This window comes from Nocardia macrotermitis (genome assembly GCF_009604405.1).
GTDB classification, from domain to species: Bacteria; Actinomycetota; Actinomycetes; order Mycobacteriales; family Mycobacteriaceae; genus Nocardia; species Nocardia macrotermitis.
In genome coordinates, this window is the sequence record NZ_WEGK01000016.1 from 1 (window position 1) to 57,671 (window position 57,671).

Sequence of the window (57,671 nt, forward strand, 5' to 3'; positions counted from 1 at the left end):
CGTCACCGCCCAGGCCACGAGCTCCGGGCATCGACACGACAAGCAAGGGGAAACGGGAACTTCTACCTGGCCACCAGCGGGGACCTACAACCGGCCACCAGTGGAGACTTTCTCATGGCCACGGACACCGGGCGCAGTCCCGACCCAACACACCCCGGGCGCAGTCCCGACCAACACCCCAGGCGCAGTCCCGACCAACACCCCAGGCGCAGTCTCAACCAACACGCCCCGGGTGCAGTCCCGACCCAACACACCCCAGGTGCAGTCTCAACCAACACACCCCGGGCACAATCTCCACCCAGCACACCCCGGGCGCAATCTCCAACCAACACACCCCAGGCGCAATCTCTACCCAACACACCCCAGGCGCAATCTCCACCCAACACACCCCAGGCGCAGTCCCACCCAGCACACCCCAGGTGCAGTCTCAACCAGCACACCCCGGGCGCAATCTCCAACCAACACACCCCGGGCGCAGTCTCACCAACGCGCCCCAGGTGCCGTCTCAACCAACGCGCCCAGAGTGCCGTCTCAACCAACACACCCGGGGCGTCGTTCAGATCGGGAAGGCACCGTGATGACCACCGCGGTCACGGCCGCAGGCGGTCAGGGCTAGTACGCCGTGGCCCTGGATGGGGGTGTCGGGGGTGAGGGCGAAGGGGGAGATCGAGGCTCGGGCGGCTATTCGGGAGATCGAGAGGGCGTCGGGGAGGCCGGTTCGGTGTTGGAAACGGGACCAGGCTGCGTCGAGGGCGTTCTCGAGGTCTGTAGCCGAAGCGTTCTGGTCGGTGAGTATCTCGTCGTGGATTCGATCCCACATGTCGGCGGGGAAACCATTGGCCGCCAGCCAATTCGGGGTCGATTCGGTGCGTAGGCCGTGGACGTAGGGGTCCTCGTCGTCGATGAATTCCCAGTCCGCGACACTGTCGGAGCAGGAGCCGCAGCTGATCTCCTCCCCGGCCTGCATTATCAGCCAGTCGCCGGGAAGGTAGTCCTCAACTGCGCAGTAGCGGTGGGCGGCACCGAAACGCCTGCTCAGCTCCTCGCAGTGCGCCCAGTGGTCGAAGAGTTCCGGAATCATCCGCATGTATTCGGAATCGATGGAACTCACGTCCGGTTCCAGGCTGTGGAATCTCCGATGCCCGGCTCGGGCACCGTGCGGAACCCTGTTGCCGAAGATCAGTGTCCAGCCGTCCAGCGCCGGGGTGACGAACATCCGATCGCAGCCGGATTGTTGGCTGTAGATCGATTCTATTGCCGCACAACCCATTCGGAGAGTCACCGGGACGGGGTCCGACAGCGCGAACGCATCCAGGACCGCCGCCTGATCATCGGTCGGCAGCGCGTACCAGCCGCGGATTCTCGGCGACTCGGCGAAAGGGTGCGGAACCTCGACGGCCAGTTTGCTTCGGATCAGCCTGTGCACGGCCGTGAGATCATCGGGTTCGATTGTGTCCCAGCCGATCTCGGCGAGCGCGGCGAGCGCTCCGCGACGATGGACCGTACGCGAACGCCGGACCCTGCGCAGCAGCGGCACCATGTCGGAACCGAAGCCCCCGAGCCGCCGGATCGCCTGCTGACGCACCGACGGATCGGGATCACTCAGCATCACCACCAGCGCGGGAGCGTATTCGATATCGGCGTAGCGGACGGCGAGGGACCGGACATCCTCGTCCGGACTGCACAGCTTCTCCATCAGGACCAGCATGTGCTCGGTTTCGGGAAAGCCCAGCACACGGCACGCCCGGCGAGCGGTCGCCACTGCCTCCGGATCGATGATCGAGGCCGCCCGGGTCGCGGCAATCCGTTCCAGCAGCGGCCGGAATGCGTACGGGCCCAACTCTTTCAGCACCGCGATACCGGACCGCTCGACCTGCTCCGAGGCCGGTGCGCGCAATACCTGCAACAGCGGATCGAGCGCCGCACGCCCGGCCCGCACCAGCTCCGCCTCGGCCGCCCGCACGATCCGGACATCGTCGGCACCGAGTTCACCGATCGCCCTGTGCACCTCGGTCGACACCGGAATCCCCTCCCCGGAAAGCTGTTTCGCCGGTCCCTGCCGACCGTATCAGCGGTCAGGCCGCGACCGTATCGCCCTGGTCGGCGAATTGGGTGTGGTACAGCTCCGCGTACCGGCCCTCGCGGGCGAGCAGGTCGGTGTGGGTGCCGCGTTCGACGATCTGGCCGGATTCCACGACCAGGATCTGGTCGGCGTTGCGGATGGTGGACAGGCGGTGGGCGATGACCAGGGCGGTGCGGCCGGTCAGGGCCTCGGCGACGGCCTCCTGGACGGCCGCCTCGGAGGTGGAGTCCAGGGCGGCGGTGGCCTCGTCCAGCACCACGACGCGGGGTTGTTCGAGCAGTAGGCGGGCGATGGTGAGACGTTGCCGTTCGCCGCCGGAGAGGCGGTAGCCGCGCTCGCCGACGACCGTGTCCAGACCATCGGGGAGCGAGCCGATCAGATCGCCCAATCTGGCGCGCCGCAACGCATCCCAGATCTCCTCCTCGGTCGCGGCGGGCCGGGCCAGCCGCAGATTCGCGCCGATGGTGTCGTGGAACAGATGCCCGTCCTGGGTGACCAGGCCGACGGTGGTCTGGATGGAACGGCCGGTCAACTGGCGCACATCGGCCCCGTTCAACCGGACCGCGCCGGAATCCACGTCGTAGAGGCGCGAAAGCAGTTGGGCGATGGTCGATTTGCCCGCACCCGAGGACCCGACCAGCGCGATCATCTGCCCTGGTTCGGCGCGCAGCGAAATCCCGTGCAGCACTTCCTCACCGCCGCGGGTGTCGAGGGTGGCCACATCCTCCAGGGAGGCCAGCGACACCTTGTCCGCGGCCGGATAGCCGAACCGCACGTCGTCGAATTCCACCGTGACCGGGCCCGGCGGCACCTCGGTCGCATCGGGGGCGTCCTGGATGAGCGGCTCCAGATCCAGGATCTCGAAGACGCGCTCGAAGCTGACCAGCGCGGACATGATGTCCACCCGGGCACTGGCCAACGCCGTCAACGGACCGTAGAGCCTGGTCAACAGCAGCGAAAGCGATACCACCGCACCGGCATTCAACTGACCGCGCAACGCGAACCAGCCGCCCAGGCCGTACACCAGCGCCACCGCCAACGCCGACACCAGCGTCAACGCGGTGACGAAGGTGGTCTGCAACATCGCGGTCCGCACGCCGATATCGCGCACCCGCCCGGCCCGCAGGGCGAATTCCGCCGACTCGTGCCGCGGCCGCCCGAACAGCTTCACCAGGGTCGCGCCGGGTGCGGAGAAACGCTCGGTCATCTGCGTACTCATCGCGGCATTGAGTTGCGCGCCCTCGCGCTGGATCACCGCGACCCGGGTGCCCATCCGCCGCGCCGGAATCATGAACAGCGGCAACATGATCAGTGCCAGCAGCGTGATCTGCCAGGACAGCTGCACCATCACCACGAGCGTCAACAGCAACGTGACGATATTGGTCACCACTCCCGAGAGCGTGGTGCTGAACGCCCGCTGCGCACCGATCACATCGCTGTTGAGCCGACTCACCAGCGCCCCGGTGCGGGTGCGGGTGAAGAACGCGATCGGCATCTTCTGCACGTGATCGAACACCGACGTGCGCAGATCCAGGATCAACCCCTCACCGATCCGCGCGGACAGCCACCGGATCACGATGCCCAGCGCCGCGTCGACCACGGCCAGCGCGCCGATCGCCACCGCCAGCAACACCACCACGCGCGCCGCGGAATGCCCGACGATGTGGTCGACCACCCGCCCCGCCAACAGCGGATTGGCCACCTCCAACACCGCCGACACCACGCTGAACACCAGAAATCCGAGCAACAGCCGCCGATGCGGCCGCGCGAACCGCAGCATCCGCCGAGCCGTCGCCGCACTGAACCCCCGCCGCTCATCGGGCGCATTGGCCTGCCGATACAGCTGATTCCACGCCACCGATTCGATCGTCATCCGCCGATCTCCCTTCCACCGGCCATTCAACACCGACCCACCGACACTAAAACCTCAACAATGGTTGAACTCAAGTGTTCCGGGGCCGGGCCGCGTTCACCCACAGCGGAAAACAGCGTCGGCGAAGGGCGCGCGATCGGCCGGATCAGATCCTGCTCCAGGCTGTAGACGAACGTGGGTTCGCGCTCCCACCGTGGCCGATCGTCCATTTCTTCAGTCCCCGCGTCCTCTTCGCGATCGGGAGGCGCACGCTCTGGTAGTACTCGTCGAACTGCCGCGGGTCCTGCGGGTGACCGTAGAGAATCGTCAGGTCGGTACATGCCCCCAGCTCTCTCGTCGATGACGTGGCACCACAAGGGCGTAAGGGGATCAGCTCTCGATCGGTTCCCAGCCTCGGCGGGCGGCGCGGCCGGTCTGCTTCGGGTCGCGGTAGCGGTAGACGATGTAGGGGCGGAAGAGGTACTGGATCGGGGCGCTGAACATGTGGACCAGGCGGGTGAAGGGGACCAGGGCGATCAGGAGCATGCCGATGACCGCGTGGATCTGGTAGGCGATCGGGACCGAACTCATCAGGGCGGGGCGGGGGTCGAGGATGACAATGTGGCGGGCCCAGGGGGCGATGGTGGTGCGGTAGTCGTAGCCGTGGTCGAGGGTGGAGTGGGTGAGTTCGGCGAACAGGCCCAGGAAGATCGCCGAGAGCAGGAACAGGTACATGACCTTGTCGTTGCGGGTGGTGGCGCGGAAGACGGGGGCGTGGGTGCGGCGGCGGATGACCAGCAGCACGACACCGGCGATGGCTAGCACACCCGCGATCGTGCCGCCGATCAGGGACAGCAGATGGTAGGCGTGTTCGCTCAAACCCAGTGCGCTGGTCCAGCTTTCGGGGATGAACAGGCCCATGAGATGACCGACCAGGACGAACAGGATGCCGTAGTGGAACATCGGCGAGGCGATATTGAGCAGGCGCGACTCGTACGGTTCGGAGGAGCGGGTGGTCCAGCCGAATTTGTCGTAGCGGTGTCGCCAGAACAGACCGCCGATCAACGAGATCAGAGTGATGTAAGGCAGTGCGCCCCATAGGAATACCTGCATCAGTGACCTCCGTTGCCGAGCACGGGTAGTAGGTCGAGGTGGCCGTAGGGAGCCAGGCCGACGGTTTCGGTGGCCGGGCCCGATTGCGCCAGTGCGTGCGCGGCGGCCCGATCGCGCGGGGTCGGGCCGGGGAGGGTGGCGCTGAGCGCGTTCAGGACCTGGGCGTACGGGGTTCCGGATTCCTCCAACGCGAGACGCAGCAACTCCAGGCCCGGCCGATGTTCGATGAGCAGCTCGGAAGATCCGGTGGCAGCACAGAATTCGAGTATGACCGGTAGGTAGTCGGGTAAGTCGCTGTCCCGCAAATCCATTCCGCAATCGCGGTAGATCCGCTTGAGACGAGCCAGCGAACCACCGCGACGTCGCGTATCACCGTCCTGCCACCAGGTCAGGTGCAGACAGTGCCGGTTGTGGAAGTCGAAGACCTGCACATACTGCTCGCACAACGCGTCCCGGCCCACCGCCGCAGCGTGTTTCAGGAACGGACGCAACGCGGGCGCGCCCGAGGTGAACAGCGGCAATCGGTCGAAGAATCGTTCGTCGGGATAGTCCAGGCAGTGTGCGGCGACCTGATACAGCACCGGAGTCGAACGCCCGCTCACCGGTAGTCCTCGTCGGTGGTCTGTCGCTCGCGCGTCAGGTGGAAATTCTCTACGGTCATGAGCGGCAACAGCTTTCGCCCCGAATCGTCGCCCAGCGGCCCGGCCGCGCCCATGCCGGGACCGCCCTCGTAGTCCAGACTGCATCCGTCGGGCATCGCCGACTCCTCGAGCCGCTGCGCATCACCCACCGCCGCGGTCGGAATCACGTAGCGCTCATCGTATTTCGCGATCGCCAGCAGTCGGAACATATCCTTCAACTCACCACCCGACATGCCGACCGCCTCGGGAATCGACTCGTCCGGCGGATCACCGAGATTGATGTCGCGGTGATACGACCGCATGGCCGCGAGCCGGGCCAACGCATCCTGCACCGGCACCACATCACCGGCCGTGAACAACTCGGCCAGATATTCCATTGGAATACGCAGCGAATCGATCGCGCCGAACAGATGCCCGGCATCCTCACCGTCGAATCCGGTTTCGGCCAGCGATTCGACCACCGGGGACAGCGGCGGGATGTACCAGACCATCGGCATCGTCCGGTATTCCGGATGCAGCGGCAGCGCGACACGATACTTGCTGATCAGCGCGTGTACCGGCGAATGCCGGGCGGCCTCGATCCAGTCCGCCGGAATGCCCGCGCGCTCGGCCTCGTGCCGCATCTTCGGGTCCTCGGGATCCAGGAATACGCCCAGTTGCGCCTGGTAGAGGTCGGTTTCGGACGGCGTGGAGGCCGCCTCGGTGACGCGGTCCGCGTCGTACAGCACCACGCCCAGATACCGCAGCCGCCCGACGCAGGTCTCCGAACACACCGTCGGCAGCCCGACCTCCATGCGCGGATAACACAGCGTGCACTTCTCGGCCTTGCCGGTCTTGTGGTTGAAGTAGATCTTCTTGTACGGACAGCCAGTCACGCACATCCGCCAGCCCCGGCAGCGGTCCTGATCGACCAGCACGATGCCGTCCTCACCCCGCTTGTACAGCGCACCCGACGGACACGAGGCCACACACGCCGGATTCAGACAGTGCTCGCAGATCCGCGGCAGATAGAACATGAACGTCTGCTCGAACTCGAATCTCACCTTCTCCGAGGCGGTTTCGCGAACCTTCCGCACCATCGGATCCAACTCGCCGAATTGGGTCGCACCACCGAGGTTGTCGTCCCAGTTGGCACTCCATTCGATCCGCATCGGCTTACCCGACAACAGCGAACGCGGCGGCGCGACCGGATAATCGTCACCCAGCGGCGCCTGGGTCAGCGCACGATAGTCGTACGTCCACGGCTCGTAGTAGTCCCGGATCACCGGCAACACCGGATTCCCGAAGATGGACAACAACTTTCGCAGCCGCCCACCCGCCTTCAACTTCAACCGGCCCCGGCGGTCCAGCGCCCAGCCGCCGCGCCACCGTTCCTGATCCTCGTACCGGCGTGGATACCCTTGTCCCGGACGGGTTTCCACATTGTTGAACCAGGCGTACTCCATCCCGCCGCGATTGGTCCAGGTCTGCTTGCAGGTCACCGAGCAGGTGTGACACCCGATGCACTTGTCCAGGTTCATCACCATTGCCAGCTGCGCCATCGGTTTCATCGGTACTGCACCTCCTGGGAGCGGCGGCGGATCACGGTCACCTCGTCACGTTGATTCCCGGTCGGCCCGAAATAGTTGAAACCCCAGCACAATTGGGCATAACCGCCGATGAGGTGGGTCGGTTTGAGCAGCAGCCGGGTGAGCGAGTTGTGTATCCCACCGCGACGTCCGGTGCGTTCGGTGCGCGGCACGTTCACCGTGCGTTCCTGCGCGTGATGCATGTAGACGGTGCCCGCGGGCATCCGATGCGAGACGATCGCGCGGGCCACCACGATGCCGTTGCGGTTCTCCGCCTCGATCCAGTCGTTGTCCGCGACCCCGATCGACTCGGCGTCGGCCGGGGACATCCAGATCACCTGTCCGCCACGCGAAAGCGAGAGCATGAACAGGTTGTCCTGATACTCCGAATGGATCGACCACTTGTTGTGCGGGGTCAGGTAGCGAACCGTCACTTGACGCTGGCCGTCGGGGCCCAGTTCGGGTTCGCCGAACAGCCGGCTCATATCCAGCGGCGGCCGATAGACCGGCAGACATTCGCCGACCTCGGCCATCCAGTCGTGATCCAGGAAGAACTGCTGACGTCCGGTCAGCGTGTGCCAGGGCCGGAGCTGCTCGATGTTCTGCGTGAACGCGGTGTACCGGCGGCCATCGCTCTCACTGCCCGACCACTCCGGCGAGGTGATCACCGGAACGGGTGCGGACTGGGTGTCGACGTAGTGGACGCGCTTCCCCTCGTGTTCGGCCGCCAGCTCGGCCATCGCCTGTCCGGTGCGGCGCTCCAACGTGCGGAAACCCTGAGTTGCCAAGTGGCCGTTGGTGGTTCCGGACAGCGACAGGATGGTGTCGGCCGCGTGCACCGCGGTATCGATGCGCGGACGTCCGGCCGCCGGGCCCGATTCGACCACGCCGTTGAGCGAGCCCAGATAGGAGACCTCCGCGTCGGGTCGCAGGGCGATCCCTTTCACCGGCAGGCCGAGTTCCTCGACCAGCGGACCCAGCGCCGCGAATTTGGCTCCGATCGCGGTGTAGTCGCGCTCGACGACGGTCAGGGTCGGGAAGGTCCGGCCGGGCACCGGGGCGCATTCGTCACGTCGCCAGTCCCGCACCACACCGCCCGGCTGGGCCAGCTCACCCGGGGTGTCGTGCTGTAATGCGGTGGCCACCAGGTCATGTCGGACGCCGAGGTGCTCGCGGGCCAGTTCGCTGAGCCGGTCGGCCAGCGCGCGGAAGATGTCGAAATCGGTGCGGGCCTGCCAGGGCGGGTCGACCGCGGGGGAGAAGGCGTGCACGAAGGGGTGCATATCGGTGGAGGACAGGTCGTGTTTCTCGTACCAGGTCGCGGCGGGCAGCGTGATATCCGAGAGCAATGTCGAGGAGGTCATCCGGAAGTCCAGACAGACAAGCAGATCCAGCTTGCCCTCGGGCGCCTCGTGATGCCAGCGCACATCGCGCGGACGCGAGCGCCGGGGAGCCTCCTGCGCGGACAGCGTGGATTGCGTACCCAGCAGATGTTTGGTGAAATACTCCGCGCCCTTGGCCGAGGACCCGAGCAGGTTCGCCCGCCACAGCATCAGCACGCGCGGCCAGTTGCGCGGTTCGTCGGGGTCCTCGATGGCGAATTTCAAGGTGCCGGAGAGTATTTCGTTGACCGCGCGGGCGACCGCGTGTTCGCCCTCACCCAGTTCGAGCGGATTGCGGTCGAAGGTCGGATAGGACGGCATCCAGCCCAGCCGGGTGGCCTGGGCCAGGCAGTCGATCGCGGTCATCCCCGCGAAACGTCCCGAACCCAGTGGTGAGGCGAGGGTGTCGGCGGTGAATTTGTCGTAGCGCCACTGATCGGTGTGCACGAACCAGTGGCCGGTGCCGATGGCCTGCCGGGCCGGACGCGCCCAGTCGATCGCGCCCGCCAACGTCGACCAACCGGTGAACGGCCGCACCTTCTCCTGCCCGACGTAATGCGCCCACCCGCCGCCGTTACGCCCCTGACACCCGGTGAGCTGCAACAACGCCAGAAATGTTCGATAGATCGTCTCGGAATGGAACCAGTGGTTGGTGCCCGCGCCCATCAGGATCATGCAGCGGCCGCGCGACTTCTCGGCCGTCGCCGCGAACTCCCGGGCGATCCGGATGCAGGCGGCGGCGGGGACGGAGGTGTGTTCCTGCTGCCAGGCGGGCGTGCCGGGGGCGGTGGGGTCGTCGTACGACTCGGGCCAGTCGCCGGGGAGCTCGCCGCGGCCGACACCGTATCCGGCCAGTAGTAGGTCGAAAACCGTTGTGACCAGCGGACCTTCGGGGTGCAGACGACGCGCGGGAACGCCGCGTCGCAGGACCTCACCGCGACTCTGGGCAGCCGCGCCGCCGTCGGTGTCGAAGCGCGGCAACAACACCGGCACCCCGTCACCGCGCCCGTACAGACTCAGCGCCGGGGCGATCGAACCCATATCCAGATTCCAGTGTCCCGCACCGGATTCGGACCAGCGGAAGCCGATCGATCCGGGCGGCACCGCGGGCTCACCGGTATTCTCTTCCAGCACAACGGTTTTCCACTCGGCTCCCTCTCCGGTGTCACCGAGGTCGGAGGCGCGCACGAATTTACCTGGTACCCAAGCATCTTCGTGTTCCTCGAGCGTGACCAGGAAGGGCAGATCGGTGAAGCGCCGCACGTAATCGGTGAAATACGGGACCTGCCGATCCACGAAACACTCCCGCAGGATCACATGCCCCATCGCCAGGGCCAGCGCGGCATCGGTGCCCGGATGCGGATGTAGCCACTGATCGGCGAATTTGGCGTTGTCGGCGTAATCCGGAGCGACCACCACGACCTTCTGGCCCCGATAACGCGCCTCGGCCATCCAGTGCGCGTCCGGGGTGCGGGTGACCGGGACGTTCGAACCCCACATGATCAGATACGCCGCATCCCACCAGTCACCCGATTCGGGAACGTCGGTCTGATCGCCGAACACCTGCGGCGATGCCACCGGCAGATCGGCGTACCAGTCGTAGAAGGACAGCATCGGCGCGCCGATCAACGCCATGAACCGCGCGCCCGCCGCATGCGAGACCATCGACATGGCCGGGATCGGGGAGAATCCGGCGATGCGGTCCGGGCCGTGCGTGGCGATGGTGTGCACATGCGCGGCGGCGATGATCTCCAGCACCTCGTCCCACTGCACGCGCACCAGACCGCCCTTGCCGCGGGCCTGCTGATATTCCATCCGCCGGGCCGGATCGGACTGGATGCGCGCCCACGCTCGCACCGGATCTCCGGTGTCCCGCTTGGCTTTTCGGTACATCTCGAGTAGTACGCCGCGAATGTACGGATAGCGCACGCGGGTCGGCGAATACGTGTACCAGGAGAAGGACGCGCCCCGTGGACAGCCGCGCGGCTCGTACTCCGGACGGTCCGGGCCGACGGACGGATAGTCGGTCGCCTGCGTCTCCCAGGTGATGATGCCGTCCTTGACGTACACCTTCCAGCGACACGATCCGGTGCAGTTCACCCCGTGCGTGGAGTAGACGATCTTGTCGTGACTCCAGCGGTCGCGGTAGAAGACATCGCCCTCGGTGCCGCCGCGATAGGTGACGCTGTGCAGATCGGGTGCGGTATCGCCGCGACGGAAGTATCTGCCCGTTTCGAGAATCAGCGCATCGGGTTCCGCCATGGCGTTGCGGTCCTTTCGACGGTCTGGGCGGGCACACCTCGACCGACTGTATCGTTCGCGCGGCGAATATTTGGCAACTTTCTGGTGGTCGGGTGCGCGGCAGGCCCCGGATCTCGCGTCGGCGCATGTCACACTGGCGCGCGTGGGTGAGTCGGACGACGATCGAGCCGCATCCTTACGCGATCTGAAGCCCGCCTGGTTCGCCTCGGTGATGGCCACCGGGATCGTCGCGCGCGCCGTTTCGGGTGCGGGCTGGCAGTGGGGTGGGGACGCGCTGCTGATCATCGGCCTGCTGGCGTTCGCCGGACTCACGATCGCGATGATCGCCCGGGCGATTCGCCATCCGCGCGCGATGGCCGCCGACGCCGGGAATCCCGCGGTCGGATTCACCTTCCTGACCTTCGTCGCCGGGGCCGGGGTGCTGTCCACCGGACTGAGCACACACGGATTCGCCGCCGCGGCACTGGCATTGCTGGCCGTCGCCGCCATCGCCTGGCTCATTCTCTGCTACCTGATTCCGGCGGGATTCATGGTGCACCACAACGCCGCCGTCGGCATGACCGGCGCCGACGGCACCTGGCTGCTGTGGGTGGTCGGCACCCAATCGCTGGCCGTGGCCGCGAGCACGTTACCCGCGCCGTGGGCGCACCGGTTCACCACGCCCGCGCTGCTGGCCTGGTCGATCGGCTGCATGCTCTACGGCATCGTGGCGGCGCTGGTACTGAGCGCGCTGTTCACCAGGGAACTCACCCCCGCGACCCTGGTGCCGCCGTACTGGATCTTCATGGGCGCCACCGCGATCAGCGTGCTGGCCGCCGCCAAACTGATCGAACGAACCTCCGATCATCTGGTCGTGGTGACGCACCCCGCGCTGATCGGCGCGGCCGTGGTGCTGTGGGCGTTCGGCACCTGGCTGATCCCCGCACTCCTCATCGCGGGCGTCTGGCGGCATGTGTTCGAGCACTTCCGCCGGGGATTCGACCCGTCGCTGTGGAGCATCGTGTTCCCGATCGGTATGTACGGCGTCGGCACCCGCGAATTCGGTGTGGCCGTGGGGGAGTCGTGGATGGTGACGTTCGGGCGGGGGGAGGCTTGGGTGGCATTGGCGGCGTGGGTGGTGGTCGCGGTGGCGACTGTCGTGCGGTACGTGCCGGGGTTGCGACGGGTTGTCACAGCCGAATAAAAGGTTGCCGGACAACGGGTTTCATATTCGACGCGCTGGTCGGGTGAGTTCGGCCCACAGCACGGTTCTTCCGGCGGAGCAGTGCTGGCCGCAATGAGTGCTGAGCTGTTCGACGGTCGCGCTGATGAGATTGCCGCTGCGGGCGATGACGTCGGCGTTCCCGGGGGAGTCACGCACTTCGACGACCACGCTGTGTTCGGACGGCCGCCGCAGCCATACCGCCATGTGCGTCGGGCAATTCGGCTCCGAGTCCGCGACAGCCGCGACGAACGCCGAGGTGAGGTCGTGGACGATGCGCTCGGCATCGGTGAGCGCATCGGCCCAACGCCAGCGGTGCAGGGTGTACCGACAGAACCCGATGGCGATGTTTATCGCGGTGGGTCGGACGGCGAGATTCATTCCGACACAGTCGGTTCCGGGCACCGGATGCGATAGCGGTAACCCTCGCCGACCGTCGGGCATGCTGGCGGAATCGGGAGAAGGATTCATATCGGCGACCATGTTTCTTTGCCGCCCGGCAGGTAAGTGAGCGTGGGGAGCCTGCGGCGTCCGGTGCCGACTTCGAACGCGAGATCACTGTAGGCACAAGCAAGTTCGGCGAGTCGGAGCCACAGCAGGTGGCGATGCGGTTCGGCGATATTGTCGGCGAGTGCGCCGTGGGCCTCGGCCGTGTACTGGGCGATTCTGTCGACGATCATCCCCACGGACTCCGATTGGAGGTAAGCCGCGGTCGGGTCCTGAGGATGGTGAATTGTCACCCAACGATCGATCGAATTGATCAATTGTGTTCGAGCACAGTCGATTTCCGGACACCTGGATGGGGCGATGCCAATCCGCCTCCGATGCAGCCGGGTCAGCTCACGCGCCGCGACAACGATCGGATGGTCCGGCGCACGAGTTCCGCTGCATCCCCGCAGAAGCGTCTCTTTGCTCGGCAGAATCACCGCAACCTCCGCTGTAGGGAGATGAGCGCACAATATCGCCGAGCGCAATTATGTCCACGGTGTACCTCCAATATTCGTTGCGCCTCAGGCACACTCAGCCGGGCCGGTCGCGTCGAACACGACCAGGCGGTAGTCGGGGCGATCGGTACCGGAGGGTAATCGTCGGTCTCGGCGGAACGACGAGGTCTGCTCGAGACGAACAGGAAGGACAGGCAGAGTATCAACACGGCCGCCGCGCTCAGCACGGAAACCGGCAGCGCCGCAACCTCTCGGACCACGTTCGAGTATCCGCCGATCCAGATCATCTGGGCCGCAAGCACTGTCACCACACCGGCGGATACGACCGCGATCCGTCCGGCGAACGTATCCCAGTGCCGTTTCGGCAGTTCGTATCCGTATGTCGCCAAGCCGATCGCCTCCATCGGCGTCAGGCCGAGAAGCTGTGTCCGCTCCCGCATTTCGGCAATCGTGTCGGCGATCCGTATCGCCTCGGTCGCCTGCTTGGCATCGAGCGCCTGCCCCGGCAGATATGAAGCCGCCCAACAGCCCTGCCCCACCGGCACCGCTTTGTGTTTCGTGCGATCACTGCTGATCAGTGACCGGGTTACCTGTACCGCCATGAAACTCCGACCCCCTTCATGTGGTCGAGATATGACTCACAACACTCGAGCAAGTAGTATCAGAGAATACTTTTTGTTACAAGTGGAATATCCAGTACGGAACATTCCAGTAACTGAATATGTATTGTTCAGACTGCCCGAACGAGAGTCTCCGAACGAGAGTCGAGGAGTGAGATGGCCCGCACGTCGCCCACTGTCGCCAACTGGGAACTGATGCTCCGAGTCCGTGAACAGGCCAAACGTCGCGGAATCAAGTCGAAGGAGATCTTCGGGAAGCTGTCGATCACCCAGCAGTACTGGTCACTACTCAGCAAGGGCAAAGGACTGCTGACCGAAGATCGATTGCAGGTGCTCGCGCCGCTGCTGGGATTCGACGCGGACGAACTCGCCGAACTGAGCGAACTTCGGGCCGCGGCCGAGGAACGAGGCTGGCAAGCCGAATATTCCGGCATGTTCCAGGACGAGCTCTTGCGCTACTACGGTCTGGAAGACGGCGCGCAGAGCATTCGCAGTTTCGAATTCGGTGTCATCCCAGGACTTTTGCAGACAGAGGAGTACATCCGAGCCATCATGTCGTCGATCACCGCGACCGGACGGCCCAGCGAGGCGGAGCAACGAGTCCGAGCACGCTTGCAGCGGCAACGCCTGCTCGAGGGGCCGGACCGGGTGCAGATGTCAGTCGTCATCGGGCAAGCACCCCTGATGCAACAGGTGGGTGGCCCCGAGGTGCAACGCCGTCAATTGCTCCATCTGGTCGAGCTGGCCGATACCCTCGGCGACTCCTTGGATATCCGCGTAATCCCTTTCGACGCAAGGGGATCGATAGCCGCATTGAACACCGCGACCTTCCACCTCCTGAACTTCGCCAGCACCAGGATGCCAACGCTCGGCTGGCTCGAAACAGCGGTGTATGGCTTGGTGGTCGAGGAAACGAGGCGGGTCGCGGAGCTGAGCTTCCTATACGATCGAGTGCATTCGGTTGCGCTCAGTCGCAAGGAATCTCTGCGTCTGATCGAACAGACAGCTCAGCAGATAGGGTGATCGCATGTACACAGCCTGGTTCAAATCCACCCATTCCGGATCCGAGCACACCTGTGTCGAAATCGCTCATCGAGCCGAGGCAGTGCACATCCGCGACAGCAAATACGTCGGCCCGTCCGATGATCAGCCGATCGTGTCCATCGCACCCGACCTGTGGTCCGCCTTCCTGCACCTGGTCCTGAGCGCAACCTCGGCCAGCTTGGACGACACGGTGTCCATCGCACTGCATCCCGCCGGCGGCGCGACGATCGTCGGCGGTTCCACGGCATTGGTCTACACCGCTGCCGAATGGGACGCATTCACCAAGGGAGTCGCGGACGGTCAGTTCGACCGCGTACGCTGATTCCGTTGGCCTTCAAGGGGAATCGTCAGGGGGCATCGTGAGTGAAGAGCCGATTGCGAACGCCGAGGTCACCGCTGCGCCGGAGGCCACCGAACCCAAACCGATGACAGTCGAGGAGTACACCACCCGGCTGACCGACTCCTGGAACAGGGTTGAAGAGCTGGCCGCCGACTTCGCCGCCAACCTCACGGATATCTGGTGGCAGGACCAGCCGGCCAGCGGTGCTGGCATGGATATGCAGACGTCGGCGGCAATGCTGGCCGCCCGCATGGCCAACTTCGACCCTGGACGCAACGCTCAGGAATTCATCCACCTCGGCACCATCGCCTTCGCCCAGCGGGTACAGCAGCGAGCCCGTGACGAAGTCGAGGAGATCGGCGAGATGTACCGCGAGTGGAAGGCCGAGCCGGATCAGCAGGGCGACGGGGATTCACCATAGGGACGATCGGCTGGGCTTGCACTGAAAGCTCAGCGGGACAAGGGGTTACAGGGGGTGGGCGACATCATCGCCGCAGACGAGGATCAACCAGGAGCCATCGAATGATCCTCGCACGCAAAGGGATTGGCGCGACATTCGTTGCCTTGACGGCTGTTGCCGGGCTGCTCGCCGGATGCGGCCGGGAGAACAACAGTGGTGTACAGATGAGCACCACATTGACCGAGTCTGCCGCACGGAACCGTATCGACACTTACCTTCTCGATACCCTGCGAGGATTGCCGTCGGGTGTCGGGTTGTCCCGCACACCCGATCATCCAGACCTGAGCTCGTTCGGTCCTAACGACGCCGCGCTCACTGTCCCTTGCGACGACAACAACGATGATCCCCGACACCCCGTACAAGCTGTCATCGCATACTGGATCACCGGTGTTCCCCGAGGTCAGGACAACCACTACTTCGAACTGACGCGCACCTATTGGACCGACCGCGGATACCGGTTGAATCCGGACTCCACCAGCGACTGGGCATCGGTGGATACCCCCGACCGCTATTCACTGTCGATCGAGAGTGCGGGCAAAGGCTATGGCTCACTGAGCATCACGGCCGGATCCCCCTGCTTTCCACAGGCCGCCAAGGGCACGACCACTCCGCAACCGACCGAACTCGAACGACCGTCCTGACACCCGCCCCTGCAACGGCCCACGCCTGACGATCCGGCACTTTCCGAAAACAAAGTCGGCTTACCTCCTACGCCACCAATCCGCAGGACATACTGTCCACCCCCGCCCGACACCGACACCGACGGCGACGGCGACGGCGACGGCGACGGCGACGGCGACGGCGACGGCGACGGCGACGGCGACGGCGACGGCGAATGTTCGCACAGGGCAATAACTTCGAAGAACTCGACGCTGCGGTGTAGTGCATCCAACCTGCGCTGGAACCGGATCGCCAGCCTCATCCTCGTGGAGGACATCCGCGCGATCGTCGACGCCGAAAACAGCCTTTGTAGCACGACCATGATTGCGGCGGACATCATCCGCCGGGTGTAGGCCGCCACCGTACCGGACATGTAATCCCAAGCCGAACAGGCGATCCCGACGTTCACCGATCACGACGCCGCACGGCCGCATGCTGCGCGGATCGACCGGAACCGGTGGTACGCGGAATAGGGCGACGCCACTTCGGAGACCGCAACCATCCCGGATGGCTCGAAAGCCGAGCGCTACCGTGTAAAGATGGGAAGCCATGTATAGATGGCCCACACATGGGAGGGGAGGCATGGCACGGCTGTGCAGCTGTGGCAGGCGGTGAACGCGGGTGCGTTCACGCCGAAATCGAGCAGAACCCGTAGTCGCAACTCAGCTCTCAGGGGGATACTTTGAGCAATTTTCTCCAGGCCGACCTCGATACGTTGCATCGGCTCGGCGGCACCCTCGCCGGTCATTCCGATGCGATCGCGAAGATCAAGGTCACCGGTAGTGTGACCATGCCGAATTCGCCGGTTCAGGGCTCGGCTGATCAGATCGCCGATGCCGTGTCGAAGGCGTATGCCCTGATCGGAGACAACATTCGCCAGATGTCGGAGGGCGCGAAGACGGCGGCCACGACGTATGAGGAGACCGATCAGGCTTTCGCCGCGCAGTTGCATCGGTACACCGGCGGTGCACAGCGATGACGACCATCAGCCATGTGCGGAACTGTCGACCGGCCACGATGGCCACGCTCGCGGCGAATCTGATCACCCAGAACGACACCTTCTCCGCCGAGGTCGGGCAGATGAACCGTGACGTCGATACGGCGATGAACAGTTGGAAAGGTGATGCCGCCACCGCTGCGTCGGCTCGCGGGTTGGCACAGGAACTCGCCGCGAATCACCTTGCGGGGACGGTCGTCACGCTCGCCGACGCGCTCAACACCTACGGTGGCGAACTCGACGGCTACCGGACCTCACTGCTGACCATCGTCGACACCGATATCCCGTTCGCGGGCATGACCGTGGACGACGAAGGCAACGTCACCGCCCCCAAAGCCCCCGCGGCGGCCGCACCGGGTAAGCCGCTCGTGACGGTTCTGCTGCAACAGAGTCTGTCGGGGCAGGCATCCGGATTCCAGACCCGGATCAAGAACCTGCTGACCCAATTCGGGGATGCGGAAACCAAAGCGGCACAGGCAATCACGACCGATCTGCAAACGCTCGCCACCTACGAGAAGACTCCGGATGCCGCGCCGGTGCGCTCGCAGGTTCAGGACATTCTCGACGGTAAATCGCAACTGCCGACCGATCCGAAGAAGTTGCACGATTTCTGGGAGACTCTGACTCCCGCTGAGAAAGACGCGCTCTACCAGCACGATCACTACCTCGGTAATCACGACGGGCTGCCGACGGTGGACCGTGATCACTACAACCGGCTGACGCTTCAGGACGAACTCACTCGCGCACAGAACGGTGACCCCACCGTCAAGGACAAGCTGGGTGACCTGAAAACCGTTGCGGCAGAGGTGAACAAACCCGACCGGTACCTGATGTTGCTCGACAGTCAGAGTGGCAAGAATCCGCATGCGGCTATCGCCAGCGGCAACCCGGACACCGCGGCAAACGTCTCTACCTACGTGCCGGGCACCTCGTCACGACCATCATCTATCGACCGCGAGATGACGCGGGCTGACTTCATGCGTAGACAAGCCAATCTTGCCGGGGCAAATAATACTTCGGTGGTTTCCTGGTTGGGATATGACGCACCACCAGGATTGACAAATGCTACGCAGCGTCATTACGCCGACGATGGCGCATCCGCACTGGACAAGTTCCAAGACGGCTTGCGGGCCTCACACGATGGTTCCCCGTCATACAATACGGTGGTCGGACACAGTTATGGAACCACGTTGGTCGGCGATGCGGCCGCACACGGACGCAGTCTCAATGCCGATGCCGTAGTCTTCGTCGCCAGTCCGGGCACAACTGTTGATAGTGCCGACGAACTGAATTTGACCGGTGTCCCACACAACGAAGTTCAAAACCACGTATATGCCACCGAAGCACAACATGACCCCGTACCGCAATACGCCGAAAGCCAGATTGCGCGATACACACCCGGCATCGATGATTACGGCACGAACCCCACCGACAAAGACTACGGTGCACACGTATTCAAATCGGATCCCGGCAGCGCAGATTGGTACTACTACAACTCCGATACACACAGTAACTACTGGGATCCTGACAGCAAGTCACTGCAAGGCATGGGCGACATCATAGCCCAGCACGGCGATCAAGCGATGGCGATAAAATGAGAAATCGGAATATCCACTCATCGCTTGTCGCCTTGACAATCACGCTGACCACTGTGGTTGGAATGCTCACCGGATGCGAGACCGATAAAGGAGGACGGATGGATATGACATTGACAGAATCCGTTGCGCGAGAACATATCAATACTTATCTGCTCGACACGTTACGGAAATTGCCTTCAGGAGTACAGCTATCGGCAACTCCCGACAACCCGAATCTCGCCACACTCGGCCCCGAAATCGTGATCAACGTGCCCTGCGACGACAATAACGATGATCCTCGCAACCCCGTGCAGACGACAATCGCTTACTGGATCGCAGGTCTCCCTGGTGGTCAAACCGATCACTACTTCCAGGAAATACGCGATTATTGGACAGGCCGCGGTTTCCGGCTGAACCCTGACTCCTCCTCCAGTTGGGCAGGAGTGAGGACCCCGGACGGCTATTCATTGGTGATCAAGAATGCCGGGAAAGGTGATGGGTCACTGAGTATCACCTCGGGGTCTCCCTGCTTTCCGAAGTCAGGAGAGGGCACGACCACTCCGCAACCGACCGAACTCAGACGACCGTCCTGACGGCCGCTCCCGCAACCGACCGAAAGGGTTGACGGATGTTCCCGCAGAGCAACAACTTCGAAGAACTCGGGCTCAAAGTGCAACGCGCACAACAGGCGTTGGAGCGGATCCGCGGCGTCGGCATGGTGAAGGGCATCCGGGTGACCGTGGACGCCGAGAACAGGCTCGTCGCACTGACTTCGGACGAGGAGGACATCATCCTCCGGGCGTACGAGGCTGCCGTGGCGGACAAGCAGGCCCAGGCCGAACAGGCGATCGCGGAGTTGCAGGCCGACCCTCGGTTCGAGGCGATCTCGACGTTCACCGATGCCAACGCGACACAGGCGCACGCTGCGCGGATCGAGCAGGACCAGCGGTACGAGGAAGACGACGACGCCTACTTCGAGGAGCGCAACCGTCAGGGATGGCTCGAAAGCTGAGCGGTACCGTGTAAAAATGGTAGGCCATGTATAGATGGCATCCGGTACGGGAGGGGACGGCATGGCACTCGGGCAGGGCGCGGCTGCGCAGCTGTGGCAGGAGGTGAATGCGGGCACGTTCACGTTGACCGTTGAAGCCGCACACGAGGTCGCGGGGCATTACCAGTGGATCGCTGACGAGATGAGGCAGCGCGGCACAGAGGTCGCATACCTACAGAGGCTCGACGGCTTCGGAGGGTTCGATTCGGCCAAGCATCTGCAATCCGGCTTCGAAACCAAGGCCGTACAGGCATTCGACGCCTTCAAATCGGCGCAAGAGTCTGCGCTGCGGATGAAAGCCGCAGTCCTGCAAGCGGCCAAACTCACCCAGGAAGTCGATGCGGCGAATGCCGCAGCAACCAGAGCGGCGAGCAGAAAGATTTCCGATGCCTAGATCCGGTGCACTGGCTTCTCTCGCGGCAATCAGCCTGATATTGACTGCCTGTAGTACAGGCGATAATCAGTCCGCAAATACGACTTCCACAGGCTCGGCACCATCGAGTACGGAATCTACATCGGCTAGACCCACGCTGACGGCAGCCAAACTACAACCACCGTCACAGGATAACGAATACACGAAATCCAGCGGTCGCCCCAAGGTTGTCTTCGACCCGTGCACCTGGATTCCCGATGATGTGATCTCAAAAATCGGATACGACCCCTCCACTCGCAAACGCCAGTTCGACGTCGCAGCCGAATACACTTTCCTCACCTGCCAAGTAACCAATTCTTACAGCGATCTCCAGCTGACGTCCGGCAACATCACCATGGATGAGGACAGGCAGAGGTACGCAGGTAAAGTCAAAATAGCAGACACCACTATAGATGGTCGTAACGCCATAATTCTCCACAAGACGAATGCCGATGAATGCGACCTGGACATGCAGACCAAAGTCGGATACTTCGAGGTCTCCATACTCATCGACGATGCGAGCAACGTCAATGGCGTCAAGTCGTGCGATCACATAACGGACATCTCCACCCTTCTGGAAACCTTTGTAGGCAAGGACAACTGAGCATGACTACCGACAGCTCAGATCCAAATTTCACGAACTCCCTGGCCGCCAGTATGAGTGGCGATCCCAAGATGACTGTCGACCTGTATCGGAAGAACCAAGCCGCACAGGCATCGGAGAACACCGCAAAGGACGCGGACAAACTGCTGACCGATGGCGGCCATGATGCCGACTACATCTCGGCGGGGGTTCTGGAGTCGTTCCTGACCATGAAGCATCAGACGATCCTCGACGGCGTGAGCACCATGCAACCCGGCACAATGCAGACATTCGCCCAGGCATGGACCAAAATCGCCGACGCAGTCATGTTCAACAGCATGGGCTTGAATTCCAAAGTCCAGAAATCCCTTTCGGACGGCAGCTGGCAGGGCGCGACCTCCGACGCCCTCCAGAACGCGACACGACGCTTCGTCAACGAGCTGACCGATATGCACAACGTGACGCAGAGTGTCTCCTCCCGAATCACGAGCGCGGCCTACGGCGCGGAGGTGGTCAAAGGTGCCGTGCCGCCCATTCCGGCGGCCCCCTCACCCGCGATCCCGACCGGCTCGGACAACCCTGCCGCCGTCATCGGCCATGTCACTTCCGCGTCCGAAGCCGAACAGGCCGCCCAGCACGCGATGGTCAACTACTACGTGCCTTCGTATCAGCCTGCGGGGCAACAGGTTCCAACCTACGTCCCACCGAAGGACCCGAACGGCACTCCGGGGCCGAGCACTCCGCAGAGCAAACCTGCCGTGACATCCAGTGGCCCCGATACGAACACGAACCCCACCGACAAGAAGAACCCGTCGGATTCCACCGACAAGTCCGACAGCACCAACCAGCACAAGACCGATCCCGCCGCCGCGAAACCAACAGATTCGACTGCGCAGCAACAGAATACGACGCCTTCATCCAGCAACCAGGCATCCACCACACCGGCGGGCGTCGATACGGCCGGAAAATCACCGACGGGCCTCGACTCCAGCAGTGCCACACCGGGTTCGAGCACGTACGGCAATTCGACCGCAGGTGGCGGCAGCGGCATCTCGTACACCGGCGGTTCAGGTGGTAATTCGTCCGCGCGTCCCGAATCCGGTCGCAGCGTCCCGGGCACCCCCGGTACCGGCAGCACCACCACGAACGCAGCCACCGCGACCCGTTCCGCTGCGGCAACCTCCGCATCGAGCATGCCCGGTATGGGCGCGCCTGCCGGGAAGGGAACCGGCAAGGAGGACCGGGACCGCAAAGGCAATCCCGAGTTGCTCGTCCACGAGCGCAACAAGATCGACCTCGTCGGCGAACCGGTTCCGGCGGTACCTCCGGTGTTCGGGGAAAAGCGGCCCGCCCCGCCGGACCGCGACAAGGAACGCCCACGCGGTGACAAGGACGACAGACGGGCATGAAATGGGAATTCACCCCGGCTGAACTGCTCTATGCCTGGGGACAGATCCGCTGGGATCGCATCCCGGCCCCCTTGGCCGTCCACCCAACCGTGGCGTCACAGGACGAATGGGAGGCCATCGACCAGGAGCTGCGCGGACGTCTCCCGGTGTTGCAGGACCCGGATCTGTTGCCCGTACTGCGGACCGCCGCCGATCCGGACACATCGCTGACACTGGTCGGCGCACGTAAGAACCCCCTGCGGATCTACGGTGCCGTGACCGAGGACATCGGCGTCACAATGGTGCAGCGCGCAGGCCCGACTCCGGACTCCGGCGGCAACATCATCGTCCAGGTCGGCTCACCGGCACTACTCCCCAAAGTCGTTGCGGCAGTGGTAGGTGAAGCACCAGCCGGTCGACACCGAGCGATGGTCGAGACCTGGGAGCGCGTACAGGACGAGTGGCCGGAAACCTGGATGGTCACCGACCAACCACCACTCGCCGACCGCATGCGCAGCCTGCTGGCCGCCCCCAGATCAGGACACGGCCACATCGAAGTCCGCCTCGACCGCCACGCCGACCGCCCCCACCCACCCCGCTACATGAGCTGGTTCGACGTCCACCGAGACGGCCGCTACACCTACACCCGCCAATACGCCGATTTCCGCATCGACCCCTGCACCCCCGACAGATTCCACCGCATCCTCACCCGCATGCTGACACCGTGAGCGTCACCGAGCCGAAATCCACCCACCAGCCACAACCGCACATCCGAACTCGGTCAGGACAGTCGGATGCAGTCGATACCGAATACCGGAAGCGAAGAGTCGGACGATGTCGCCTGCGTGACAAGTCATTCCGGTGACCACGTGGCCGGCCAGCTCACACACCACGCGTTGACGTCCTCCCCGCCCTGAAGGGTGGAGATTCCTACCAGCGGCATGTGCCGCTCTCGGTGGGTTACTGCTTCTCAGCCAAGTGCCGGAACGAGTTCCGGTCTTACCTCGGCTCCACAGTCGTTTCGTCTGTCCGCCCGTCCGGCGGCCAGAATGTTCTTCGCGGCATTCAGATCCCGATCGTGAGTAACACCGCAGATGCACGTCCATTCCCGGACGTGCAGTCGTTTCTTCTCGCCGATCGCGCCACATTCGGAGCACATGCGTGTCGAGGGAAACCAGCGATCGACCTTGCCGAATGTCCGACCGTACCGAGCCGCCTTCTCCTCGAGCAACCGGGTGAACATGGCCCAGCCCGCATCGTGAACCGACTTCGCCAATCTCGTGCGCCCCAGACCCTTGACGTTCAAGTCCTCGACGTAGATCCCTTGATTTTCGCGAACTATCGCCGTGGAATGCTTGTGCGCCCAGTCTTTCCGGGTGTCGGCAACCTTCGCGTGCGCCTTCGCGACCTTCAGTCGCGCCTTGGCCCGGTTGTTGGAGCCTTTCTCCTTGCGGGACAACGCTTTCTGCGCCTTGCGGAGCCTGCGTTCGGCCTGCCGCAGGAATCTCGGCGACGCGATCGTCTTCCTGTCCGACAACACCGCGAACGTCGACAACCCCAGATCGATACCCACCTCGGACTCCGAGGGCGGCAACGGGTCGTCGTCGATCTGCACCACGAACGACGCGAAATACCGGCCTGCCACGTCCTTGATCACCGTCACCGACGACGGTTCGGATGGCAAGTCCCGAGACCAGCGCACCGGAATGTCCCCGATCTTCGGCAACCGCAGCTTGCCGCTGGAGGTCACCGCGAACCGCGCGTTCTTCGTGAACCGGATCGTCTGCCTGTTGTCCTTGCGAGACCGGAACTGTGGCGGTGCGACCTTCGGACCTTTCCGTTTTCCGCTGACCGACGAGAAGAAGTTGCGGTAGGCAGTATTCAGATCCGCCAACGCTTGTTGCAGAACCACGCTGGACACCTCCGCCAACCACGCCCGCTCCGGAGTCTTCTTCGCCTCGGTCAGGCGCTTGGACAACTCCGCATCCGGCAGGTACGGCGACCGGCTCTGATGCGCTTCCCGACGAGTGGCCAGCGCATCGTTGTACACCACCCGCGCGCAACCGAACGCCTGAGCCAACGAAACCTGCTGGCCGGGCGTCGGGTAGACGCGGAAGTTGTACCGGAGTTGCACACTCCCACACTACCATTGGTTTATGGCTGACTATGAGTCGATACGCACTGGCAGGCATTGTGTTTTCGTGTTGCACGCTCACTTGGTTTTTGTCACCAAGTATCGGCATCGGGTGTTCAGCGACCAGCACCTGACCCGGATGGAACAGATCATGCGAGACGTGTGCGCCGACTTCGAATGTGAGCTGATCGAGTTCAACGGTGAAGCCAACCACGTGCACCTGCTGGTGAACTTCCCGCCCAAAGTCGCGCTCTCGCGGCTCGTGAACTCCCTGAAAGGTGTGTCGTCGCGGCGGATGCGGCAAGAGTTTCCCGAACTCGTCCGCCATTACTGGCAGGCGAAACGCTGTGGTCGGGTTCCTACTTCGCCGGATCGGTCGGCGGTGCACCAATTTCCGTTCTCCGCCAGTACATCGAGCAGCACAAACGCCCGGTTTAGGGCACGCTCGGGCCTTGGCAGCCCTCCCACGTGGACCTTCACCACCGCCCTGAAGGGCGGCGCACTGGCCCACACACGGTAGCCGTTCGGCCCGACTATCGCCCATGATTCGTAGTCTCATCCACCGTCACGGTAGCCCGGTTTCCGGATTCCAGAAGTATCGTCAGCGCACCTCGCCGACGAGATCTGCACCCGCATCACCAGGATCGCGCCATCACTGCCGGCCATCATCGGCTGCGCCGAGGTGACCGCAGCGAAGATCATCGGCGAAACCGCCGGCGTCGACCGATTCCGATGTGGGCCAGTGTGGTCGGCTCCGGTGGTCTCCGACTTCCTCCCGGCCGGTGCGTCGGCGACAACTTGCCGGGTGCAGGTCTGATGCGACGCGAATCACGTTCCGGGAGTATGGATTTCCATCTTCGATAGCTGGTGCGAAGCAAGCTGGGAACATCAGCGGCAGCGCATCGGGACAGGTGTCATCGATACCGCATCGGTCGGATCTCGAGAAACAGAATGGGCGATATCGCGCGCACAGGATGGGTGCGCAGGCCGCTGGAGGTGACGGGTAGTCGGATCATGTGCTGGCGGTGAGGCTTTCCCTTATGTCCGGAGCCGATGGGAGGCGTCGGGCGGAACACCGGCGACGGAATCGGGAAACGCCACTAGGGTGAGGTGCCATGGATATCGCGTCGGCCGGATCATCGGGAGGCGGTGTCCGTGTCGCGGATGGGTGATATCGCGCGCACAGGGTGGGTGCGCGGGCCGTTGGGGGTGGCGATCGGGCTCATCGTGGTGCAACTGGCGGTTCGCGGGTGGGTCGCCGGGCGAGGGTTCTTCTACTGGGATGATCTGATTCTCGCCGGGCGGGCCGGGCGATTTCCGCTGTTCTCGACGAATCTGCTGCTGTACGGCCATGACGGGCATTTCATGCCCGCGGCATTCGGGGTCGCCTGGGTGATCACGCGGTTGGGGCCGTACGTGTGGACGGGACCGGTGATCTCGATGCTGGTGTTGCAGTTGCTCGCCTCGATGTCGGTGTTGCGCATGCTGTTCGTGCTGACCTCGTCGGGATACGGGTCCGGTGATGACGGCAAGTCGGCCGGTCAACATGTGGACGCTGATGGATCGCGTGGTAAGCGCACGAGCGATGTGCGTGAATCATCAGGGCGATCGGGCGATGCTTCGGCGGTCATAGGGTCGGGTGCCGATCGACTGGGCGGTGTGCCTGGTGAGGTCGCCGAGTCTGCCGGAGCACATGGTGGTCGAGCGAGCAACGAGTGCGAATCGTCAGGGGGTTCAGCCGATCTTGCCGGGACTGCCGTACCGCGTGGTCGGCAGACGGGCGATGTGGATGAGTCTGCCGGAGCACATGGTGGTCGAGCGAGCAACGGGTGCGAATCGTCAGGAGGTTCAGCGGATCTTGCCGGGGTTGCCCGGGCGGGCGATGTGGATGACTCGGGGAACGTTGCCGCATCCACGAATGCGCGTGGTGGGTCGGCGGGTGCGGATTCCGGATCGTCGGGGCAGCGCATTCGATGGGTGGTGTTGATTCCGCTGGTGTTCTATCTGTTCTGCCCCCTGACGTTGCCCGCGTTCGCCTGGTGGTCGGCGGCGTTGAACGCGTTGCCGTTGCAGATCGCGCTGGCGTGGGTGGTGGCGGATGCGGTGTTGCTGGTGCGGACGGGGCGGGTGCGGTACGCGGTGTCCGGGTGTGTGGTGTTGGTGGGGGCGCTGCTGTTCTTCGAGAAGTCGGTGATCGTGCCGTTCGTGGCGTTCGTCGCGGCGGTGCTGATCCGGTATGTCGACGGGCGCGGGCGGGCGATTCGCACGGTGGCGCGGCGGGGCGCGGAGTTGTGGATCGGCTCGGCGGTGGTGGTGATGTGTTGGGGAGCAATATATCTCACGGTCGTGCACGTCTCGGCGGTGCGGAGTACGCCGGCGGGGGTGCGGGCGCTGCTGCATCACGCGATCTCGCGGGGGGTGGTGCCCGCGCTGGTGGGCGGGCCGTGGGGGTGGGAGCGTTGGGTGCCATCGACGCCCTGGGCGGTGCCGCCGGCCTGGGCGGTGGCGGTGGCGTGGGTGGTCGTCGGCGCGGTGGTGGTGTATTCGCTGCGGACGCGGCGTCGGGTGTGGCCGGTCTGGGTGGCGGTGGTGGTCTACGTGCTGGCCGCGCAGTTGCCGGTGGCGCTGGTGCGGGGTGGGCCGAATACCACCGATGAGCTGACCCAATCGTTGCGTTACCTGGCTGATCTGGCCGTTCCGTTGACCGCGGCCGGTGCCGTGTTGCTGCGGGCGAGGCGGCGGGCGGATCGACGAGAACTGCGGCCGCCGCTCGTGGTCGGGCTGGTTGCGGCATTCGTGGTGAGCAGCATGTGGTCGACGATCACCTTCAGCCGGTCGTGGTCGGTCAACCCGACTCGCGTCTACCTCACCACCGTGAAGTCCGAACTGGCCGCGGGCGGCCCACCCCTGCTCGAACAGGAGGTGCCGTGGAATGTGTTGAACCCCTTGGCATATCCGCTGAACCGGATCAGCGTGGCACTGTCCCCGCTCGCACCCCCGAGCATGTTCGCGCACGCCACACCCCGGCTGCGGATGATCACCGACGACGGCCGGATCGTGGACGCCGCGGTCTGGTGGAACCGCGGCGTGCGCAAGGGGCCGGTGCGTGGCTGCGGCTATCCGATCTCCGGTGCCCAGCCGATCCCGATCCCCCTCGACGGCCCGATGATCGATAACGCCTGGACCGCACAGATCAACTACCTGGCCAGCGCGGACGGCCGGATCAGCGTCGCCCTCGAACACGGCGAGACCATCGTCGCACCCGTTCGCGCGGGTCTGCACACGGTCTACGTGCGCGTCATCGGCGGCGGTGGTCTGCTGCGAATCGGTACTCCCACACCGGGTTTGCACCTGTGCCTGGGCGCGGGACCGGTCGGCGTCGCGTCCTACTCGCGCTGATCGATCGGTGTCGTTCCGCACACCGGCTGTGGTGATTACCCGGTGGAAAGGGTGCGGCTTCGGAGAAGGGGTGCGGCTGTGAATCGATGCTCGCTCGGGAGGCGTGGCCGCCCTATGCTCGGATCCATGGCGTTCTGGGCGATGGTGGCACACGAGACGGACGACGGGGTCGTGCTGGCGCGGGAGGAGGTCGGCGACGACTTCCTCGGGCCGGGCACGGTGACGATCAAGGTGCACTATTCGAGTGCGAACTTCAAGGACGGGCTGGCGATCACCCCCGGTGGCGGGGTGGTGCGCAACTACCCGATCATCCCCGGAATCGACGTGATCGGCGAGGTGTCCGCGTCGGCGGATCCGGCGTTCGTACCCGGCGATCCGGTGATCGCACACGGCTACGGCATCGGCGTCTCGCAGCATGGCGGATTCGCCGAGTACGCACGGGTCCCCGCCGAATGGGTGGTCAAACTCGAGAGCCTGTCCCTGCGCGAGGCCGCGGCCCTGGGCACCGCCGGATTCACCGCGGCGATGAGCGTGCAGGCCCTGTTGGACCGCGGACTGGCCCCCGAGGCCGGCCCGGTCCTGGTCACCGGCGCGACCGGCGGCGTCGGCAGCGTCGCGGTCGACATCCTGGTCGGCCTCGGCTTCGAAGTCATCGCATCCACCGGCAAAACCGATGCGGGCGAACACCTTTCGGCACTCGGGGCGAAATCGGTGATCGGCCGCCTCCCCGAGGATCCCGAGGCGAAGATCCGCCCACTCGGCAAGGCACAGTGGGCCGCGGCCGTCGACAGCGTCGGCGGAAAATCCCTCGCCTACATCCTCAGCTCGATCGAATACGGCGGCGCGGCCGCGGTCAGCGGCCTCACCGGCGGCACCGGCCTACCCACCACGGTCATGCCCTTCATCCTGCGCGGCGTCGCACTACTCGGCATCGACTCGGTCCAATTCCCCATCGACCACCGCCGCACCCTCTGGACCCGCCTCGGCAAGGACCTCAAACCACAACACCTCCCCGCCCTCGAGAACTACGCCCCGATCACCGAGGCCGCGACGGTCCTGCGCGCCATCCGCGAGGGACATCACTCCGGCCGCACGGTATTCGGCGTGGCCGGGGAGTTCTGAGTCACCGAATCGGTTTCGGACAGCGGGTCCGGATGCCGGGTCGTTCGTGATGGACAGCGATCGAATTCGCCGCTGTCCATCACGATGACGATGGAGCCTGCCCGCACGTGGCGGGTGGGACGCTCAGTCGAACTTCGGGGCGCGTTTGCTCAGGAAGGCGGCTATGCCTTCGGTGCCGTCGGGGGAGGAGGCGGCGGCGGAGATGAAGGCGGATTCGCGGGCCAGTTGTTCCTCGAGGGTGTGGTCGGGGCTCACCAGCAGGAGTTTCTTGACGTTGGCGTTGCTGTGGCGGGGGCCGTCGGCGAATTGGGCAGCCAGGGCGTCGACGGTGGCCGGGAGGTCGGCGTCGGGGACCACGCGGTGCAGGAGGTTCCAGTCCAGGGCCTCGGTGGCGGACAGGACTCGGTTGAAGTACATGAGTTCCTGGGTGCGGCGGATGCCGATCAGGCGGGGCAGGTAGTAGGAGGCGCCGCCGTCGGGGCTCAGACCGGCCTTGGTGTAGGCCATGGTGAAGGAGGCCGATTCGGCGGCGACCACGATGTCACCGGTCACCGCAAGGCTGAAACCCGCGCCCGCGGCGGTGCCGTTCACCGCGACGATCAGCAAGGCCTCCATCCGCGCGAACGACGAGATCGCCTCGTGCAGATTGTCCGCCAGATGCTTGACGTACGGTCCCGCGCCGCTCTCCTGCGCGGCCATCGCCTTCAGATCGCCGCCCGCGCAGAAGAATCGGCCCGCGCCGGTCAGCGTGACGACCTTCAGCTCGGGATCGTCGGCGACCAGGGAGGCCACCTGCGCCAGCTCACGGCCCAGAACGTGGTTGATGCCGTTGGCCGCCTTCGGTCGGTTCAGGGTGATCCGGGCGATGTTCCCGGTGCGCTCGAACTCGATCGTCTCGTACTGGCTCATCAGGACTCCCTCTCCATATGCGTCCACATCCAATGTGACATACCGCGCATACGGTGTGGCTACTCGGGCGGGCTATTCGGGCAGCAGTTCCAGGCGGACGCCGAGCAGCCGAATCGGACGATCCAGCTCGAAGCGGCCCAGGATCGCCAGCGCGGCCTGCGCGATCTCGGCGACATCGGTGGTCGGCTCGGGGAGTTTGCGCTGTTTGGTGCGGGTGTAGAAAGTGTTGGTGCGCACCGTGACTCCCACCCGCACGGTGATCCGGCCGTTCTCCGCCACCTCCTGCGCCACCGCGGTCGCCAGCCGCAGCACCGCGGCATCCAGCTCGGCGCGTTCGGTGAGATCCTGCGGGAAGGTCTCGGATTTACTGTGTCCCACCGGAATTCGCGGTTCGGTGATCACATCGGTATCACCAGCGCCCCGGCCCAGCAGCCACAGATAGGGTCCGGTGCCGGGACCGAATTCGGCGGCCAGCACCTGCCGATCCGCCCCCGCGAGTTCGGCGACGGTGGATATTCCCAGGTCGGCGAGGCGTTTGGCGATGCGGGTACCGATACCCCACAGCGCACTGGTCGGGCGATCCGACATCAGCTCGAACCAGTTCTCCCCGGTGAGCCGGAAGATCCCGGTGCCCGCGTCGGCGACCTCGACTTCCGAATCACCGGATTTACCCACCGATTTCGCGAATCCGGTGGCGAGTTTGGCCCGAAGTTTGTTGTCCCCGATACCGATCGCGCAGGTGAGATCCAATTCCTCGATGGCACTGCGGATCTCGCGGGCCAACCCTTCGGGATCGTCGGTGTCGGCGGCCAGGAACGCCTCGTCCCAGCCGAGCACCTCCACCCGCACCGGGAAGGTGCGCAGCAGCTCAATCACCTCGTCGGATGCCTCGGAGTACGCGGCCATGTCCAGCGGCAGGAATATCCCATCCGGACATTTGCGCGCCGCACTGCGCAATGGCATCCCCGCGTGCACCCCGTACCCGCGCGCCGGATAGGACGCGCAGGTCACCACCTTGCGCGGCTCCTGCGGATCACCGTGACCACCCACGATGACCGGTTTGCCGCGCAGTTCCGGGTGACGGCGAAATTCCACCGCCGCCTGAAACTGATCCAGATCGACGTGCAACAACACGCGCACCCCGCCTCTCCGCGTCTCCGGCGTGTAGCTGGGCAACCTCCCTCAGCCTAACGTCGCCGCGCCGATACGCGGCGCGGATCAGATCTCGTCCAGCACGCGCCGCCAATCGGCGCCGTATTTCGCGCCCAGCACCAGGTCCTCCTGGGCGAGGGCACGGTTGTTGTACTCGTCGAAATCCGTCATGGACTGATGCTGGACGTGGTGGATCCGGGCGCGACTGGTGACGACGCTCCGCAATCCGGCGCGTCTGATGCGGTATCCGTAGTCGTGGTCGGTGCCGTAGCCCATCACCATGTCCAGATCCCAGAAGCCCAGCCGTTCGATCGTCGAACGCTTGATGAGCGTCGCGGTGGGCTCGAGCAAGGGCAGGACCGTGGCGACCTCGTCCACATGCTCCATGAACGGATGCGTCGAGTTGTGCTGCGGGGCGATCTGCGCGTAGTCGTCCGAGGAGAACAGCACGTCGACCAGGTTGCGCAGCACGGCATTTCCGTAGTCGAAGCTCACATCGGAATTGAGCAGCCAGAAGGCGTCATAATCGTCACGGGCCGAGGCGATGCGGTATCCGGCGTACATTCCGTTCGTGAAACCCAGATTCCGCGGCAGTTTGTCGGTGGCGAACAGCGGCGGCTCATCGGACCCGTTGTCGATGACGTACACCCATTTGCGGCCGTAGTCGAGGCGGTGGTTCAGATAGCCCGCGAGTTGGTTCGTCATTTCTGAGGTATTGAAATTCAATACGATGATGGCGATATTCGGTTCGTCGCCCGGTCGACGCTGCGGAATCGGCCGTAGCGCGCTCGGAGATATTCTCCCGCACGGATTGTCGCCGCCCGACGGGGTCGGCGCGAGCTGATCGTCCGGCGGCCCGGAATTCTCGAAATCTCGCACCTCGTCGTCGGTGGCGAGTTTGTTCTCCAGGGCGAGCTGCCAGTAGCGCTGGAGGATCGGATGATGATCCAGCGCGCTCGCCTGTTTGCCGGAGGAGAGATGAGCGGCAAGGAAATTCGGGTGGATACAGTGCCGACGTCGCAGGTAGGTGGGTATCTGCACGGACAGGGCGTGCTCGTCGTCCACCATGTTCGCGGACATGTACGACAGGTCCCGGCCGAGCCAGGAGACGAAGTGCATGGCCAACCGGCCCGACCATTCGACGGGTGTCGCCGGAATCCGCTCGAACAGCTGTTGATTGTCGACGAAATGATGGTGCAGAGCGGCGGCCAGAGTGGCGCTCTCCCACAGGCTGCCACCGAATCCACCGGGGGTAATTCCAATTCCATCAGGCTCGTCGGTATCGCTCCGGATTGCTGCTGGTGGTAGGCGCACACGTTGTTGTTGATCACGTTCGCGGACACCAGGAAATACTCCGGATGCGCGAGGCGGAATCGGAGGAAATCCTCCAATTTGTCGAGCTGGAGATAGACGATGTCGTCGTCGCATTTCAGGAATACGGTGTCGGCGTGATGGTCCGCGCGGGCGGCGTAGAAATGGATCGCTTCGGCGAATCCGGCGCGCCATCGCTCGGTGCCGTGGTAGAGGTATTCCCGCGTATCCGGGAGTCCGGTGAAACGCCATTCGCCGTCGGTTCCGTATCCGGTCTTCACGTGGACGTCGTATCCGGCGGCAGCGATATCGGCATCGCAGCGGAATATGGTGGCACCGTCGATCGTCAGGGTCAGGCTCGATGCGTCGAGCGACAGCTCGACGTCCCGAAACATGTTCGCCGACAACACACCCGGCGTGAACACCTCGGTCAGGACGGTCGGCTCGTCCGCTCGATCGCCGTCTTCACGCACCAGGAGTTCGACGGTCTCGACCTGCCGGAGTTGGGTGCGCTCGTTCGACCAGCCGCCGATCACGATCTCCAGCGAGGGGGAATTCTCCTGCCGGGCCCGCAGGCCGATATGCACGTCGTGACCGGCGCGCACCCGCGCACCCCACGGCCCCGACGCCGGATCGATGCCGCCCGCCGCACGGTATTCGAGGTCGTCCGCGGTGCGGCCCGGATGCGGGAAACGTGCGCGCAGCCAGTCCGCCTCGTGATCGTCGCGGGGCAGGCTCCAGACGTGCCATTCGTCCACGAGTTGCCGGTCCAGCGCCTCCCGCACGTAGCGCGCCAGCAGCTCCATTCGATCCCGGCGACCGCCGAAGGTGACCAGTACCACGGATCGGCCGTCGATGATCGACATACCGCGATCCTCTCCCATCGGCCGGACCGTCACAACTCGAATTACGGCGGATTCCAGTGTGGTTGGGCTCGCTACCAGGGACGATGCGGTTCCGAACCTACGTCTGCGGCGGCTGTCGCGCGCGTGGTCCGGCCGGTTCACGCGTGACCGGCCGGACGTCGGCAATCGGTGATCCCGTCAGACGGACTGCATCGGAACATCCACTGCCACATCGGCTTTCACGGCCAGACCGGTGACGATGCGGAGGGTGTCGGTGAGAGACGCGGGCGTGAGCCCGGTGTCGGAGCGGGCGGCGACGTGCATATCGGGCCGGACCAGCAGTGCACCGCCCGCCGGGAGATCGGTGCTGGTGGACCAATCGCCCTCGGGCAACGCGTGAACGGCCAGCTCGATTCCGGTCTCCCGCTGAGCTCGGGCGGCGGCATCACGCCAGGGAGCGGAGGTGCCCGCGACGAGCAGGGCGAAACCGGGACCGCACAGGTCCAGGGTCGAAACGGTTTCGGCGGCGTCGACCCACCGGTGCGGGATGCGAGTTCCGTTCTGCCCCTTCAACTCCGGCACCTGTAGCGGCGCGCTGGACTCGGCCGCGACGGCGGACGAGGAGTAGCGATAACGCACCATCACATCGCCGATGTCGAGCCGCCGGGCCACATCCGCGGCGTTGTCGGGGGTTTCGATGCCGTACCGCGCCAGGAAGTCGGTGCCCAGCCGTGCCTGCTCTGCCGCGACCAAAGCACGCGGACGACGTTCTGCCACATAGGAATCCAACAGCGCGGGCCCAGCTGCGCCGGACAGTACCGCAGCCAGCTTCCACGCGAGGTTGTGCGCGTCGGCGATGCCGGTGTTGCCGTTGTAACCGCCCCAGGGCGCATGCCGGTGCGCGGCGTCACCGGCCAGGAACACCCGGCCGCGCCGGTATTCATCGGCCACGAAAACGCCGGTGTCCCAGGCACTTCGGGCCAGCACCTCGACCTCGAGCTCGGGTGCTCCGACCATCTCGCGGATCAACTCGACGCAGCGGCGCTCCGGATAGTCCGCGAGCGTCTCGACGTCCGGATCGTATTCGATGTGGAACGACCACTCGTCGGTGTTGTTCTTCGACAGCACCAGCCCGCGCACCCGCTCCCCGCTGATCTCGCACTGGCTGAAGGACTGCCCGCCCAGGATGCCGGTCAGATCGGTGTGGGCGAACACGTTGATCAGATGATGCGTCGGCGGCAGCTCCCAGCCGCCGATCCCCAACGCGCGACGCACGGTACTGGCCGCGCCGTCCGCGGCGACGAGATAGTCCGCGCGCAGTATGGTCTCGGTGCCGTCGGCCGCGCGCAGGGTCGCGTGAACGGCGTCGCCGTCGTCGTGGAAATCGGTGAGCTCGACGCCGAAGCGCAGGTCACCGCCGCGACTGCGGGCCAGGTCGGCCAGCACCGGTTCCAGCAGCACCTGCGGCAGGAACAGGAAGTTGGCCGGACTCGGATCGGCGGCGGCCATCGCGGCGGCGACGTGGGACAGGTCCAGCGGCCGCGCGTCGGTCAGCGCCGACCCCCGCCAGGCCCCGCCGAACTTCCCCTTGGCCAATGCCGTCGCGGCGACCTGCTCGAGCCGCGCCCCCACCCCGATCTGCCGGAAGATCTCCGCCGACCGCGTGTGCACACCCCGCGACCGCGGCAGCACCGACATCGCCGCTCGCTTCTCGACGAGAACATAAGGGACACCGTGATATTCGAGCAGCAACGCGGCCGAGAGTCCGACCATGCCACCCCCGACCACCAGAACCGGAACATGCTGTTCAGTACTCATGCGGCCATCGTCCGCACCCCCGCTTGCACGAACCTTGCGCCGCGATCACACGCACATGCGTCCCGACCCGCAGCACGCATACCGTGACACACAGCGCGTTCCCATCGATCACACGCAGGCAGCAGCCGCGATGCCGTCGCCCCCGGATTGCACCGCAGCCGTTCCCACAGCACGCAGACCTGGCCGAACGGATCGATCACACCACACGCGGTATCCGGCCACACCGTCACACCACACGCGCTATCCGCCTACGCCGTCACACCACACGCGGTATCCGGCCACACCGTCACACCACACGCGCTATCCGGCCACGCCGTCACACCACACGCGGTATCCGGCCCCACCGTCTCACACCACACGCGCTATCCGCCCACGCCGTCATACCACACGCGGCGACCACGATCCCACCGCTCGCCCGGGCATCACGGCCACGGTCTCGTCGACCTGATTTCCCGCGCCTGTCCGATGAGCACCGCACAGCCGGTACCACTCCACCCGTTCGATACAACCGCGGTACCGCATCCGGCGGCAATGCAGAGGAAAAGGCCGTGCACCTCTACGAAGTGCACGGCCCTGCTACTCACCGATCAGGCCGAGGCAGCGAGTGCCTGGTAGGCCGGTTCGGCTACCGGTTCGATGGCGTAGGCCAGGATCTCCGCGACGTCGGCGACGGGGCGGACGTCCAGTGCCGCAAGGACTTCGGCGGGGACGTCGTCCAGGTCCGGCTCGTTGCGGGCCGGGATGAACACCGTCTTCAGTCCGGCGCGCTGGGCGGCGAGCAGCTTCTGCTTCACCCCGCCGATCGGCAGCACCCGGCCGTTCAGCGTGACCTCACCGGTCATGCCGACGTCCGAGCGAACCTGCCGGTCCAGCGCGAGGGACACCAGCGCGGTCACCATGGTCACGCCCGCGGACGGGCCGTCCTTGGGCACCGCGCCCGCCGGAAAGTGGATGTGGATGTTGCGATCCAGCACCCCCGCAGTGCTCCGGCGGGCCGGAGGCGGCAGCGGAGCGTAACCACGTAGGCCCTCGGAAGCTGCGGCATCGGATGGAGCCTCGATCCCGATCTCTTCCAGGTGCGAGCGGACGTAGGTCAGCGCGATCTGCGCGGATTCCTTCATCACATCGCCCAGCTGACCGGTCAGGGTCAGCGAACGCTCGCCCTCGGCGGCATTGGCCTCGATGTAGAGGACGTCGCCGCCCGCACCGGTCACGGCCAAACCCGTTGCGACACCGGGGACCGCGGTCCGCTCGACCCCGTCGGGGGTGAAGCGCGGACGGCCCAGGTAGTCCTTCAGGTCGCCCAGCCCGATCACCAGTGTCTCGGAACTGGTTGCGGCCGTGACGGATTCGGTGTCGTAGCCCAGAGCACTGTCGTAGCCCAGGCTCTCCGGCACGAATTCGCCGTTGTCGACCAGACTTTCGGCATCGGACAGATCCGCCGACTCCGACAGCTTGGTCGCCGCCTTGCGCAACGCCTTGGCGATCAGCCGTTCCAGCTGCCGCACCCCGGCCTCGCGGGTGTAGTTCGCGGCGATCTCCCGCAACGCCTCGTCGGTGATCGAAACCTCCTGTGCGGTCAGCGCATTGCGCTCGAGCTGACGCGGGATCAGGAAGTCGCGGGCGATGGCCACCTTGTCGTCCTCGGTGTAGCCGTCGACCGTGATCAGCTCCATGCGGTCCAGCAGCGGGCCCGGGATGGTGTCCATGACGTTCGCGGTCGCGATGAACAGCACGTCGGACAGGTCCAGATCCAGGTCCAGGTAGTGATCGCGGAACGTGTGGTTCTGCGCGGGATCGAGCACCTCGAGCAGCGCGGCCGCCGGATCGCCGCGGAAATCGGAGCCGACCTTGTCGATCTCGTCCAGCAGCACAACGGGATTCATCGATCCCGCCTCCTTGATGGCGCGCACGACCCGGCCGGGCAGCGCGCCGACGTAGGTGCGCCGGTGACCGCGGATCTCCGCCTCGTCCCGCACGCCACCCAGCGCGACGCGAACGAACTTGCGTCCCAACGCTCGTGCCACACTCTCACCGAGCGAGGTCTTACCGACTCCGGGCGGACCGACCAGCACCAGCACCGCACCGGAACCGCGGCCGCCGACGACCTCGAGTCCGCGCGCGGCCCGCCGCGAACGCACCGCCAGGTATTCGACCATCCGATCCTTGACCTCGTCGAGGCCGTGGTGATCGGCGTCCAGTACCGCGCGGGCGGCCGAAACATCGGTCGCGTCGGTGGTTTTCACCGTCCACGGCAGTTCCAGCACGGTGTCCAGCCAGGTGCGGATCCAGCCCGCCTCCGGGCTCTGATCACTGCCGCGTTCGAGCCGGTCGACCTCGCGCAGCGCCGCTGTGCGGACCGCTTCGGGCAGGTCGGCGTTCTCCACCCGGGTGCGGTAGTCGTCCGCGCCGTCGGGCTCACCCTCGCCGAGTTCCTTGCGAATCGCGTTGAGCTGCTGGCGAAGCAGGAATTCGCGCTGGGACTTCTCCATCCCCTCGCGCACGTCCTCGCTGATCTTCTCCGCGACCTCGGCCTCGGCGATGTGATCCTTCGTCCATGTGATCAGCGTGTTCAGACGTGTTGTGACGTCCGGTGTTTCGAGTATCTCGCGCTTCTGGTCGTCGGTCAGGTACGGCGCGTACCCGGCGGCGTCGGCCAGCGCCGACGGATCGGTCAGCCGGTTCACCGCGTCGATCACCTGCCACGCCTCGCGACGTTGCAGCACCGAGACGACGAGCTTCTTGTATTCGGCGGCGAGTTCCTTCGTGCGGCCGTCGGCCTCGGGGATCTCGACCGGTTCGGCCTCGACCCACAGCGCCGCGCCCGGCCCGGTGACCCCGTGGCCGATCTTCGCGCGCCGCTCGGCCTTCAGCACCGCCGCGGGCGCGCCGCCACGCATCCGTCCGACCTGCTCGATCGTCGCCACCACGCCGAAGGACGCGTAGCCCTCGGCCAGGCGGGGTGCGAGCAGCACGGCGTCCAGGCTCGCCGCGCGGGCGGCATCGATGGCGGCCTGCGCCGACTCGTCGAGCTCGATGGGCACCACCATGCCCGGCAGCACGATCGGATCGGTCAGGAACAGCACCGGCAAATTCTGTGGTGTAGTCACTTCGACCCTTTCCAAAGTTGAGCGATACCTACTCAACCCCGAGCCTTCCGGTTCTGTTCCGTCTCGGCGTTCACTGCCCGCGAACACGAACAAAGGCAAAAGTTGAGCTCACTGCACTCAACATCGAGGGGCGGGGGATTGTTCCGATTCGAACTGTGCGCCGTCAGCTCGTACAACGTGCGGTGTGCTCCCATTTGCCGGTCCAGGTGAAGGTATCGACGCCCCGGATCGACGCCGAACCGTGAGGGCATTCGATCGCCCCGAGATCGGCAGTGCGCGAACCCGACCTGTCCGGAATGACGCCGGTCCGGACGATTAGGTTGGGAGTATGTCTCCGCGATCCGGCCTGACGACAGAGCGCGTGGTGCGTGGTGCTGCCCAGCTCGCCGACGAGATCGGGTTCGACAAGCTCACGCTGTCGGCGGTGGCGCGGCGATTCGGGGTGAAGGATCCGAGTCTGTATGTGCACGTGCGTAATCTGCACGATCTGCGGGTTCGGGTGGCGTTGCTCGCGAGCGGGGAACTGAACGAGCGGATCGGGTCCGCGGTCGCCGGGCGCTCCGGACGTGACGCGCTGATCGCCTTTGCCGACGCGTACCGCTCGTATGTTCTCGATCACCCGGAACGCTATGCGGCAACACAGATTCGGATGGATCCGGCCGAGGTCGGCGACGAACCCGCACTGCTGCGCAGCATCGAACTCACCACGGCGGTCCTACGCGGCTACCACCTGGACGACATCGCCGCCTTGGACGCGGCTCGCTTGTTGCGCAGCACATTTCACGGCTTCGCCACCCTAGAGGCGTCCGGCGGCTTCGCCCATTCCCGCCCCGCCGCCGACTCCTGGCCGCACATCGTCGAGGCTCTGCACCGTACGCTGTCGACTTGGCCATCCCGCGACTGAGTCCGCCGATCGGACGACGAATATTCTTACGGCACAACCGATCTCGCAGGGATAGCCGCTAGCCGAACAGCCCACGACCGATCCACTCGCCCGACTCCACACTGCCGACCGGCCACACATCTTCACCGCCTCGGCCACGACAACCTCGCGAACGCACACTTGCCGAACAGCGGATCTCACGGCCGATCCACCGCACTGGCCACACCACAGACGACCGTACGGTGGATCCCAACAGCCGCTCTGGTGTTGATCCCGGTCGCGATGCCTGTTTACTTCTATCGTGGGCAACAGCGCCGGGGCGCGCCGAGAGGAGCAAGCGGTGGGCGCAGGACGGGACTGGTGGCGAGCCGGGGTGATCCTCGGCATCGTGGGGGTCTTGATCGTGGTACCGGCCGTCCTGGCGGCGCTGGTCCCGACCCGGCAGACGCCGGTGCCGCCCGGCGCGACGATCCGACTCTCGGCGCCGGGGCAGTCACCCGAGACCATCGAATTCTCCGGAGTCGACGGCTGGCAGCAGCGGACGACCGGCGACCGCACGACCGCGGTCCTGGACGGACCGCACGGGCGAATCCTGATCGCCACCGTCGTCAACGGCGTCACCGATTTCGCCACCGCGGCCCAGTGGCGGCGAAAAGTGCTGGGAGCGCAGACATTTCCGGTGCGCGAGGACGGCGGCAAGATCGCCAACACCTACGGCTTCGCCGGACCGACCTGCCGGGGCGCCACCCGTCCGGGCGTGTGCGCGATTCTCGGCAACCACAATCTCGCGGTCTCCGTGCTGATCAGCGGCACGGACTCCGGCGCGGACCTGCAACCGATCGCCTACTCGCTGCGGGTCGCGTCATGACCTGGTTCCGGCCGCGTTCGGCCCTGTGGTGGACGTACGCGCTGATCTGCCTGGCCGGATCCATCGGGCTGGTGTTGCAGATGCTCCCGTCCGCGACGCTGACCTGGTCCGGAATCCTGATCGGGCTGCCGTTCATGGTGGTGACGCTGCTGGTGGTCGGCGCATTCCTGAGCTGGCTGGACCTGTTCCGCGATCACGTGCGGATCCGGGTCGCGCTGGCGATGGGGTTCGTCTGGGGCGCCGCGGCCGGGCCCGGGATCGCGATCTTCGCCAACGACAACCTCATTCACGTCATCCGGAATCTCACCGGCGAGGCGTTCGCGGTGGACTGGCAGGCATCGATCTCGGCCTCGATCGTGGAGGAGGGCGTCAAGGGCGCGGGGGTGCTCGCGGTGGCCTGGCTGTTCCGGTCGCAGCTGCACAGACCCATGCACGGGCTGCTGCTGGGCGGGTTCACCGGACTCGGTTTCCAGCTCACCGAGGACGCCACCTACCAGGCCAACGCCGGACTGCTCTCCGCGCAGGGCGATCTCGGCAGCTCGCTGCTGGTGGCGATCCTGCGACTGCTGACCGGTGTCACCTCGCACTGGATGCTGACCGGGATCGCGGGCATCGGCATCGTCACCGCGGTCGGCGCGTCGACGTGGTCGCCCAGACGACGGGCCGCGACCCTGGTGACGTGCTATCTGCTCGGCGCCGCAATGCATTTCGGCTGGGACGCGCCGATCTCGGGCAGCGGTATCGGCACCGTCCTGTGCCGGATCGTGCTGTACGCCCTGATCTTCACCGCGCTGTACCGCTGGGTGGTCCGCATCGACACCCGCTGGTTCCGATCGGTCGTCGACTGGGCCGTCGCGCAACACCTCGCCCCACCCGGCGAACTGCACACCCTGGTCTCCCGCCGCAGCCGCCGGCGCGCCCGCCGCGCCCTGCGCCTGCCGCACCGGATCGCGGTGCCGCGCCGCCACGAACTGCTGGATTGGGTTCAGGCCGTGGATGCCCGACTAGGTGGTACCGGCGGTGCCATACTCGGACAGGCACACCATCCAACCGACTCGTGAGGAGTGCGCGATGCTGGCAGCGCGACTGCATCTGGGGCCCGAGCGTCATCTGGCGCTGGAGGAGGTGCCCGTCCCCGAACCGGGCCCGGACCAGGTGTTGGTCGAGGTGGCGGCGGCGGGCGTGTGCCTGTCCGACATCCATCTCATCGATGGCACCCTGACCCCGCTGTTCCTCGACGGTGACGTGGTCACCCTGGGCCACGAGGTCTCCGGAACCGTGCACTCGCTGGGCCCCGATGTGACCGGCGCGAAGGTCGGCGACCGGGTGCTGTTGCAGGCCGGTGAGGAACGCGACGGCGCGGTGTTCACCCGCGGCGTCGACTACGACGGCGGCTGGGCCGAATACGCTCTGGCCCGCGTCGACACGCTGGTCCCGATCCCCGACGATCTGCCCTTCGAGCAGGCGTGTTTCATCCCCGACGCGGTGTCCACACCGTGGGCGGCGATCACCGCGACCGCGCAGGTCCGCGCCGCCGAACCGGTCGGTGTCTGGGGTGTGGGCGGCCTGGGCGCACACGGCGTCCAGCTGTTGCGGTTGATCGGCGCGGCCCCGATCATCGCGGTCGACCCGCTGCCCGCCGCGCGCGAACGCGCCCTCGAATTCGGCGCGGATCTGGCCCTGGACTCGGCCGATCCGGCGCTGCGCAGTCAGATCTTCGCCGCGACGGGCGGTACCGGCCTGGCCGCGGCCTTCGACTTCGCGGGTGTGGCCGCCGTGCGCGAACAGGCGATCGTCTGTCTCGGCAAGGGCGGGCGGCTGGTGCTGGTCGGGCTGACCGACAAACCGATCACCATCACCGGCGGCACCGCGTTCAGTTTCTTCGGTCAGCAATTGCGCGGCCATTACGGTTCGACCGCCGATCACGTCACCGAACTCGTGAAACTGCAACGCCTGCACCGGGTGGACTTCGCCCGATCGGTCAGTGCGGTGGTGCCGTTGGCCGACGCCGAGAAGGCCGTTGCCGCACTGGAATCCAAACAGGGCAACCCCATCCGAATCGTCCTGCAACCCTAGTATGAGAGGGTTGGTGCCTCGAGATATCAGCATCGGTACCGCACAAGGGGGCCCCAGACGATGACGTCACTCGGCAGTGGGCTGTTCATCGACTGGGAGAGCCTGACCCACCAGTCCAAACTGGTCGTGGATCTGGTCAGTTTCTCGATCTTCAGCGGTGTCGCGGGCTGGCTGACCAACTGGACCGGCGTGCTGATGTTGTTCTGGCCGTTGCAGTTCCGCGGTTTCCGGGTGCCGGGTCTGAAGGTGCTGTACCCGTATTTCCCGCGCCGGGTGCAGGTGCTGCCGACGTTCTCCGGGGACGGCAGCCGACTCGGCTTCCAGGGATTCATCCCCGCGCGCGCCGAGAAGATGGCCAGCATCTGCGTGGATATGGCGATCATGCGGATCGGCAGCCCCCGGGATTTCATCCACGAACTCGATATCCAGGGCATCGCCGACCATATCGCCGAGGTGTCCCGGCCGCAGCTGCCCGAACTCGTGGACGGGGTGATGCAGCGGGAGAATCCGGAGCTGTGGCGCGCGGTGCCGCGTGCGGCCCGGCAGCTGCTGTACCAGCGGGTCGAGCGGGAGCTGCCCACGATGTGCCGCAAGGCGTTCGAGCAGCTCGGGGACAATGTCGATCAGCTGATCGATATCAAGATCTTCGTGATCCGCTATCTGCGCGAGAATCCGGAGATCCTCAAGGATCTGACCACCACGATCGCCGCGCCGGAATTGAAGTTCATGGTGCGGATCGGGCTGCTGGGCGCGCCGTTCGGCCTGCTGCTGGCGCTGGTGATGTTCGCGCACGACAACACCCCGGTGCTGAATCTGATCCCGGGCTGGCTGATCATCCTGGTCGTGACGGCCTGTATCGGTGTGCTGGTGAACGTCATCGCGATCAAGATGGTGTTCGAACCGGGCGATCCGCAGCCGCGCTACAAATACCTGTGGAAGCAGGCGCTGCTGGCCAAGCGGCAGCCCCAGGCGGCCGGGGATCTCGCGCACATCCTGGCGTATCAGGTGCTCACGCTGCCGAATCTGGCCAACGAACTGCTCGACGGGCCCAACGGCGACAAGACGTATCAGATCGTGGAGACGCTGATCTCCGAGGAGATCCACCGCCAGCTCGGCCCGACCACCGGAATGGTGCGAGTCGCGTTCGGCCGCAAGCAGTTCGACAATCTGAAGGTGGGCGCCGCGGGCGCCGCGGTGGGTCTGGCCCCGACGCTGGTCTCGGACGAGGCGTTCGCGTTGGAACAGGCGAAGAAGATCGACGAATTCGCCGCGCGGAAATTGCAGCAGCTCACGCCGGGCGAGTTCATGGAGATGTTCTACGCGTCGGTCGAGCAGGACGCCTGGCTGCTGTATCTGCACGGCGCGGTGCTGGGTCTGGTCGTGGGCGCGGTGCACATGGTGCTGTTCGGCTGGTAGTTCCGGGTCGCTCCGGCAATAACAAGCACGCATGCTTGCATTTTTCCGGGGTTGTGCGCCATGCTGAACCACATGGTGGACGTGGCGGCACTGCTGGAGGATCTCGCGGCGGAATGCGCCGATCTGGACCGGATCGTGGCCGCCCTGCCCGCGGCCGACTGGTCCCGGGACACACCCGCGACCGGATGGACGATCGCCCATCAGATCGGCCATCTGACCTGGACCGATGAGGTCGCCACGCGGTCCGCGACCGATGCCGCGGCGTTCGGCGAACTGGTGCGCACGGCATTGCCCCGCGCCGCGACCTTCGTCGACGAAGCCGCCGTCGAGGCCGCCGCGGCCCCGCCCGACGAGCTGCTCGCCCGCTGGCGACGCGGCCGCGAAGCGTTCGGAAATGCCCTGCTCGCCGTGCCCGCGGGGACGAAACTGAGCTGGTTCGGACCGCCGATGAGCCCGGCGTCGATGATCAGCGCCCGGCTGATGGAGACCTGGGCGCACGGCCAGGACATCGCCGACACGCTCGGCGTCACCCGCACCCCGACCGCGCGGTTGCGCACCATCGCCCACATCGGCGTGCGCACCAGGAATTTCGCGTACGCGGTCAACGAACTGGCCGTCCCCGCCGAGGAGTTCCGAATCGAGCTGACCGCACCGGACGGCACGGTGTGGAGCTGGGGGCCCGAAGCGGCGAGTCAGCGCGTGACCGGACCGGCCGTGGATTTCTGTCTGCGCGTGACACAGCGGCGTCATCCCGACGATCTGGCATTGACCGCGACCGGCGCGGACGCGCGGCAATGGCTGCGTATCGCGCAGGCGTTCGCGGGCCCCACGGGATCCGGGCGCGCGGCGGGACAGTTCGCCTGAGTCGCTGAAATCGGCGCAGGTGGAGCCTGCCTATTGGAGCAGGCGAGCGCCAACTCGGGATATGCCGTGGCTGATGCCCGACCGGACGCCGTTGGCCGGAGGTCTCTGTGATGGCACCCGCAAGCGGACGCTCGCCGCTACCTCCGATTACCCGATCGCTCGCATCCGGAAACATCGCGGCGAGATATTCCCTGGATGCGGCGACCTGTGATCTTCACCTCCGCGTCCCGATTCGGTAACTCGCGGCGCAGTAACCTGGACAGGCGTCCGGCTTTCAACGGTGCGGGTCGACGCGGCAGGGGAGGACCAGAGGGAGAGGTACGCACCGTGACATCGCAGATTCTCCGGCACGCCGCCGTGGTGCTCGCCGGTATGGCCAGCATCGGATTCACCGTTGCCGCAGGCACTTACGTCGTCAATCAGATGGCCGCCGACCAGCACACCACACCACGTCCGGAAGACGTTGCGGCCGAGCCGATTCCGGCGCCGCTGCCGACCGTCGAACCGGACGTTCCGCAACCGTCCACCGCCACAGTCCGTTTCGTGACCGATACGCGCGAACTGCCCGAATCCTTCGACCCGTACCTGCCGGTCGCGCTCGCCGCACCGGCCGATCCGGGCATCCCGGTCACCGCGGCGGTCCAGGCGGACACCGAACCGAGCGCGCCGCTGCCCGGCGACACCTACATCGGCGCGAATCTGACCAGCCCCCAACCGGATTCGCTGTCGATCACCCTCGACACCAACCTGTTCACACCGCTGACCACCACCTCCGGCAACACCCGGTTCCGCACCGATCTGGACGTGCGCCACGGAAGGATCACCCTGGCCCTGTCGAACTCCTGACCCGAAACCCGCTGTGCCCCACCGGGCTCCCGCCCGTTCCACACGCATCTGCCGATAATCGTGCAATAAAGAGGACTCCTGTAGTACTTTTATCGGCAGCCGTGGAACAGGGAGTACGCCTATGGGCCACATCAAGTACGCGAGCGATGTCGGGGCGCCGGTGGAGGTCGCGTTCACGTATACGGACACTCCGATGTTCGTGCCGGAGTGGATGGTCGGCATCGCCACCTTCGAACCGGCGCAGGAGTCCGGTTACGGAGCCGGAGCCGTCTACCTCGCGACGTTGCGCTTGGGCGTATGGCATCCCACGGTCGAGTGTGAGATCACGCGGTACCGCCCGAACGCGGTCATCGGATACACGCTGCGCAGGCACCGCTCGGGGAAGGCGGTGCCTGCGGACTCCGATCCCATGCAGCCCCCCGCCGGATGGGGCACGCTGACCCTGCATTTCGATCCGCTCGGCTACGGCCGCACCGTGCTGACCTCGGAAATCGAGTACCCACAGGCACATCGGCTGCCCGGCCGGATGTGTGCCGCGCTGGTCCGCTGGACGCTGCGTCGCACCGAATCCCAATTACGAAGAGCTATAGAGGAATTCCACGGTACAGATCTTGTCGGTCGGATTGCGTAGGGTACCTGCCATGATCATCGTGAGCACCGACGGATCCTGCCTCCGCAATCCCGGGGGCGCCATCGGCTGGGCCTGGGTCAACCATCAGGGCACCTCCGGCAGCGGGGGTGCCGTATCGGGCACCAACCAGGTCGCCGAGCTACGCGCGGTGCTCGAGGCGGTGGTCGCGCATCCGGGCGCGGAGCCGCTGTTCATCGAGAGCGATTCGCTGTACGCGATCAAATGCGCCTCGGAGTGGATCTCCGGCTGGCGGATGAACGGCTGGCGCACCTCCAGCGGCGGCCCGGTCAAGAACGTGGAGTTGGTCCGGCACATCGACCAGGCCATCGCGAGCCGCCCCGGGCCGGTGCGGTTCCGCTGGGTGCGCGGCCACGTCGGCAACTACTTCAACGAGCAGGCCGATCAGCTCGCCGGTACCGCGGCCCGCCGAGCCGCGACGGCCCCCGACGCCGCCGCGACCGGAAGTTCCGATCTGCCCGCTCTGACCATGCCCGATCCGATCACCACCGATCCGACCGAACCGATTCCGGTGATCGAACCGGCCGAGCCGACCGAACCCATTCCCGCGGTCACCCCACGCACGAAAAAGGTTGCCGCACAAGCACAACCAGCTCGCGCGAAGTCCCGCAAGGCCGATGCGCTGACGCTGTTCTGAACACGGCCGCCGTATCTGTGCCCACGGCGGCCCGCAAGCCTGACGGCAGTGGTGGATAGACCCCACTGCCGTCAGGCGCGCGATATTCGATGAATCAGTTACCCGGCTGCGGGGCGCCCGTGCTCGGGGCCTGCTGGGTGTCCGCACCCGGAGCCTGCGCCTGCGCCGCGCCGGCCAGATCGTTGGTCATCGGCGATTGGAAGTTGTCGACCAGCCACTTGCCGTCCTTCTTCTCCAGCGAGGCCACCACACCGATGGTCAGCGCCTGCGGCGTCGGGGTCGCGGCCTTGGACTGGTTCTGCGTGATCAGCATGACCACCGACGCCTTGTTCGCGTCGCCGGACTCGAAGGCGCAGTGGATCTCGCCGACGGTCGAGCGGGCCTGCGCCTGCTGGGTGATCTGCTTGAGCGCGGAGGAGGCGCCGTCGAACTGGGTCAGCCAGTCACCGGCGGAACGGTCCTTGACCCGCTTCACGTAGTCGTCGAAGTTCTTCGCGTCGTAGGTGCCGACCTGATGACCGAAGTCGCAGGCCGCGGCCACGGCCGAGTCGCGCGCGTCGAGCTTGTCGCCGCGATCGCTGGCCTGCCACCAACCCACGGCCGCCACCGCACCGGCGACGACCACCAGGACGCCCGCACCGAATGCGGCCGCCATCGGCACCCAGCTGGTCCTGTTCTCGGCCGGTTCCGCGGCGACGGCCTTCGGTGCCTTCGGGGCCTTGGGCGCCTTCGCGGCCTTGACCGTCTCCTCCGCGACCGCCAGCTTCACCGTCTCGTCCTCGGCGGCCTTGTCGGCTTCCTTCTCGGAATCCTTCGCGTCGGCGTCCTTCGCGGTCGCGGTGGACAGCTTCACCGTCTCGTCAGCCGGTTCGGCATCCTTCGAGACGGATTCCTCCGCGCCGGAATCCGCGGCAGCGGACTCCTTCACGGGCTCGTCCTTCGCGGGCGCGGCGGGCTCGACGGTCTCGTCCGTCGCAGCCGTCTCCTCCGCCTTTCCGGTCGTCTTGTCGGTGGCGGCGTCGTCATCGGACATGAATGAATCTGTCACTTTCCCGGTACGCGGGTACGCACCGTATTGCCGGATCGGGCCGGGCTACCAGGCCCGGACCATGCGGAACACCCGCCGAGTGTAGGCACTCGCCGACGGGATCGCCGCCGCACCGCGAAAACACTCACCGAATCGGGGGCAGGGTCCGGGCATTCGGATCGCTTCCCGCCGGCATCTGCGCACCGTTGTTCGGGATGGCGGGCCGGGGAGCGTTCGCCGAACCACGAATCTGCTGATCCGGCGGGGGGTTGGTGCAGTAGTTGTACTTGTTGAGCGTACCGTCACCCACTCGCCACGGAGCGCTCAGCGGGTGCGAGTACGCGCAGTACGGCCGCGGCCAGATGTCCACGATGGTGTAGAACTCGCCGTCGTGGGCCGGAACGCCGATCGCGGAACTACCGGTGACCAGCGCCGGGAACAGCGCGCGCAACGCGGGCAGCCGCAGCTCGGCGGCCTTGGTGATGGCCGCGAAGTTGGTCGCCAGCTTGGTGATCGGATCCGCGGTCTTGTCCAGCACCGCACCCAGCTCCTGCATCTGGCCCGGGGCCTTGTCCAGGATCTTGGTCAGCTCGTCGTTGGCGTTGTTGAACTGCTTGAACAACGTCGACGAGTTGTCGGTCAGCGTGCCCAGATCGGGCTGCGCCTGCGAGGTGGTCGCCGCGATGGTGCGCAGATTCGCCAGCAGGTTGGTGGTCTGCGGCAGCAGGTTGTCCAGACCCGCGGTGACCAGGCTCAGCGCGTCGATCATGCTGCGCAGCTGATCGGGACCGCCGCTCAGCGCGGTGTCCATCTCCTTCAGGATCGTGCTGAGCCGGGCCGGATCGATCTGGGTGAAGAAGGAACTGGAATCGTCCAGCACCGCCCACACCGGCGTCGGCGTGTGGATCTTCTTCGCGTCGAACTTGATCACCGAACCGTTGGACAGGTACGGGGCCTGATCGGTCTTCGGGCGGAAGTCGATGTACTGCTCACCCGCGCCGGACAGCGCCTGCACCGCGACCTCGGTGTCCGAGGGAATCTTGTACCGCGAGTCGATCGTGACGTCCGCGCGGATCGCGTCGCCGGCGTCGGTCAGGGTGATGTCCTGCACCTTGCCGATCCGGTAGCCGCGCAACGTGACGTCGTTGCCCGGCTGCAACCCGCCGGACTGGTCCAGATCGACCGTGACCGCGTACGTGCTCTCCAGCGGATTCACCCGCATCACGCTGACCAGCAGATACGACGCGCCGATCAGCAGTGCGATCACCAGCGCGACGTTCGACACCAGCATCTTGTGCCGTCGCACCCAGTTCATCGGTGACCCCCTTGCAACCGGCCCTGAACCACCTGCAACACCTGGATCAGGCTGCCGGTGAAGTCCTGCGCGTCGCGCAGGTCCCAGAGTTTGCTGTGTGCCGGATCGGTGATCAGGCCGACGTCGAGGTTGGTCAGCGTCGCGGCGACCGCGAGGCTGTTGCCCTTGAATGAGGCATCCACACCGGGCTTCACCTGGTGCAGGGCATCGAGCATGGGGCCGAAGGACTGCTGCGACTTGGACAGCGCCGTCATCAGCGTGCGCAGGTTGTCCAGCAGGCTGGCGAGCTGATCCGAGGTGGTGTTCGCGTAGTCGCCCAGGGCGGAGCTGGTGGTGGAGATCTTGCCGAGCAGATCGCCGAGCGCCTTGTTGTTCTCGGCGATGGTGCCGATCATCGAAGGCAGCGTGTTGGCGACCTGGCCGAGCTCGTCGTGATGCACCTGGATCGTGTTGGCCAGCGTGTCGAATCCCTTGAGCACACCGTCGATCCGGGCGCTGTCCGCGTGCAGCGTGGTGGTCACGCTGGTCATCTGCCGGAGCAGATCGGCCAGCTGCTGCGGCTTGCCACCGACCACCGAATCCAGTTCGCCGGTCAGCTTGGTCAGCGCCGCGATACCGCCGCCGTTGAACAGCATCGACACCGAGAGCAGCAGTTCCTCGACGGTCGCACCGGCCGAGGTGTGGTCGATCCCGATGGTGTCACCGCTCTGCAGCGGCGGCTGCGTCCCGGTATCCTTCGGCCTGCTCACCGCCACGAACACATCGCCCAGCGGGGTGGCCTGGCGCAGTTCGGCGGTGGTGTTCTTGGGCAGGTCGATGTCCTTGCGGATGGTCAGATCGACCACGGCCTGGAAGTTCTTCGTGGTGATGTGCGAGACCGTACCGATATCCGAACCACCGATCTTCACCTTCGCCTGATCGGGCAGGTTCAGGGCGTTGGCGAAGACCGCGTGCACGGTGTAGGTGTCGCCCTGGGTGCCGGGTTTGGGCAGTGGCAGCGATTCCACCGTCAACCCGCACCCGGAGGCCAGGATCAGCACCGATGACGCCGCAGTAGCGGCAATCACGGTGCGGCTCAGTCGTTTTGCAGTGCTCCCGGGCCCTACGTGGTTACGCAGGCTGCCGCCTCCGGGCCTGACGGGAGCACTGGATCGTTTACGCATGAGTCGGATCATTTCGTCAATCCCAACATTGCCGCGGTCAACCCGAAGTCGGGACCGAGATCCTGCACCTTGCCGGTCCGGCAGCCGTCCGCGCGCATCTGGATCTTCTCGCAGAACGCGCTGACCACCTCACCGTCGAGCACCGTGCCGATCAGGGCGTGCAGCCGCACGAAGTGGCGGCCGCGGTCCATCGAGTTGTCCAGGTTCTGCAACAGCATCGGCGCGACGTCCACGACCTCGACCAGGCCCGCGGCGTTGGCGCGCAGCTGGCTGGTCACGTTGGTCAGACCGGTGAGGCTGGAGGCCAGCTGATTCTGGTACTGGCCGAAGGTGCCACTGGTGTTGGACAGGAACGCGTTGAGCTGATCGAGCGTCCCCTGCAGACCCGGCGCCTGCTGCGCGAGCAGCGTGGACATCTGGGTGACCTTGTTGCTGAACTGCCGCACCGACTTGTCGTTGTCCGCCAGCATCGAGGTCAGCTCGTTGAGCTTGATGATGATCTCGGAGATGGCGTCCTTGTTGTTGACGCCGATCTTCAAGGCGCCGGACAGCGCGTTGAGCGTGTCGCGGATCTTCTCGCCCTGGCCGTTGACCATGTCGTACAGCAGCGTGCCGTCCAGCGGACCCGACTTGCCGTCGGTACCCGGCGCGGGCTTGAGCGACGCGGTGAACTGATCGATGGTCTTGATCAGCGTGTCCAGCTCGACCGGGGTGCGGGTGGACTCGAGGGTCAGATGCGAATCGTCCGGCAGCGTCGGGCCGCCGGTGTACACCGGGGTCAGCTCGATATGCCGGTCGGTCACGATCGACGGCGAGATCAACGCCGCGACAACGTCTTTCGGGATCTTCACATCGCTGTCGATGGTCATGTGGACCTCGGCGTACTGACTGTGCGGGACGATCTTGTCCACCTTGCCGACCTGCAGGCCCAGCACGGTGATCGGATTGCCCTCGAACATGCCCGCGATGTTGCGGAAGTCCGCGGTGATGTGCGTACTGGCGCCGACCGTGTCCTGCACCGACAGCGGCATCGCCGAACAACTCCCGACCGCGACGGCTACCGCCCCGATCCCGAGGCCCTTCGCGATCCGCCCGATCGCCCGTGCGGTCGGTCTCATCCCTGGCACCCCTCGATCACTCGGGCGAAGCACAACCAGTTGTCCGGGAACAGCCACGGCAGGGCGACCTCGCCGTACGGGCCGTTGCCGAACGCATTGTTCAACTGCCGCAACGCGGGCGGCATGATCGACAGCAGCCGATCCAGGTTGTCCTTGTTCTTCTGCAGACCCGCGGCCATCGTGTCGAGCTGGTCGATGGTCGGGCCGATCTGGTTGTTGTTCTGCGCGCCGATCTGCTGCAACTGCTTGGTCAGCGACGCGACGTTGTTGAGCAGCTGACGCAGCAGCTGCTGACGTTCCATCACCCGGTTGGCGATCGCCTCGCCCTGGGTGATCACCAGCAGCACGCTGTTGCGGTTGTCACCGAGGATCTTGGTGACCCGGTCCAGATTCTTGAGCAGGCCGTCGACCTGCTCCTTGCGATCGTTGATGGTCTTGGCCAGCGCGCCGACGCTGTTCAGCGCCTCCGCGGTCAACTGCGGGGAACCGTCGAGCTGATCGCCCAGCACCTTGAAGGTCTGGGTCAGCTTCTGGGTGTCCAGGGCCTCGAACTTCGGGGTGCCGATCTGGATGACGTCGGACAGGTCGTAGGGGACCGTGGTGTTGTTCTTGTGGATCCGGCCGCCCTTCAGATCCGAGCCCTCGCCCGGATCCAGGCTGACGTAGCGCGCCCCCAGCAGCGTGGCCATCTTGATCGCGGCCTTGGCGTCCGCGCCGAGTTCCACGTCGCCGTTGATCTGCAACGTGATCAGCACATGGTCGCCCTCGATCTTCTCGCCGGACACCGTGCCGACCGGCACACCGGCCACGTCGACCTTGTCACCGGTCTTGAGACCGGCGGTCTGCGCGAATTCGGCCTCGATCGCCCGCTTGCCGACACCGAGTTTGCCGAAACTCGTGGAGCCGACCACCAGCAGCACCACCACGGCCACACCGATGATGCCCAGCCAGAAGGGGCGGTTCGCGCTGAAACGTTCCTTGAACTTCGTCATGGGCGGCACACCGCCGAATGGGAGTTCCCGCCGATCTGGGTGAGCAGACCGCGCGGCAGCAGCACGTTGTAGAGCGAGACGTCCAGGCTGCACACGTACGCGCTGGCGTAGGCGCCGTCCTGGGTGAACGAACCGAGCGAGGCCATCACCTTCGGCAGGTCGATCGCGGCCTGGTCGAGTTTGGCGCCGTTACCGATCAGCATGGTCAGGGCGCTGGTGCTGGCGTTCTGCGCGGCCGCGATCTTGGGCTGCACACCGCCGAGCATCTTCACCATCGCCGTGGTGGCGTCGGCGATCTTGACCGTCGAGGCCTGCAGGGACTGGCCCTGTTGGTACAGCCCGCCGATCAGCGCGCGGGTCTGGGTCACCAGTGTCTCCAATTCGTCACCTCGTTTCGCCAGGCCCGCCATGACGCCCGACAGGTTGGTGATCACGTCGGACAGGATGGCGTCGCGGCGCTGGAAGTCGCCCGCCAGGGCCGCGGCCTGGGTGATGAACGCGCTCAACGAGACTCCGTCACCCTGCAACGCCTGGATGAAGGTGTTGGACAGCTCGTTCACCTGCGCGGGTTGCAGGGTCTGGAACAGCGGCTGGAAACCGTTGAGCAGTCCGGAGATGTCGAAGGACGGTTCCGTCTGGGCCAGCGGGATGGTGCCGCCCTCGTGCAGCGGCGCCGCCACCCCCTTGGTGCCGGGGGCGAGCGCGACGTACCGCTGGCCGATCAGGTTCTGGTAGCGGACCAGGGCCTTGGTGGTGCCGTACAGCGTCTGGTCGTTCTGCACGATGAAACTGACCACCGCGTGATGCTGCTTGTCCAGGTCGATCTTCTCGACCTTGCCCACCCGCACACCGGCCATCCGAACGTCGTCGCCGGGCCGCAGGCCCAGCACGTCGCTGAAGGTGGCCTTGTAGGTGGTGGTGGAGCCACTCACGCTGCGCGCCAAGGTATTCCAGATGAGCACGGTCACCAGGATCGACACGATCGCGAAGACGCCGAAGCCGATAAGGGGTTTGCGAATAGTCATCGGCCCGCACCGTTTTCGGTCACTTGCAAGGTTCCACCTCTAAGGATCGAGCTCAGCAGCAGGTATTCGGCGATGGTGGGCTGACGCCCGAGCAGTGCGGCAATGGCGGCGTCACCGGTGTAGTTCCCGGCGATCGCACCCGCGGCCGGCTTGACCGGCGGCTTCGCGGCGGCGGGCTTCTTGTCCGGGGTGGCCGCGGCCGGAGCCGGAGCGGTCAGGCCCGGAATGCCCTGCGGGAACAGGTTCTGCAACGGAGTTCCGGCGAACGGGTTGGCCGCGTTCGGCGTGTTCTGCTGCGGGGCCGCGGTCTGCGCGGTGAATCCCGGAATCGCGGGCAGGCCCGGGATCGCGGGCAGCTTGGGCAGGCCCTTCGCCGAGTCCAGCGTGCGCGGACGCAACGCGGTGGGCAGCGTGCCCGGATCCGAAACCGCCGGCGCCGTACCGCAACTCGGTCCCGCCATGGCGCCGTACCGCGGGCAGTCGCCGCGGTCGTACGGCTTGTACGGGGTGAAGGTCAGGCCCATGTTCCAGACCATCTGCTTCTGCGGGCCCCAGTGGAAGGTGGTGCCCAGCTGGCGAATCGAGGTGTTCAGGTTCGCGATGGCGATCGGCAGCGCGTCCGGCTGGCTGGTCAGCGCGCCGAACAGGTCGCCGGTGCCGACGGTGAGCCGCTTACCGGCGTCGCCGTTGGCGGCGAACAGCGCGTTCACCTTGTCCACGGTGCTCTCGGTGCCGGTGATCAGACCGGCGACCGCGGCCCGCTTGTCCGAGATGGTCTTCGCGGTCTTGACCGATTCGGCCAGCGAGCTCATCAGTTCGGGTGCGGACTGGTTCAGCGCGTGCGTCGCCGCGGAGAAGTTGTCCAGCGTCTGCCCGACATCGGGCACCGCCTTGCGCAGTTGGGTGAGCACGGTGTCCAGGCGCTCGATCGTGGAACCCGGTACCCGGCTGCCACTTTCGAGTCCGTAGGACAGGGTGCCGAGCACCCGGCCCAGCTGCACCGGGTCGATCTTGTCCAGGATGGTGCGCACGGTGGTCAGGGTGTCCTGCAGCGCGATGGTGCCCTGGCTGCGGTCCTCGGCGATGGTCGAGCCCGCGCGCAGATGGGACTGCGCGGGACCGTTGTAGACCAGTTCGACCGAGGTGACGGCGAACAGGTTGCTCGGGACCACGCGCGCGGTGACGTTCGAGGGGATGTTGCCGACGAAGTCCGGCTTCATCTCGATGTGCACCTGCTGCTGCGCGCCCTTGTCCGCGACCGCGACGTTCTTGACCGAACCCACCAGGATGCCGCGGAACTTCACATCGGCGTTGTCCGGCAGACCGTCACCGGTGGTGCTCAGATCGGCGGTCACATCCACCTTGGGATGCAGGATGTATCCCTTGTACCGGGCCATCAGGAATCCCAGGATCAATGCGAAGACGATCAGGCCGGACGCACCCGCGACCAGCAGTTGCCGCATTGTCGGTCCGCGGCCACTCGGATCGATGATCATGTGCCCGGCCCCCTATCCCGAGATCCTGATGCCGGGGTTGACGCCCCAGACCGCCAGCGTGATGAACAGGTCGGCGAACACGACCGCGATGATGCAGTACTTGATCGCCCGGCCGGCTGCGACGCCGACGCCCTCGGGACCGCCGGAGGCGAAGAACCCGTAGTAGCACTGGATGAACGTGGTGATCGCGACGAACAGGATCGCCTTGAGCAGCGACCACAGCACGTCGTGCGGGACCAGGAATTGGTAGAAGTAGTGCTGGAAGGTGCCGCTCGCGGTGCCGCCGTACAGGCCGACGGTCCACGCGCAGGTCAGGTAGGCGAACGGCAGCGCCAGGCAGTACAGCGGGACGATCGCGATCATCGCGGCGATCATCCGGGTGCTGACCAGGTACGGCAGCGGCCGGATGGCCTGCGATTCCAGCGCGTCGATCTCCTCGGCGATACGCATCGAGCCGAGCTGCGCGGTGAAGCGGCAACCGGCCTGTGCGGCGAAGGCGACCGTGGCCAGCATCGGGCCGAGTTCGCGGGTGGTGGCGAACGCGGAGATGGCGCCGGTGATCGGGCTCAGACCCAGCAGGTTCAGCGAGGTGTAACCCTGGATGCCGACGGTCATACCGCCGAACGCGCTCAGGATGAGCACGACGCCGATGGTGCCACCACCGACGATCAGGCTGCCGTTACCCCAGGTGACGTCCGAGAGCAGCCGCCAGACTTCCTTCGGATAGTGCTTGAACGCCAAGGGGATCGAGCCGAGCGACCGCAGGAAGAAGAAGACCTGATGGCCGATGCGCGCGAGCCAGTCGCGGGGTGCGCCCGCGGAGTGCTTGATGCGCTCGAGTGGCCGCAGTAGCGGCGGGACATAAGTAGACGACACCGGCTCAGACCATCTGTGCGGGGAACAGGGTGTTGTAAATCTGGGTGATGATCAGGTTGACGCCGAAGAGCATCACCGCCGAGAGCACCACCGCCGTGTTCACCGAGTTCGCGACGCCACCCGGGCCGCCGCGCGTGGTGAGCCCGGCATCGCAGGCGATGATCGCCGCGAGCAGTCCGAAGATCAACGACTTCACGAGTGCGACGAGCAGGTCCGTGGTCACGGCGAACGACGCGAACGTGCCGATGTAGGAACCCGGCGTACCGCTCTGCGCGAAGATGTTGAACACGTAGCCGGTAAGGAAGCCGACGAAAACCACGAAGCCACACAGCAGAACGGACACTAACATAGCCGCGCCGAGCCGGGGGGCGACCAAGCGCCGTAGCGGGTCGACGCCCATCACCTTCATGGCGTCGATCTCCTCGCGGATGGTGCGCGAACCGAGGTCGGCGCAGACCGCCGATCCGACGGCGCCGGCGATCATCAGCGAGGTGACCAGCGGCGCGCCCTGCTGGATGATGCCCAGGCCGTTCGCGGCGCCGATGAACGAGGTCGCGCCGACCTGCTGGGCGACCGAGCCGACCTGGATCGAGACGATCACGCCGATCGGGATAGCGACCAGCAGTGTGGGCGCGGCGGCGACACTTGCCATGAAGGCGCATTGCCGCACGAATTCCGCAAACGGGAAGCGTCCACGGAAGATGCTGACGAACAGCTCTCCGATGGCCTCGATACCCATCGTGATCTGGCGGCCGAAGGTCTCGATCGACCGTTTCGGATGATCCTGCCAATACCCTCTGCCCCAGTCGAGCGCACCACTCATTCGTGACGCTGGGCGGACGTCCTGTGGCCCGCCCGGACGGTCGGTGGTGAACTGCACTGGCTAACCCCTCTCGACGTCGGTTACACGCCCCGACGACTGTTTGCTCGAGGAACCTTACTACGGAGTTAGGAAAAACACATCACCATCTGTGACTGCGATCATTGACCCAGATCACCGCCGGTAGACGGCTGTGAGTCGGGACAAGCGGTTGGTAAATGCCACAAAAAGCGCGATTGCTTTCTAGAACACGTTCGGAGTTCCTGAACGGTCGTCCAACTTGTGTCCGCGGTCCGGTCGAATACCCCGGATTACGTTTATCCAAAACCAATCACAGTTATCCGATGTTGCCGATGCGCGATGAGCGTAACTCTCGGCCGAGCCGATCCCGGGGCTATCACACTCGTGTCGCGGCGGCGACTCGCCGGTCACCACCGACCACCGTGGTAATGGCCAACCGCGCCGTCACACTCGGTGCACCGGCATCTGACCGGCAAACTCGCTAGTCACACCGGCCGCGTCGACGCGCCGATACTGACAGGATGTAGTACGACATGGGTTGATATCGTGCGGGCTTCCGACGTCTCTGGAGGGACATGTTCAACACACTCGCCAAGGCGGCGCGGACCGCCTTCGCCGTGGCCATCGGCGCGGCGCTGCTCGGGACGGGCGCGGGAGTCGCGCAGGCCGCCGGCGGGCCGCCGGTGATCGGCGGCGGTTCCGGAATCATCATTGACAACCAGTTCGAATGCACCGTCACCACCATCGGTCACGACCGGGCCGGGCGGTTGGTCGGACTGACCGCCGGACACTGCGGCGAGGCGGGTGCGCAGGTGTGGGCGGAACAGGCTCGCGGGGCCGGAGTCATCGGTCACTTCGTGTACTCCAACCACGATCTGGACTACGCGGTGATCCAGTTCGATCCGGGCAAGGTGCGGCCGGTCAACCACATCGGCGGGGTGACCATCACCGGGATCGGCGCGCCGGCCCAGTTCCCCAACATCGTCTGCAAGGAGGGCCGGACCACCGGCAACACCTGCGGACTGGCCTGGGGCGATGTCTTCCAGACCGATGAGACCTGGACCCAGATGTGTGTGGTCGAGGGCGATTCCGGTGCGCCGGTCGTCATCGGCACCCGGCTGGTCGGCATGGTGAACGCCTATCTGGCGGTGGCCTGCTTCGGTCCGGAGGTCGGCACCAATATGAACGCCATCCTGAACGATCTGAACCGGCGCGGCGGCGCGGGTGCGGGGTACGCCCCGATCTGATCGGTCCGTCCAGAACCTCGCCGCGGGGCGGTGATCCTGATCCGGGTCACCGCCCCGCGGTGTGTCCGGGGGGATTCGGTTGGACCGCGGGGCCGCTCATATCGCACCGCGGCAGGGTGTCCACCGCACCGGATTCGTGGCGGGTCCGCGGCGTGCCCAGCAGGGCCGCGGCGATCACCGCACCGGTCAGCAGCAGTCCGACGCAGATCCACATCGCGGTCGTGAAGCCGTGGTCGATCGCGGTGGCGTCGGTGACCGAGCCGGAGATTCCGGCCAGCCCGGGCAGGGCGGCCACCGCGAGCAGTTGCGCGGTCCGGGCGACGGCGTTGTTGACGCCCGAGGCGATTCCGGCCT

50 protein-coding genes and 2 pseudogenes (1 of these 52 running past the window's edge) are annotated in these 57,671 nt (G+C 65.6%); 26 read left to right on the forward strand and 26 right to left on the reverse strand.

Features of this window, described 5'->3' with window-relative positions; translation table 11 throughout:
* Positions 1–556: 556 nt before the first annotated feature.
* The 6 genes from NRB20_RS29615 to NRB20_RS29640 all read right to left on the reverse strand — a co-directional run bounded on the left by NRB20_RS29615 (position 557) and on the right by NRB20_RS29640 (position 10,901).
* Entirely contained in the window at positions 557–2,020 is a 1,464-nt protein-coding gene (locus tag NRB20_RS29615; RefSeq protein ID WP_153414717.1) for a HEAT repeat domain-containing protein, read from the reverse strand.
* Positions 2,021–2,075: 55 nt separating this feature from the next.
* Positions 2,076–3,956 carry an ABC transporter ATP-binding protein gene (locus NRB20_RS29620; protein ID WP_153414718.1) on the reverse strand — a complete coding sequence of 627 codons (1,881 nt, stop codon included), beginning with the start codon at positions 3,954–3,956 and terminating at the stop codon, positions 2,076–2,078.
* Positions 3,957–4,325: 369 nt separating this feature from the next.
* Positions 4,326–5,048: a respiratory nitrate reductase subunit gamma gene (gene narI / locus NRB20_RS29625; RefSeq protein WP_153414719.1), complete on the reverse strand. Its 723-nt coding sequence runs from the start codon at positions 5,046–5,048 to the stop codon at positions 4,326–4,328.
* Entirely contained in the window at positions 5,048–5,650 is a 603-nt protein-coding gene (gene narJ, locus NRB20_RS29630; protein WP_319945564.1) for a nitrate reductase molybdenum cofactor assembly chaperone, read from the reverse strand. Before narJ ends, narI begins: the two co-directional genes overlap by 1 nt.
* Complete coding sequence (gene narH / locus NRB20_RS29635; RefSeq protein ID WP_153414720.1) at positions 5,647–7,239, reverse strand: nitrate reductase subunit beta; 1,593 nt, start codon at positions 7,237–7,239, stop codon at positions 5,647–5,649. The genes narJ and narH overlap by 4 nt, the downstream gene beginning before the upstream one ends.
* Positions 7,236–10,901 (reverse strand): nitrate reductase subunit alpha, encoded by a 3,666-nt coding sequence (locus NRB20_RS29640; RefSeq protein ID WP_153414721.1) that lies wholly within the window; start codon positions 10,899–10,901, stop codon positions 7,236–7,238. Before NRB20_RS29640 ends, narH begins: the two co-directional genes overlap by 4 nt.
* Positions 10,902–11,043: 142 nt before the next feature.
* Between NRB20_RS29640 and NRB20_RS29645 the strand changes: the two genes are divergently transcribed.
* Positions 11,044–12,084, forward strand: coding sequence for a tellurite resistance/C4-dicarboxylate transporter family protein (locus tag NRB20_RS29645; RefSeq protein WP_194290047.1), 1,041 nt, complete (start codon positions 11,044–11,046; stop codon positions 12,082–12,084).
* Between the two features lie 21 nt (positions 12,085–12,105).
* On the opposite strand, the gene NRB20_RS29650 is transcribed toward NRB20_RS29645, so the two are convergent.
* The 3 genes from NRB20_RS29650 to NRB20_RS29660 all read right to left on the reverse strand — a co-directional run bounded on the left by NRB20_RS29650 (position 12,106) and on the right by NRB20_RS29660 (position 13,648).
* Positions 12,106–12,483 carry a hypothetical protein gene (locus tag NRB20_RS29650; protein WP_153414723.1) on the reverse strand — a complete coding sequence of 126 codons (378 nt, stop codon included), beginning with the start codon at positions 12,481–12,483 and terminating at the stop codon, positions 12,106–12,108.
* Between the two features lie 86 nt (positions 12,484–12,569).
* The gene (locus NRB20_RS29655; RefSeq protein WP_194290048.1) at positions 12,570–13,028 is read right to left on the reverse strand and encodes a DUF4254 domain-containing protein; all 459 of its coding nucleotides are present in this window, start codon (positions 13,026–13,028) and stop codon (positions 12,570–12,572) included.
* The gene (locus tag NRB20_RS29660) at positions 13,025–13,648 is read right to left on the reverse strand and encodes a hypothetical protein (RefSeq protein ID WP_153414725.1); all 624 of its coding nucleotides are present in this window, start codon (positions 13,646–13,648) and stop codon (positions 13,025–13,027) included. Before NRB20_RS29660 ends, NRB20_RS29655 begins: the two co-directional genes overlap by 4 nt.
* A 174-nt stretch (positions 13,649–13,822) precedes the next feature.
* Here NRB20_RS29660 and NRB20_RS29665 point away from each other — a divergent pair, with 174 nt between their 5' ends.
* From NRB20_RS29665 to NRB20_RS29720, 12 genes are all read left to right on the forward strand, one after another.
* Positions 13,823–14,689 carry a DUF5753 domain-containing protein gene (locus NRB20_RS29665; RefSeq protein WP_153414726.1) on the forward strand — a complete coding sequence of 289 codons (867 nt, stop codon included), beginning with the start codon at positions 13,823–13,825 and terminating at the stop codon, positions 14,687–14,689.
* A 4-nt stretch (positions 14,690–14,693) separates the two neighbouring features.
* The gene (locus NRB20_RS29670) at positions 14,694–15,032 is read left to right on the forward strand and encodes a DUF397 domain-containing protein (protein WP_153414727.1); all 339 of its coding nucleotides are present in this window, start codon (positions 14,694–14,696) and stop codon (positions 15,030–15,032) included.
* A 37-nt stretch (positions 15,033–15,069) separates the two neighbouring features.
* Positions 15,070–15,471 (forward strand): hypothetical protein, encoded by a 402-nt coding sequence (locus NRB20_RS29675; RefSeq protein WP_153414728.1) that lies wholly within the window; start codon positions 15,070–15,072, stop codon positions 15,469–15,471.
* 101 nt (positions 15,472–15,572) lie between these two features.
* On the forward strand, positions 15,573–16,151 hold the full coding sequence (locus NRB20_RS29680) for a hypothetical protein (protein ID WP_153414729.1): 579 nt from the start codon (positions 15,573–15,575) through the stop codon (positions 16,149–16,151).
* A 701-nt stretch (positions 16,152–16,852) separates the two neighbouring features.
* Positions 16,853–17,149, forward strand: a complete 297-nt coding sequence (locus tag NRB20_RS29685) for a hypothetical protein (protein WP_153414730.1) — start codon at positions 16,853–16,855, stop codon at positions 17,147–17,149.
* Entirely contained in the window at positions 17,146–18,765 is a 1,620-nt protein-coding gene (locus NRB20_RS29690; RefSeq protein ID WP_153414731.1) for an alpha/beta hydrolase, read from the forward strand. Before NRB20_RS29685 ends, NRB20_RS29690 begins: the two co-directional genes overlap by 4 nt.
* A 98-nt stretch (positions 18,766–18,863) precedes the next feature.
* Positions 18,864–19,337 (forward strand): hypothetical protein, encoded by a 474-nt coding sequence (locus NRB20_RS29695; RefSeq protein WP_153414732.1) that lies wholly within the window; start codon positions 18,864–18,866, stop codon positions 19,335–19,337.
* Positions 19,338–19,372: 35 nt separating this feature from the next.
* Entirely contained in the window at positions 19,373–19,756 is a 384-nt protein-coding gene (locus NRB20_RS29700; RefSeq protein ID WP_153414733.1) for a hypothetical protein, read from the forward strand.
* 61 nt (positions 19,757–19,817) lie between these two features.
* Positions 19,818–20,189: a hypothetical protein gene (locus tag NRB20_RS29705; protein WP_153414734.1), complete on the forward strand. Its 372-nt coding sequence runs from the start codon at positions 19,818–19,820 to the stop codon at positions 20,187–20,189.
* Positions 20,182–20,811: a DUF3558 domain-containing protein gene (locus NRB20_RS29710; protein WP_194290049.1), complete on the forward strand. Its 630-nt coding sequence runs from the start codon at positions 20,182–20,184 to the stop codon at positions 20,809–20,811. The genes NRB20_RS29705 and NRB20_RS29710 overlap by 8 nt, the downstream gene beginning before the upstream one ends.
* Positions 20,751–22,199, forward strand: coding sequence for a RodZ family helix-turn-helix domain-containing protein (locus NRB20_RS29715; RefSeq protein ID WP_153414736.1), 1,449 nt, complete (start codon positions 20,751–20,753; stop codon positions 22,197–22,199). Before NRB20_RS29710 ends, NRB20_RS29715 begins: the two co-directional genes overlap by 61 nt.
* Complete coding sequence (locus tag NRB20_RS29720; RefSeq protein ID WP_153414737.1) at positions 22,196–22,906, forward strand: ESX secretion-associated protein EspG; 711 nt, start codon at positions 22,196–22,198, stop codon at positions 22,904–22,906. Before NRB20_RS29715 ends, NRB20_RS29720 begins: the two co-directional genes overlap by 4 nt.
* A 242-nt stretch (positions 22,907–23,148) precedes the next feature.
* Here NRB20_RS29720 and NRB20_RS29725 read toward each other — a convergent pair whose 3' ends face one another.
* Complete coding sequence (locus tag NRB20_RS29725; protein ID WP_319945565.1) at positions 23,149–24,312, reverse strand: RNA-guided endonuclease InsQ/TnpB family protein; 1,164 nt, start codon at positions 24,310–24,312, stop codon at positions 23,149–23,151.
* Between the two features lie 22 nt (positions 24,313–24,334).
* Here NRB20_RS29725 and tnpA point away from each other — a divergent pair.
* From tnpA to NRB20_RS29740, 3 genes and pseudogenes are all read left to right on the forward strand, one after another.
* Positions 24,335–24,750 (forward strand): annotated as a pseudogene (tnpA, locus tag NRB20_RS29730) (IS200/IS605 family transposase).
* 726 nt (positions 24,751–25,476) lie between these two features.
* Positions 25,477–27,711 carry a hypothetical protein gene (locus tag NRB20_RS29735; RefSeq protein WP_194290050.1) on the forward strand — a complete coding sequence of 745 codons (2,235 nt, stop codon included), beginning with the start codon at positions 25,477–25,479 and terminating at the stop codon, positions 27,709–27,711.
* A gap of 126 nt (positions 27,712–27,837) precedes the next feature.
* Positions 27,838–28,833 carry an acrylyl-CoA reductase family protein gene (locus NRB20_RS29740; RefSeq protein WP_153414739.1) on the forward strand — a complete coding sequence of 332 codons (996 nt, stop codon included), beginning with the start codon at positions 27,838–27,840 and terminating at the stop codon, positions 28,831–28,833.
* A gap of 123 nt (positions 28,834–28,956) precedes the next feature.
* On the opposite strand, the gene NRB20_RS29745 is transcribed toward NRB20_RS29740, so the two are convergent.
* From NRB20_RS29745 to lon, 6 genes and pseudogenes are all read right to left on the reverse strand, one after another.
* A complete protein-coding gene (locus tag NRB20_RS29745; protein WP_153414740.1) occupies positions 28,957–29,742 on the reverse strand; it encodes an enoyl-CoA hydratase/isomerase family protein in 786 nt (261 codons plus the stop codon).
* A gap of 72 nt (positions 29,743–29,814) precedes the next feature.
* Entirely contained in the window at positions 29,815–30,882 is a 1,068-nt protein-coding gene (locus tag NRB20_RS29750; RefSeq protein WP_319945566.1) for a DNA polymerase IV, read from the reverse strand.
* 78 nt (positions 30,883–30,960) lie between these two features.
* Positions 30,961–32,208: a glycosyltransferase family 2 protein gene (locus tag NRB20_RS39070; protein WP_264766395.1), complete on the reverse strand. Its 1,248-nt coding sequence runs from the start codon at positions 32,206–32,208 to the stop codon at positions 30,961–30,963.
* A gap of 392 nt (positions 32,209–32,600) precedes the next feature.
* Positions 32,601–33,089 (reverse strand): annotated as a pseudogene (locus tag NRB20_RS39695) (hypothetical protein); the annotation flags it as partial.
* Between the two features lie 159 nt (positions 33,090–33,248).
* On the reverse strand, positions 33,249–34,868 hold the full coding sequence (locus NRB20_RS29765) for an FAD-dependent monooxygenase (RefSeq protein ID WP_153414743.1): 1,620 nt from the start codon (positions 34,866–34,868) through the stop codon (positions 33,249–33,251).
* Positions 34,869–35,455: 587 nt separating this feature from the next.
* Positions 35,456–37,918, reverse strand: a complete 2,463-nt coding sequence (gene lon / locus NRB20_RS29770; protein WP_406603897.1) for an endopeptidase La — start codon at positions 37,916–37,918, stop codon at positions 35,456–35,458.
* Positions 37,919–38,306: 388 nt separating this feature from the next.
* Here lon and NRB20_RS29775 point away from each other — a divergent pair, with 388 nt between their 5' ends.
* The 9 genes from NRB20_RS29775 (at position 38,307) to NRB20_RS29810 (ending at position 46,217) form a co-directional block, all read left to right on the forward strand.
* A complete protein-coding gene (locus NRB20_RS29775; protein WP_153414745.1) occupies positions 38,307–38,882 on the forward strand; it encodes a TetR/AcrR family transcriptional regulator in 576 nt (191 codons plus the stop codon).
* Positions 38,883–39,201: 319 nt separating this feature from the next.
* Positions 39,202–39,729 (forward strand): hypothetical protein, encoded by a 528-nt coding sequence (locus NRB20_RS37730; protein ID WP_194290052.1) that lies wholly within the window; start codon positions 39,202–39,204, stop codon positions 39,727–39,729.
* The gene (locus NRB20_RS37735) at positions 39,726–40,790 is read left to right on the forward strand and encodes a PrsW family intramembrane metalloprotease (RefSeq protein ID WP_194290053.1); all 1,065 of its coding nucleotides are present in this window, start codon (positions 39,726–39,728) and stop codon (positions 40,788–40,790) included. Before NRB20_RS37730 ends, NRB20_RS37735 begins: the two co-directional genes overlap by 4 nt.
* A 10-nt stretch (positions 40,791–40,800) precedes the next feature.
* A complete protein-coding gene (locus NRB20_RS29785) occupies positions 40,801–41,805 on the forward strand; it encodes a zinc-binding dehydrogenase (RefSeq protein ID WP_153414747.1) in 1,005 nt (334 codons plus the stop codon).
* 60 nt (positions 41,806–41,865) lie between these two features.
* The gene (locus NRB20_RS29790; protein WP_153414748.1) at positions 41,866–43,221 is read left to right on the forward strand and encodes a hypothetical protein; all 1,356 of its coding nucleotides are present in this window, start codon (positions 41,866–41,868) and stop codon (positions 43,219–43,221) included.
* A 72-nt stretch (positions 43,222–43,293) separates the two neighbouring features.
* A complete protein-coding gene (locus tag NRB20_RS29795; protein WP_153414749.1) occupies positions 43,294–44,085 on the forward strand; it encodes a TIGR03084 family metal-binding protein in 792 nt (263 codons plus the stop codon).
* Between the two features lie 327 nt (positions 44,086–44,412).
* Positions 44,413–44,931, forward strand: a complete 519-nt coding sequence (locus NRB20_RS29800; RefSeq protein WP_153414750.1) for a hypothetical protein — start codon at positions 44,413–44,415, stop codon at positions 44,929–44,931.
* A 121-nt stretch (positions 44,932–45,052) separates the two neighbouring features.
* On the forward strand, positions 45,053–45,562 hold the full coding sequence (locus NRB20_RS29805) for an SRPBCC family protein (RefSeq protein ID WP_153414751.1): 510 nt from the start codon (positions 45,053–45,055) through the stop codon (positions 45,560–45,562).
* A gap of 10 nt (positions 45,563–45,572) precedes the next feature.
* The gene (locus NRB20_RS29810; protein WP_153414752.1) at positions 45,573–46,217 is read left to right on the forward strand and encodes a ribonuclease H family protein; all 645 of its coding nucleotides are present in this window, start codon (positions 45,573–45,575) and stop codon (positions 46,215–46,217) included.
* A 94-nt stretch (positions 46,218–46,311) separates the two neighbouring features.
* On the opposite strand, the gene NRB20_RS29815 is transcribed toward NRB20_RS29810, so the two are convergent.
* The 9 genes from NRB20_RS29815 to NRB20_RS29855 all read right to left on the reverse strand — a co-directional run bounded on the left by NRB20_RS29815 (position 46,312) and on the right by NRB20_RS29855 (position 56,052).
* Positions 46,312–47,250 (reverse strand): hypothetical protein, encoded by a 939-nt coding sequence (locus NRB20_RS29815; protein WP_153414753.1) that lies wholly within the window; start codon positions 47,248–47,250, stop codon positions 46,312–46,314.
* Between the two features lie 139 nt (positions 47,251–47,389).
* A complete protein-coding gene (locus tag NRB20_RS29820) occupies positions 47,390–48,559 on the reverse strand; it encodes an MlaD family protein (protein WP_153414754.1) in 1,170 nt (389 codons plus the stop codon).
* Positions 48,556–49,626: an MCE family protein gene (locus NRB20_RS29825; protein WP_319945568.1), complete on the reverse strand. Its 1,071-nt coding sequence runs from the start codon at positions 49,624–49,626 to the stop codon at positions 48,556–48,558. The genes NRB20_RS29820 and NRB20_RS29825 overlap by 4 nt, the downstream gene beginning before the upstream one ends.
* A gap of 104 nt (positions 49,627–49,730) precedes the next feature.
* Complete coding sequence (locus tag NRB20_RS29830) at positions 49,731–50,840, reverse strand: MCE family protein (protein ID WP_153414756.1); 1,110 nt, start codon at positions 50,838–50,840, stop codon at positions 49,731–49,733.
* Positions 50,837–51,832 carry an MCE family protein gene (locus NRB20_RS29835; RefSeq protein WP_153414757.1) on the reverse strand — a complete coding sequence of 332 codons (996 nt, stop codon included), beginning with the start codon at positions 51,830–51,832 and terminating at the stop codon, positions 50,837–50,839. The genes NRB20_RS29830 and NRB20_RS29835 overlap by 4 nt, the downstream gene beginning before the upstream one ends.
* Positions 51,829–52,857: an MCE family protein gene (locus tag NRB20_RS29840; protein WP_153414758.1), complete on the reverse strand. Its 1,029-nt coding sequence runs from the start codon at positions 52,855–52,857 to the stop codon at positions 51,829–51,831. Before NRB20_RS29840 ends, NRB20_RS29835 begins: the two co-directional genes overlap by 4 nt.
* Positions 52,854–54,320, reverse strand: coding sequence for an MlaD family protein (locus NRB20_RS29845; RefSeq protein WP_227834005.1), 1,467 nt, complete (start codon positions 54,318–54,320; stop codon positions 52,854–52,856). Before NRB20_RS29845 ends, NRB20_RS29840 begins: the two co-directional genes overlap by 4 nt.
* 45 nt (positions 54,321–54,365) lie before the next feature.
* Positions 54,366–55,229: an ABC transporter permease gene (locus NRB20_RS29850; protein ID WP_319945569.1), complete on the reverse strand. Its 864-nt coding sequence runs from the start codon at positions 55,227–55,229 to the stop codon at positions 54,366–54,368.
* Positions 55,230–55,233: 4 nt separating this feature from the next.
* The gene (locus NRB20_RS29855) at positions 55,234–56,052 is read right to left on the reverse strand and encodes an MlaE family ABC transporter permease (RefSeq protein ID WP_153414844.1); all 819 of its coding nucleotides are present in this window, start codon (positions 56,050–56,052) and stop codon (positions 55,234–55,236) included.
* Positions 56,053–56,645: 593 nt separating this feature from the next.
* Between NRB20_RS29855 and NRB20_RS29860 the strand changes: the two genes are divergently transcribed.
* Entirely contained in the window at positions 56,646–57,317 is a 672-nt protein-coding gene (locus tag NRB20_RS29860) for a chymotrypsin family serine protease (RefSeq protein WP_153414760.1), read from the forward strand.
* A 46-nt stretch (positions 57,318–57,363) separates the two neighbouring features.
* On the opposite strand, the gene NRB20_RS29865 is transcribed toward NRB20_RS29860, so the two are convergent.
* Positions 57,364–57,671: the 3' end of an MFS transporter gene (locus NRB20_RS29865; protein ID WP_319945593.1), read on the reverse strand. 1,120 nt of this gene lie beyond the right edge of the window; 308 of the gene's 1,428 nt are visible here — the last part of the coding sequence; its start codon lies beyond the right edge, outside the window; it ends in the stop codon at positions 57,364–57,366.

Bases quoted from the DNA above. Each gene is read 5' to 3' on its own strand.
- NRB20_RS29640 (WP_153414721.1), bottom strand. From the start codon at position 10,901: ATGGCGGAACCCGATGCGCTGATTCTCGAAACGGGCAGATACTTCCGT.
- NRB20_RS29810 (WP_153414752.1), top strand. From the start codon at position 45,573: ATGATCATCGTGAGCACCGACGGATCCTGCCTCCGCAATCCCGGGGGC.
- NRB20_RS29795 (WP_153414749.1), top strand. From the start codon at position 43,294: ATGGTGGACGTGGCGGCACTGCTGGAGGATCTCGCGGCGGAATGCGCC.
- NRB20_RS29745 (WP_153414740.1), bottom strand. From the start codon at position 29,742: ATGAGCCAGTACGAGACGATCGAGTTCGAGCGCACCGGGAACATCGCC.
- NRB20_RS29665 (WP_153414726.1), top strand. From the start codon at position 13,823: ATGGCCCGCACGTCGCCCACTGTCGCCAACTGGGAACTGATGCTCCGA.
- NRB20_RS29820 (WP_153414754.1), bottom strand. From the start codon at position 48,559: ATGAACTGGGTGCGACGGCACAAGATGCTGGTGTCGAACGTCGCGCTG.
- narH (WP_153414720.1), bottom strand. From the start codon at position 7,239: ATGAAACCGATGGCGCAGCTGGCAATGGTGATGAACCTGGACAAGTGC.
- NRB20_RS29650 (WP_153414723.1), bottom strand. From the start codon at position 12,483: ATGAATCTCGCCGTCCGACCCACCGCGATAAACATCGCCATCGGGTTC.
- NRB20_RS29710 (WP_194290049.1), top strand. From the start codon at position 20,182: ATGCCTAGATCCGGTGCACTGGCTTCTCTCGCGGCAATCAGCCTGATA.
- NRB20_RS29690 (WP_153414731.1), top strand. From the start codon at position 17,146: ATGACGACCATCAGCCATGTGCGGAACTGTCGACCGGCCACGATGGCC.
- lon (WP_406603897.1), bottom strand. From the start codon at position 37,918: ATGGTGGTGCCCATCGAGCTCGACGAGTCGGCGCAGGCCGCCATCGAT.
- NRB20_RS29680 (WP_153414729.1), top strand. From the start codon at position 15,573: ATGATCCTCGCACGCAAAGGGATTGGCGCGACATTCGTTGCCTTGACG.
- NRB20_RS29785 (WP_153414747.1), top strand. From the start codon at position 40,801: ATGCTGGCAGCGCGACTGCATCTGGGGCCCGAGCGTCATCTGGCGCTG.
- NRB20_RS29805 (WP_153414751.1), top strand. From the start codon at position 45,053: ATGGGCCACATCAAGTACGCGAGCGATGTCGGGGCGCCGGTGGAGGTC.
- NRB20_RS29765 (WP_153414743.1), bottom strand. From the start codon at position 34,868: ATGAGTACTGAACAGCATGTTCCGGTTCTGGTGGTCGGGGGTGGCATG.
- NRB20_RS29740 (WP_153414739.1), top strand. From the start codon at position 27,838: ATGGCGTTCTGGGCGATGGTGGCACACGAGACGGACGACGGGGTCGTG.
- NRB20_RS29830 (WP_153414756.1), bottom strand. From the start codon at position 50,840: ATGAGACCGACCGCACGGGCGATCGGGCGGATCGCGAAGGGCCTCGGG.
- NRB20_RS29835 (WP_153414757.1), bottom strand. From the start codon at position 51,832: ATGACGAAGTTCAAGGAACGTTTCAGCGCGAACCGCCCCTTCTGGCTG.
- NRB20_RS29860 (WP_153414760.1), top strand. From the start codon at position 56,646: ATGTTCAACACACTCGCCAAGGCGGCGCGGACCGCCTTCGCCGTGGCC.
- NRB20_RS29620 (WP_153414718.1), bottom strand. From the start codon at position 3,956: ATGACGATCGAATCGGTGGCGTGGAATCAGCTGTATCGGCAGGCCAAT.
- NRB20_RS29705 (WP_153414734.1), top strand. From the start codon at position 19,818: ATGGCACTCGGGCAGGGCGCGGCTGCGCAGCTGTGGCAGGAGGTGAAT.
- NRB20_RS29720 (WP_153414737.1), top strand. From the start codon at position 22,196: ATGAAATGGGAATTCACCCCGGCTGAACTGCTCTATGCCTGGGGACAG.
- NRB20_RS29735 (WP_194290050.1), top strand. From the start codon at position 25,477: ATGGGTGATATCGCGCGCACAGGGTGGGTGCGCGGGCCGTTGGGGGTG.
- NRB20_RS29660 (WP_153414725.1), bottom strand. From the start codon at position 13,648: ATGGCGGTACAGGTAACCCGGTCACTGATCAGCAGTGATCGCACGAAA.
- NRB20_RS29700 (WP_153414733.1), top strand. From the start codon at position 19,373: ATGTTCCCGCAGAGCAACAACTTCGAAGAACTCGGGCTCAAAGTGCAA.
- NRB20_RS29790 (WP_153414748.1), top strand. From the start codon at position 41,866: ATGACGTCACTCGGCAGTGGGCTGTTCATCGACTGGGAGAGCCTGACC.
- NRB20_RS29775 (WP_153414745.1), top strand. From the start codon at position 38,307: ATGTCTCCGCGATCCGGCCTGACGACAGAGCGCGTGGTGCGTGGTGCT.
- NRB20_RS29855 (WP_153414844.1), bottom strand. From the start codon at position 56,052: ATGAGTGGTGCGCTCGACTGGGGCAGAGGGTATTGGCAGGATCATCCG.
- narI (WP_153414719.1), bottom strand. From the start codon at position 5,048: ATGCAGGTATTCCTATGGGGCGCACTGCCTTACATCACTCTGATCTCG.
- NRB20_RS29840 (WP_153414758.1), bottom strand. From the start codon at position 52,857: ATGACTATTCGCAAACCCCTTATCGGCTTCGGCGTCTTCGCGATCGTG.
- NRB20_RS29670 (WP_153414727.1), top strand. From the start codon at position 14,694: ATGTACACAGCCTGGTTCAAATCCACCCATTCCGGATCCGAGCACACC.
- NRB20_RS29695 (WP_153414732.1), top strand. From the start codon at position 18,864: ATGGATATGACATTGACAGAATCCGTTGCGCGAGAACATATCAATACT.
- NRB20_RS29845 (WP_227834005.1), bottom strand. From the start codon at position 54,320: ATGCGGCAACTGCTGGTCGCGGGTGCGTCCGGCCTGATCGTCTTCGCA.
- NRB20_RS37735 (WP_194290053.1), top strand. From the start codon at position 39,726: ATGACCTGGTTCCGGCCGCGTTCGGCCCTGTGGTGGACGTACGCGCTG.
- NRB20_RS29815 (WP_153414753.1), bottom strand. From the start codon at position 47,250: ATGTCCGATGACGACGCCGCCACCGACAAGACGACCGGAAAGGCGGAG.